Raw genomic sequence first — 50805 nt, forward strand, 5'->3', positions numbered from 1 at the left:
CGGTTGTAGCATAGCCAAGAGAACTGCTAGAAATAAAAATTGCAGCGACCGTTGTCAGTAAAGATAAACGTTTCATAGTCCACCCCCGTAATTACACGTCCACTATTTGATAGTGCATTTGTGTTCTCATATTGAGTGTAGTTCAAATTTTAATAATGCAAATTTAAATTTGAAGATAGACTTAATTATTATTCTTTTTCTTAATTAACCGATTGATAGATAACAATATATTTTTAATTGGAAAGTTATTCGAATGATTGAGAAATTAGAGGGGGAGGATTTAATGAATTGTTTTTTTTGTGTTTAATATTTAATTTTAGTTAATTATGACAAGTTAAATATATTTTAAAATTTAAATAAAGTTAAATTTAATTATGATTTATGTTGTTATATTACTTGTCAATTTCTAATAAACCCTGATGTTGGCATCGATTACTCGAATAAAATGCGATGACCATGTGTTCTCATGCATCGAGATAGTCATGAAAACACATGATCATTAATTAATTCAAAATTTTCAGTATCAGTTTATTTGAAAATTTTGAAGCGTACATCGTCATTCATGAAATCTTTATCGCCCGCAGGTTCATTAATTGAACCGAATACCATTTGAGCACGTAATACCCAGTTTGCAGGGATATTCCATTCTTTTTGAACTTGGTTATCAATGAGTGGATTATAATGTTGTAGTGATGCGCCTACATTTTCTTGTGCTAATGCTGTCCAAACGGCAAATTGTGCAATACCACTTGCTTGTTCAGACCAAACAGGGAAGTTATCCGCATATAAAGGGAATTGCTCCTGTAAGTTTGTGACAACATCAATGTCTTCAAAGAATAAAATTGAACCAGCACCAGCAGCAAAACTATCGATTTTTTGTGCTGTACCTTCAAAAGCTTGCTCAGGAACAATGGCACGTAGCGTTTCTTTTACCATATTCCACAGTTTTTTATGTTCTGCTCCGAAAAGCACGACAACACGAGAAGTCTGTGAGTTAAATGAAGATGGAGAATGCTTTACTGCTTCTTTAATTAATTTAGTCACGTGTTCTTCAGATACAGGTAATGCATCGCCGAGGTTATAAATTGTACGACGAGTTTTAATCATTTCGATAAATGCATTAGACATGTTTGTCTCCTAGCTTTTAGTTAGCGCACGGCATATTTTGGATAAATCTGAGAGGCCGCAGTTTTTTTGATATCTCTTACTATAGCGAGCTAGGCCAAAAATCATAGAAAAAAAATTTAACGATAAGATTCAAATTTTTTCGTGTAGATTTGATTTTTATTATTATGTTTTAAATCAAATGGATATGAGTAAATTTATGTTGAGGGTAAAACAATTTTTACTGAAAGGAATAAGAATGATAAAAAGAAGAATAAAAATATTGAGTGAAAATTGCGGGATATTTAAGTATTTCCCGCAAAAGTTCAGTTATTTTAATTTAATTCGCTAATGTTTTTTGTTATTTGAATCTTCGTACCACCAAAATTATCATCAATATATTTTTTGACTAATTCGCTATGATAGAGCTTCTCTAATTTGGCGAATTTAGGGTCATCTTTATTATCAGCTCTAACGACTAAAATATTGATATTATTTTTAATACTGTCATCATTTTGTTCTCTAAATAAAGCATCCTTTAAAACATTCAATCCACCTTCTTGTGCCGCTGTATTTCCAATTACGGCGATATCAACATCAGGTAATGCTCTAGGACCATGTGCATATTTAATTTGTCTAAAAACTAATTCTTTTGGGCTATTGGTAATATCATTAATTGAGCCTGTAGCTTGGTTAAAATCAGGCTTTAAGACAATTAATTTTGCATTCTCTAGGAGTTTAAGCGCTCGAATATGATTTGCGGCATCATTAGGGATAGCAACGATGGCTTTATTGGGTAAGTCTGCCAGATTTTTGTGCTTTACGGAGTAGACACCCATCGGTTCAAAATAGGTTGTTGTGATGGCGACTAATTGATTATCGTGGTTTTTATTGAAATCTTTTAAGAAGCCCCACGACTGGAACGCGTTTACATCAACGTCACCATCAATAGTTGCAACGTTAAGGGTGATACCATCATCAATGATTTTTACATCAATATCTAAATTGGCATCTTTAGCACTTTGTGATCCTGCAATAAATTTCCAGATATCGGCATCACTCCCATGACTACCTACAATGATTTTTTGTTTAGAGGATGTTTGATTAGCGGTTTTTTCAGTTGTATTTTCCTCTTGTGAACAGGCACTAAGAGTAGAAATAGACAAAGCTAATATTAATGCCGTTATTTTTTTCATTTTAAAATCTCATCTGTTATTTGTTTATCACATCTAATCAGATTGAAACTTATTTTTATAAATAATATTTAATTCGATTTTTGTTTTTTTTGTTATATGGATAAAATAAATTTCCATGTGAATATTAGTTATATCGATATAGTTTTAAATTATTTTTAGGAATATAGAATGTGGTATTTAATCGTGTGTTAGGTACGTGAATATTCATTCACTCATTTTATATGGTTAAAAGGATTAATTATGTCGGTAACGCAATTGCCTATTATTGATTTAAATGAGTTAGATAACCCAGAAACTCGAGCTGATTTTTATAAAAAATTGCGATTTATTGCACGAGAAATTGGTTTTTTTTATTTGGTTGGCCATAATATTACGCCAGAAACAAGAGCTCAATTATTGGCTATTACAAAGCAATTTTTTGCTTTACCTAAATCGGAAAAAGAGAAAATTTCGATGAGCCATTCAAAGCATTTTCGTGGGTATACCGCCTCTACACAGGAAAGTACCCGTAATCAGCCTGACTTTCGTGAGCAAATTGATATTGGCGAGGAATTACCTGCTTTACAACTCACAGAACAAGATCCCATTTGGTTTAATTTACAAGGGCCTAATCAGTGGCCTGAGGCACTTCCAGAACTTAAAACTCAAGCACTGGAATGGCAAAAAGAGATGAGAACAATTGCCGTTAAATTAATTAAAGCATTTCTTGTTGCATTAGAACTACCTGAAAATAGTTTTGAACAAGTTATCGCAGAACCGGCACAGCATTTATTAAAACTAATTCATTATCCAGCACGAGAAGATAATAATAGTGGAGAACAAGGAGTTGGTGCACATAAAGATGCGGGGATATTAACATTATTATGGCAAGATAATAGCGGTGGCTTGCAGGTAGAAACAGATAATGGTTGGATTGATGTTGAGCCATTAGAAAATGCATTTGTTGTTAATATTGGTGAAGTTTTCGAATTAGCGACGAATGGTTATTTACGGGCTAATATTCATCAAGTTGTGAGAAGTAAAAACAGTGATTCACGATATTCAATCGCTTATTTTATTACCCCAAGTGTATTTGCAAATGAAGTACCGTTATTGCCACTTCCTTCTTATTTAGCTCAACAAGCATTAGGGCCAGACAGTGATCCACTTAATCCAATGTTTACCAATCTCGGAAAAAATGTCATTAAAGGTCGCCTGCGTTCACATCTATCGGTCACACAGCAATTTTATCCAAAGGAATATGAGCAAATAATGAATAACAGTAATATTCTATAACCGAATAAATAATCTTGATAAAAAATAGTTGGAGCTCACGGATGTCAGATAAAAGTGATAAAAAAGATTTAAATGGAAGAGAATTATCCCCAGAAACATTAATGATGAGCTATGGATACGATCCACAGTTATCCGAGGGATCAATTAAACCACCTGTATTCCTGACCTCAACCTTTGTATTTAAGACGGCTCAAGAAGGGAAAGATTTTTTTAATTTAGTGAGTGGACGCACGCAAGCACCTAATAACCAAAAACAAGGTTTGGTTTACTCACGTTTTAATCATCCAAATAGCGAAATTGTTGAAGATAGGTTGGCATTGTACGAGGGCGCTCAAAGTGCCGCTATTTTTTCATCAGGGATGTCTGCGATTACGACAGCATTAATGGGGGTGTTAAAACCTGGAGATGTACTTCTGCATTCACAGCCTTTGTACGGTGGAACTGAAACACTATTTTTAAATACACTAACACGGTTTGGAATTACGTCGGTTCCATTCCAGAATGGGTGTGATTTAGAATCTATTATTGATATTGCTGATCGCATTGGCGATGAGCAAAAAATAGCGGCTATTTATATTGAAACACCATCTAATCCACTGAATACAATCGTGGATATCCAATTACTTAGCCAAGCTGCGAAGATAATCGGCAAAAAACAGGGAGGAGAAGCGCCGTTGTTAGTTTGTGATAACACGTTGTTAGGGCCTATCTTCCAAAAACCGATCTCACTCGGTGCGGACTTAAGTGTGTACTCACTGACTAAATATGTGGGTGGGCATTCTGATTTAGTTGCTGGAGCCGTCATCGGTAGCCAAGAACTGATTAAAAAAGTGAAGGCTCAGCGTAATGCAATCGGTACCCAGCTTGATCCTCATTCAAGTTGGATGCTGGGGCGTTCATTAGAGACACTGCAACTTCGTATGGAAAAAGCCAATGATAACGCCACAATATTAGCTAATTACCTCCACCAACACCCTAAAGTGAGCAAAGTGCATTTCCCTGAATTTTTACCGAAAGAGAGTGTGGAATTTCAGGTTTATCAAAAACAATGTTCAGGTGCCGGTTCAACATTTTCAATTAATGTCGGCGAAAGTGAGGCGGATGCATTTCGCTTTTTAGATAATTTAGCGTTGTTTAAATTAGCAGTCAGTTTGGGGGGAACGGAATCATTGGCGAGCCATCCTGCATCGACAACCCATTCGGGTGTTGCTCAACCGGTTCGCCAAAAAATAGGTATTGCCGATAATTTAGTGCGTTTATCTATCGGTATAGAAAATGTCGACGATCTTAAATATGCATTAGAATTGGCGTTAGATGCTGTTTAACCGATAACGGGCTGTGGCAGAGTGATGAAAGCCTCTGCCACTTATTGCGTTAATTAACGCGATACTGTGCAGGAAGTTCGCTGAAGCCAAGGCCATTGGCTTTTTTAACGGGAATTTGCACTGGGATACGCTCTTTCATTGCTTCCACATGGCTGATCACCCCGATCGTTTTGCCAGAAGCATTTAGACTTTCTAATGCATCGAGCGCGATATCTAACGTTTCTGCGTCTAATGTTCCAAAGCCTTCATCGAGGAAAAGTGATTCTAACTGCGTTCGGTTACTTACCATATCCGAAAGTGCCAGAGCTAACGCGAGACTCACTAAGAAGCTTTCACCGCCCGATAATGTCTTGATGTCGCGAATACTATCGGCTTGCCAACTATCAATCACTTGAAGCTCCAGATTAGCTTGATGGCTGCGTTGAAGTAGATAACGTCCATGCAGCTTATCGAGCTGTTGATTAGCTAAAGAAACCAGACAATCTAGTGTTAAACCTTGTGCATAGCGGCGGAATTTATCCCCTTCCGCTGAGCCAATCAATGTACTGAGATAACTCCAATCATCATAGTTGAGCTGGCCTTTTTCAATTTCTTGCAGTAAATCTCGTTGTTGATGGCGTTGTTGTTTGTCGGTTTCTAATTGGCTGATAATTCGACCTTGCTGTTGATTAAGCTCTTTTATTTCGTTATCAAATAGGGCGATAGAATGCTGAATTTGTTCTTCGGCGATATTCACAAAGTCATCAAGGCGATTTTGCTCATGGGAAGTGAGCGCAAGTAAACCTTCTTTATGGCGAGTTTTACTTTGTATTAGAATTTCACTTACCTTTTGTTTTAATTGCTCTAGTTGTGTTTTTTCTTCAGGATCGAGTAATGCATCAAGGAAGGCCTGCTGTGAATCGAATGGGCTAAGTTGTAATGCTTGATTAAATTGCGCTTGGGTATTTGCTAATAATTGGCTTGTTTTTTCTATTGATTCAACTAATTCTTGGTGGCTACCATTGAGCACAGCGATCGTTTTTTCAACATCATTTATTTGTTTTGTCGATAATTCGAGCGCTTGTGCAAGCTGGGTTTGTTGCACTTGCATGCGCTCAATAAATTGGCTTACCTGATGCCCTTCAAGCAACGTTTGACGATGGGTTTGTTTTTGCAGTAGTTCAGTATTTGTTTGCCGTTGCTGCTGTTTTATCGCAATAAGCTGTTGATCAAGCTGATTCTTTTGCACAATTTCCGCTTTCAATGTGGCATGATCCACTGCTATTTTTTGTGCTAAATTTTGAGCCGAAATTTTTTGCGTTTGATAAAGCTGGCTACGCTGCTCAATGCTATCGAACCAGACATCAAATAAGCCATTTTCAGGTAAGACTAAATTGAATTGTGCCAGTGAAGCCTGTAATTGTGCAGTTTGTTCATTTTTACGTTGCTGTTGTTGCGCTTTTACTTTCTCTATTTCATTGAGTTGCTGAACGTTATATTTAAGGCGTTCATTCAGTAGCTCTAAAGCGGATTGTTGCTGTTTACACTGTGTTTCTTTCTCTCGTAGCTTATCTTTAGTTTGTTGGTAATGTCGTTCTAATGTAATGAAATCATGAATGATCTTCTGCTGGGTAGCGAGTTGCGATTGCAAATCAGAAAGCAGTAAATCAACAGCTTGTTCATTTTTAGCAAGTTCAGGGGTAAGCGCTTGTTGGCAGGTATCATGCCATTTTTGATTCAGGTTGTTAGATTGCTCAGCGAGCTCGGACTTTAGCTGTAAATTTTCATCTAGGCGTAGCTGGTTATTTTGTAAAGCAGACTTCTGTTCGGATAGCTGTTGCTTATCCTTTTCTAGCTGTTCTGTTAATTCTTTCAGCTTTTGCTGGGTACTGGTTGGTTTTATGCCTTGATACGCTTCAACCGCAGGATGCTGATGAGAGCCGCATAATGGGCATGGTGAACCTTCAACTAACTGTTGGCGCTCCATTTCTAAGCTAACGATTTTTTGTTCTAGCTGGAGGCGCACGGTCACATCGTGAATATGGGGTTCTAATTTATCGATATTCGCTTGAATGATTGCCGTATCATTTTGGTTTTTTGCGATTGCATCCGCGAGCAATTGTTGCTGTTTTATTTGTTTTAGGGATTGTGTCTGCAGAGTTTCAAATTGTGACAAAATAAACGGCAGTAATTGTGCCGATTGTAGCCTTGTTTGAAGCGGTAAGATGGATTGATTGAGAATATCAATATTTTGTTTTTCTTGATTATTTTTATATTCAGCCTCTGTTTTAGCCAATGTAGCGGTGTCTTGGGCTAAAGCAGTTTGTAGCAGAGCTAATTGCGCCGATTTATCCTGCTGCTGCTGTTGTAATTGTGTTTGCTCATCAGTCAATTTTTGCTGCTTTTGATCCGTTTCCTCAAGCTGAATTGCTAACTCATTAAGGTAGTGACCTTGTTGCTTCCAACGTCCTAATAACGCATTGATTTCAGCATCTTTTTGATTTTTTTCTAAGAAAGTATTGAGCTGTTGTAATTGTGTATCAGATTGATGGATCTGATTTTCAATCTCACTGACGATCTGCTGCTTTTGGTCATATTCAGATTGCAAGCGTGTCACTTGTTTGGCAAGTTCGCTAGATTGCATTGTCAGGTTAGCGATTTGGTTGTCTAAAGGGCGAACTTCACTATCAATCAGTGCATGCTGCTGCTGCATATAAACTGAAAATTTTGTATTTTCGTTGTGCGTGTTCTGCTGCTGAATTTTAAGTGGCTCAAGTTTTTTTTGTGCCTCTTCCCGTGCTTGCTGAACGAATTTTTGTTTTTCAGTTTGTTCCGCAAAAGCTTGCTGCTGCCGTAAAACGTCTTGCCATAAAGGGCGTAAAGCCTCTGCGGGGGAACTGTCGGCTAATTTTTTTAAGCTTGGCTGAGCCGCTTGAAAGTCATGCTCCGATTTTTGTAATTCAAGGTGTAATTGTTGTAACCGCTCAGTGAGTTGATGGTGTTGTTGGTACCAATTCATCGCTTGCTGATAGGTGTTTTTTTTATGATCCGTCAGTGTTTCTTGTTGAGCTAATTCTGTTTGTTTTTCTAATAGCGCTTGATGCTCAGATTCAGTGAGTAAATTAATACTTTGCGCCCTAGCTTTGAGTAAATCGAGTTCGTTTTTAACTTGTTTGTGCTGGTTATAAATATAAATTGATATTTGGCTATAGATTTCGGTTCCGGTGATCTCTTCCAACAGGTCTGCGCGTTCTTTTTCTTTGGCATTTAAAAAGGCGTCAAACTCCCCCTGAGAAAGTAAAATAGATTTGGTAAAACGGCCAAAATCTAATCCGGTAATTTGGGCGATAAGATCGCGAATTTCGGTGACTTTAACCGCCAATATCTGCCCATCAGCCACATTAGCAAGTTCAGCCTTAGGTTGCTGCAGGTTCCCATCAGGTTTACCTCCGGCGCGGCGCTGGCTCCAAAATGCACGATACGCAATACCTTTCACTTCAAATTCAACTTCGGCCAAACATTCTCCCGTATGGCGAGTCATCAGTTCGTTTTGGCTAGCTGAAATGGGCCCTAAGCGCGGTGTTTGGTGGTATAGCGCAAGGCAAATCGCATCGAGTAAAGTGGTTTTACCCGCACCCGTCGCCCCAGTAATGGCAAATAACCCTTGGCTAGCAAAAGGTTCCTGCGTGAAATCAATCTTCCATTCGCCTTTGAGGGAGTTAATGTTTTTCAGGCGTAGACTTAGAATTTTCATGCTTGCCCCTCTTGCTCTGAACGTAATGCGTCAAAAGATTGCTTGAACAGCTGTTTCAAGCGCTGTTCTCGGTCAGTATCGTCAAGTGATTCTTCTGCGAGACGGCGTAGGAATACCTCCTCAGCGGTGAGTTCATTTAAGCTTTCATTCGGGAGTACATCGAGTTTCCCTTGTCTTTGTTTGCGTGCTCGGCGCAGTAAAACAACTTCAACGGGCAATGTTTCGGTCAAGGTTTCGATGCGTTGTTGAATATCTGCAAGGTAGTCTTGAGAGGCGACTTCGATATCCAGCCAAACCGGTTTTTCACCCTGATAATCACGGCAAACTTCCAACTGTTGTTGAATCTCTTGTAATGACCCTTTGATACTTTGTAATGGTTGGGAAATCGGGATTGTTAACGGCGTAACTTCCGTTAAGGCGCTGCCATTAAATTCAACTAAACAAACACTTTTGGGTTGTTGAGCCTCATCAAAGCTGAGGGCAATGGGTGAGCCACAGTAGCGAATATGGTGCTGCCCACCAATTATTTGTGGGCGATGAATATGGCCAAGCGCAATATAGTCAGCTGGGGGGAATGCACCGGATGGAAACGCATCGAGTGTACCAATATAGATATCACGCACAGAGTCAGTCAACGCGGCACCGATGACGGTTAAATGGCCGGTAGCAATGATGGGAATATCTAAACCAAGCGCATTTCTTTGCTCGACGGCAAGTTGGTAACTTGCTTGATAATAATTGTGGATGGCAGTTTGTAGCGATAGCTGTTTTTCTTCAATACTCTGACCTGCAACACTCAGTTGAATATCACGAGGGCGTAGAAATGGGATCGCGCAAACTAGGCCATTGGGCTGTTTTTGTTTGTCGGTTAGCGTAATGACGTTGGGTTCTACCCCAGAAGTGATCACGTTTGTATTGAGGTAAGTTAGTAGTGAACTGGATTCATTTAGGACAGAAACAGAATCATGATTGCCACTTAAAATGACTAATTGGCATCCGGTTTTTTGCAAATCAACAATAAATTTATTATATAGCTCACGTGCATAGCTCGGTGGTGAGCCGGTATCAAAAATATCGCCAGCGACAATCACGGCACTGACTTGGTGTAGAGTGACTTGCTCAATTAGCCAATTTAAAAAGTGTTGGTGCTCAGCTGCACGGCTTTTCGTAAAAAAATACTGGCCAAGATGCCAGTCGGAAGTATGAATAATACGCATGCGCTGTCATTTCCTGTGATTGTGCCACAATTAACGGTATGAATATTCTGAATATCAGTATACCTCATCATGCTGATGCAATGGATAATGCGCGCTAAATTGTTGCAGAATTAAGATGAAGAATGTTTTTATGACATAGCGAAAAGGTCGGTTTATATTTCACTTAGATGACAATTTATCGTTAATATAGAGAATAATCGCGATTATGACGATTGGTATTCATAATTCTGTCATAAAAGTGACGCATAATGCCTTCACATTAAATATATCCTCTTATTTACAGGAACAATCATGGCAAGACGCATTCTAGTTGTTGAAGATGAAGCGCCCATTCGCGAAATGGTTTGTTTTGTATTAGAACAGAATGGTTTTCAACCTATTGAAGCGGATGATTACGACTCTGCTATTGCACAGCTGGTTGACCCACTTCCTGATTTAGTCTTGTTAGATTGGATGATCCCCGGAGGATCTGGCATTCAAGTCATCAAACATATGAAGCGTGATAGTGCAACACGTGATGTGCCTGTGATGATGCTGACTGCTAGAGGCGAAGAAGAAGATCGCGTTAAAGGCCTAGAAGTAGGGGCGGACGATTATTTAACTAAACCTTTTTCCCCGAAAGAATTAATTGCCCGAGTAAAAGCCATTTTGCGCCGAATTTCGCCAATGGCAACGGAAGATATTATCGAGATGAATGGCTTGATGCTTGACCCCACTTCTCACCGAGTGACAAGCAATGAAATCCCGATTGATATGGGGCCTACAGAATATAAACTACTGCACTTCTTTATGACTCACCCTGAACGTGTTTATAGTCGTGAGCAGTTGCTTAACCATGTGTGGGGCGCGAATGTTTATGTTGAAGATAGAACGGTTGATGTGCATATTCGTCGTTTAAGAAAGGCGCTAGAGGCGGATGGACATGATAAAATGGTACAAACAGTACGTGGTACTGGTTACCGCTTCTCAGTTCGTTATTGAGAAAAACAGAGGGAGAGACATGCGTGCTTGAACGCTTATCATTTAAACAGCTGGTTTGGGGGCTGTTTTTATTTATCTTACCTGCGCTGATATTATCTCTATTTATTGGTCATCTTGCGTGGTTGCTCGTTATCTCATTATTGGCTGCGCTTATCTGGCATGGGTATAACCTGTTAAGGTTATCTTACTGGCTTTGGTTGGATAAAAGCATGTTACCCCCAGAAGGTAAAGGTGGCTGGGAGCCAATATTCTATGGCATTTATCAAATGCAACAACGGAATCGAAAGCGCCGCCGTGAGCTAGGGCAACTGATTAAGCGTTTTCGTAGTGGTGCGGAATCACTGCCTGATGCAGTTGTGATGATGACGACGGAAGGAACTATTTTTTGGTGCAATCGCCATGCACAACATTTATTAGGATTTCGTTGGCCTGAAGACAACGGTCAGCATATTTTTAATTTATTACGCTATCCTGATTTTAGCCGTTACTTCACGGTTAAAAGTTATGATCAAGCGCTGACGATTGAACTTAATAGTGGTGAAATCGTTGAGTTTCGTATTCTACCTTATACCGAAGGGCAGCTTTTGATGGTTGCGCGAGACGTCACCGAAAAGCGTCGTTTGGAAAAAGCCCGTAGAGATTTTTTTGCCAACGTTAGCCATGAATTACGCACCCCATTGACGGTAATTCAGGGCTATCTTGAGGTAATGGATGATCAAGAAGGGATACCACCGGTTAATAAAAAAGCGTTAAATGTGATGCAAGAGCAAGCGCATCGAATGGATAATCTGGTTAAGCAGTTACTGCAATTATCGCGAATTGAAATCGCCCCTCATATTAATCTTGATGAGCAAGTTAATATCCCGATGGTACTTAAAATGCTTGAACAAGAGGCGATTAGTTTGAGCCAAGGGCGCCATCAATTTGAATTCAATGTGGATGAAGCACTGCGTGTTCATGGTAATGAGGAGCAGTTGCGTAGTGCCGTTGCTAACTTGGTGTATAACGCTATTAATCACACACCAGAAGGCACTAAAATTCGGGTTAATTGGCAAAAAACTAATCAGGGTGCCCATTTTAGTGTGAGCGATAATGGCCCGGGTATACCCGCTGAGCACATTCCTCGTTTAACGGAGCGTTTTTATCGTGTTGATAAAGCACGCTCTCGATTAGGTGGAGGAGGCACTGGTCTTGGACTTGCTATTGTTAAACATGCAGTTCAACATCACAGTAGCCAACTCATGGTCACTAGTCAGCTAGGTAAAGGTAGCGAGTTCTCATTTACGCTGCCGCCTGTTTTGATCGTAACAGATAAAAAGCACTAAAAATTCACACCTTACTAATTAAAATCAAATGGTTAGTAAGGTGATTTTATCTATAGATATTTAATAATAGCCTCATCATGATGCCCCTTCGATATTTTCATCCTAATAGTTATCAAAAAAAATTATCTTATCCTGCATTTTTATTAAAATGACGAGTACTAAAATGACTGACTGTTGTTTTTTTGAACAAATCATATAATGGATATTGTAATTTTACTGACACTAATCACTGGTTCTGAAAATTAGTTTAGTGATTTATTCTTGTTTTCAGGTTTGCTATTGCCTTTTTACCCTATAAAAGTTCTACTTGTCGCCAGTTATTGGCGATTTTTCCTGTTTCTTGACGTTTAATTTCGTAAGATCTAAAGATACTTACATTTTATGTTGTTAATCATATGTTTTAACAGGATTCTATATTGCTATATATATTTCAAAGGGTTGCTAGTTAAATATCCTTATCTTTTTATTTTCGTAACTTAAAATTAACATAATATGGCTCATCGTTTATCATCAAGAGATATCATCGCATTAGGTTTTATGACCTTTGCGTTATTCGTTGGTGCAGGAAATATTATTTTCCCGCCAATGGTCGGTTTACAAGCCGGTGAACAAGTTTGGACTGCCGCGCTAGGGTTCCTTGTCACAGGGGTTGGCCTTCCAGTTCTCACCATTATTGCACTCGCTAAAGTGGGTGGGGGAATAGAAGCGCTAAGTACACCTATCGGTAAAACGGCTGGGTTATTATTAGCCGTGGTTGCCTATTTGTCAGTAGGCCCGTTATTTGCCACACCAAGAACCGCGACTGTTTCATACAAAGTTGGGATCGCGCCATTATTTGGCGGCGAAACTGATTTGCTATTACTGATCTACAGCGTAGTTTATTTTGTGTTGGTTATCGGTATTTCCCTTTATCCAGGAAAGTTATTGGATAGTGTTGGGCACATACTTGCACCGGTTAAAATGCTCGCGCTTGCTATTTTGGGTGTTGCTGCGGTGCTATGGCCAGCGGGCGATCCGATACCATCAACCATTGAATACCGCGATATGGCGTTTTCAAACGGCTTTATCAATGGCTATCTCACTATGGATACTCTTGGTGCTATGGTCTTTGGGATTGTGATCGTGAATGCCGCCCGCTCAAGGGGTATTGAGAATTCATCATTACTGACCCGCTATACCATGTGGGCTGGATTGATCGCAGGGATTCTATTAACACTGGTGTACCTTTCTTTATTTAAGCTGGGTGAAAATAGTGGTTCACTGATCCCTAATCCTGCGGATGGTGCGGATATCCTGCATACCTACGTTCAGTACACTTTTGGTAACTATGGTAGTTTCTTCCTTGCCGTGCTGATTTTTGTTGCCTGTATGGTGACCGCTGTCGGCTTGACCTGTGCTTGTGCAGAGTTTTTTAGCCGTTATGTACCGATTTCTTACCGTAGTCTTGTGTTGATACTGGGCGTGTTCTCCATGGTGGTATCTAACCTTGGGTTAAGTAAGTTGATCGCGTTCTCATTACCGGTACTTGTTTCCATCTATCCACCTTGTATTGTTCTGATTTTAATGAGTTTTACATTGAAGTGGTGGAGAAATCCAAGTATTGTGATTGCACCGACAATGTTAACGAGCTTTGTTGTTGGTTTAATTGGTGCGGTCAAAGCGTCAGATAATTTGAAAACTTATATTCCTGAGTGGATGACATCTATCCCATTATATAAGCAAGATTTAATGTGGTTGTTGCCCTCTATCATCGTGTTGGTCGTTGCCGCAATTTGCGATAGAGTAATTTCTACTTCGGTGCAACAGAAGCAAGCTTAATCTCAGTAATAACTAATTAAATTATAAAGGCCGCAACGTTAAATTGCGGCCTTTGTTTTTTTAATCAAATAACGCGTACAGTATTCTTAATTAACTCCAACAGCACTCCCCGCAGGCCGGCGAACATCGTTGGCGCCATACACAAAGCCTTCGCGAACTTTACCTGAAACCGCAGAGTCATTGCCTGATGATTTAGCACTAACACCTGCACCATCTGGAATACCGACCATAATTAGCTCAGCTGCGCCCCATGGCGTTTGCTCAACCATTTTGTAACCCATCTTATCTAATAACGCGAGGGTATCTTTTGATAATCCACGTTCTTCATAATAAACCTCGTCAGGAAGCCATTGATGATGAATTCGTGGTGCATTAACCGCTTCTTGTGGCGGCATACCATGATCAATAATATTAAGGGCAGTCTGTAAGGTGATGGAGATAATGCGAGATCCGCCCGGAGAGCCGAGGACTAAGAAAACTTTATCGTCTTTAGTGACAATTGTTGGGCTCATCGACGATAGTGGGCGCTTACCGGGGGCGATAGAGTTTCTTTCTCCTTGAACTAAACCATATAGATTTTTTTCACCGACTTTGGTAGTGAAATCATCCATTTCATCATTTAAGAAAAAGCCAGTTCCCGGTGGGATGACGACCGAACCAAAGCGTCCATTGATTGTATAAGTGGTTGAAACGGCATTGCCTTTTTCATCGACAACAGAATAGTGGGTCGTTTCTGGTTTTTCATGCGGCCCTATACCCGGCTGTACTTGTGTGGATGCAGTCGCTTGGTTTGGTTTAATTTCTTTACGCAGCTCTTCAGCGTATGCCTTGCTCAATAATTTTTCAGTTGGGTTATCGACAAATTCGGGGTCACCGAGGAACGTATTGCGATCCATATAAGCATGGCGCATTGCTTCGGTTACAGTGTGAACATAATCAGCGGAATTAAAGCCCATCTCTTTAAGATCGTAACCTTCGAGGACGTTGAGGGTCTGACAAATTGTCACTCCGCCGGAGCTCGGTGGTGGTGCGGAGATAAATTTATAGCCTCGGTAAGTACAGCTCACTGGAGTGGTATCGGTAATCGTATAATTAGCAAAATCTTTTGCGGTGAGAATCCCCCCATTCTTTTTAGAGGCTTCTTCAACGATTTTTGGAATTTCGCCTTCATAGAAAGCGGATGGACCATTTTTGGCGATTTTTTCAAGCGTGTTGGCTAAATCTGATTGTACTAGCATGTCCCCCGGTTGGTAAGCACTTCCATTTGGCTTCAAGAAAATACGGGCGACTTCAGGGTCTTGTTTGAATCGTTCGGTGGTTGTCTCGAGCACATCAGTATCAGCACGCGTTAAAATAAAACCTTCTCTAGCGAGCTTGATAGCAGGTTCCATCACTTGTTGGCGGCTCATTGTGCCGTATTTTTCTAGCGCATAATCTAAGCCTTTAACGGTTCCGGGTACGCCAGAAGCAAGGTAACCATATAAACTCGCATCTTTGATTAACTTACCGTCTTTATCCAAATACATATCAGCGTTAGAGGCGGCAGGAGCTGTCTCTCTAAAGTTGATAAATAGATCTTTGCCATCAGCAAGATGGATAGTCATGAAGCCGCCACCGCCAATATTACCGCAGCAAGGGTTAACAACAGCTTGTGCATAACCCACAGCAACGGCAGCATCGATAGCATTTCCGCCAGATTTGAGGATATCCGCACCAATTTGAGAGGCTAAATGCTGAGAAGAGACGACCATACCTTTGGTGGCTTCGACTGCGGGCTCAGAAGCGGCATATAATTGAGTGGAAACAAGAAAAGAGAGTAATAAAATCGAAGGATGCCATGATTTTTTTATCATTCGGATCTCCTGATGAAGGTGAATAGATATGGATTTGCGTGTTGTACAATATATTTGTGTAAATAATTGGTTAATTATTTGTACGTTTAATGTATAGCATAGAATGGTGATAAGCGTTGATTATTTGAGTTAAGAAATGTTAACTCGGTAGGGTATTAACAAAAAATTTTAAATATTGTTATCAGCAAAAGGGCTCAAATAGAGCCCTTTTAAGGCATTTATTTTTTATTAAATAAAGAAAGATGCACCCAACCATTATTGGTTAATATTAATGGACTTTGCTGTGCACGTTCAGCTTGTGTTTGTGCGGATTTGATTTGTGGAAAAGCGGCAATCACTTTCTCATTTTTTGCCCATGGTGCCACATCTTCAATTTTTTGTGTAAAATTGGCGATAGAAATTTTCTGGCCACCTCGTTCTGCGGGGTCAGTGAAATTGGTCACTTCGGTAACGATATACTTACCTGTACAGAAACTGCCTTTTCCTGAGAATTGAGACTGTTTTTCATCATAGAATTTTTGACCTTCACCGGTTAATGTGTATTCAACGCCATCACCAGTCTGTTCACCACTCCACATATCTTTTACGGTGACGGGCTTTTCCTCTTTGTTGAGTAATCCGGCATCGACTAAGGTATCGAGTTGCTCAATATTTCGTGCGCTAAATTTTGAGATAAAACCAGCAGGCATTTGACCTACCCCAATACAAATCGCTTTCTTAGTGTCGAGATAATCTTGAATGGATTTTTTGAAATTACTTTCTGATGCAGTTTGGTTGTTATCACATCCTGCCAGTAATGCGGTGATAATAGTCATTGATGCAACGAGTTTCAGTTTCATGTTCCTATACCTAATCTTATTTTTTTACTTAATGTTAAAGAATGGGGGGTTGAATTTAGTTATCAAAAAATGACTAAATTGTAACTAGATGTCGCTAAGTGTAACCATATTATAGATAAGGACTCGTTGATAGAGAGCGATCAAATTCGTGGTGCAATAGAAGACATTTTAAGGTTGATTTGGGAATTGTCTGACAGGGATTTGTCAGTAGCTAGAAATGAATAAAGAGAATGGATTGTAAAATGGGCGTGTTTATCGAAGAAAAAGCGGGTAAAAGTACCCGCTTTCAAAAAACATAATTAGTCTAAATTATAGACCAGTTGCATTTTTAGTCAGGTAATCTGCAACGCCTTTAGGTGATGCGCTCATACCTTCTTTACCTTTTTCCCACTGAGCAGGACAAACATCACCGTGCTCTTCGTGGAATTGCAGCGCATCAACCATACGCAGCATTTCATCAATGTTACGACCTAATGGCAGGTCGTTAACCACTTGGTGACGAACAACACCGTTTTTGTCAACGAGGAAAGAACCACGCAGAGCAACACCTGCTTCTGGGTGTTCGATGCCGTAAGCTTTCATGATTTCACGTTTGATATCAGCAACCATCGGGTATTTAACTTCACCGATACCACCGTTATCAACCGGAGTTTTACGCCATGCGTTATGCACAAATTCAGAGTCAAAAGAAACACCGACGATTTCTACGCCGCGTTTTTTGAACTCTTCATAACGGTGGTCAAAAGCGATCAATTCTGATGGGCACACAAAAGTGAAGTCCATTGGCCAGAAGAAGATCACAGCTGGACGGCCGTTCAGGTGGTTTTTCAGGTTGAAGTTGTCAACAATTTCACCATTACCAAGAACAGCAGCAGCAGTAAAGTCAGGGGCTTGACGAGTTACCAGAACCATAATTTACTCCTATGAGTTTAAATTATTTAGGATATTAACCATAAAAGAATAAGGGATTCTTTCTTGAGAATAAAGACATTAAAACCAATCATTGTGATAGGTTTTATCTATCAATTGTACTGATTTAATAAGTTAATATCAATAAAATAGTTTTATTCCACTAAAGTGCAAGCTTTAATTTATTCAGCTGCATGTATTGTGAAGTCTCGAACAAAAAATTGTTCCCGCGCTTTATCGACCATCAGAGGATAAAACTGAAAGAAAATTTTTTCAAGTTCAGTGTATTGCAGTAAAAAATCATCAAAAGAGCCGCTCAGGGCACTGAGTTTAGGGCGCCTTCGTGCCATGCCATTTAACGATTTCCCAATATAGGCTTTTTCGGCATAACGAGTTAGCCACTGTTGCGGCCAAAGATATTCATTTAATTCCTGAAATTTTTCAGGGGTATGGCTAAGATTGGGTTCAATAATATGGCGAGAAAAATGCACAAATTCAGGCAAAGAGTAGCTAGGTTCGATTTTTGACCAATGTAGAGATAAAAAATGATCCCAAATTAAGTCCAATGTAATGGGCGCAACTCGGCGGTAGTCAGGACGAAATAGGTAACGAGCTTGCTTGACGAGAGGATGTGAGTCAGTGGTTCTATCCACCGCGCGGTGCATAAAAATGCCTGCGACGATTTCAGGCGAATAGTGGCCTGTCGGGTTGCCGCGAACATAGTCGGCCATGATGTTGCCTAGTAGGGAACTGTTCGCGATATGAGCCAAATGGAGGTGAGCTAAGAAGTTCATCTCTTCATCATATACCCGATGTCTTTTAAATTATAGGGTGGGAAAAGGTGGGTTGTTTTAGTGTTATTGAAATATTTGTTAAATATTGATGGTTTTTTAGACGAAAATGCGCTTATTTCTTGCGCCGAAAGCGGTGCGGCACTAGACTAGTCGCCTGTTTTTTTAGATTGATGTGAAGACAATGCGTGTTTCTGATTTTACTTTTGAATTACCCGAAGAATTAATTGCCCACTATCCTCAAGCACAGCGCAGCTCGTGCAGGTTGTTGAGCCTTGATGGTGAGACAGGAAAACTCACGCATGGCATTTTTACGGATATTCTAGATAAATTAGAGGAAGGGGATTTGCTGGTGTTTAACAACACTCGCGTTATTCCTGCAAGACTCTTTGGCCGCAAAGTCAGTGGTGGCAAGATAGAAGTGTTGATTGAGCGTATGCTTGATGAACACCGAGTTCTTGCCCATGTAAGAGCATCCAAGTCACCAAAAGAAGGCGCTGAGTTGCTGTTAGGTGAAGATGAAAGCGTGAAGGCAACCATGATTGCACGTCATGGCGCATTATTCGAATTACGTTTTGATGACGAACGCGATGTGCTGAGCATTTTGAATCAAATTGGTCATATGCCACTCCCACCTTACATTGATAGACCCGATGAAGAATCTGATAAAGAACTGTATCAAACCGTGTATAGCCAGCGTCCGGGCGCAGTAGCTGCACCAACGGCAGGGCTACACTTTGATGAGCCTTTATTAGAAGCACTGCGCCAAAAAGGTGTGGAAATGGCTTTTGTCACCCTACATGTTGGAGCCGGTACTTTCCAACCCGTTCGTGTCGATACCATTGAAGACCACATCATGCACTCTGAATATGCCGAAGTGCCTCAAGATGTGGTTGATGCCGTTTTGGCTTGCAAAGCACGAGGAAATCGCGTGATAGCGGTAGGAACAACCTCGGTGCGTTCATTAGAAAGTGCGGCAAAAGCCTCAAGAAGTGCACTAATTGCGCCATTTTTTGATGATACCCAAATTTTTATTTATCCGGGATATGAATATCAAGTGGTTGATACGTTAATCACTAATTTTCACTTACCAGAATCGACATTGATTATGTTGGTTTCTGCATTTGCTGGATATCAAAATACCATGAATGCTTATAAAGAAGCGGTAGAACAACAATATCGTTTCTTTAGTTACGGTGATGCAATGTTCATCACACCAAACTCCAAGGCGCGTTTTGAGTCTATTGGGGAAAAAGCGTAAAGAGGTAATAAGCGGTGGCATCGCTGCTGGCTTGTTATCGAATCAATAATATAAATAGCACTAGACTGTTTTTCTGATGCTAGGAGAATAAACGTGAAATATGAATTACAGACTACCGATGGTAATGCTCGTCGTGGTCGTTTAGTTTTTGAGCGCGGTGTCGTGGAAACCCCTGCATTTATGCCAGTTGGAACTTATGGCACGGTAAAAGGAATGACGCCAGAAGAAGTGAAAGAAACCGGTGCTCAAATTCTATTAGGCAATACTTTCCACCTATGGCTACGCCCAGGACAAGATGTTATTAAGTTGCATGGGGATCTTCATGATTTTATGCAATGGCAAGGTCCAATTCTAACCGATTCAGGTGGGTTCCAAGTTTTTAGTCTTGGCGCAATGCGTAAAATTAAAGAAGAAGGCGTTCATTTTCGTAATCCAATTAACGGTGAAAAAGTTTTCTTAAGTCCTGAAAAATCGATGGAAATTCAGAACGATCTCGGTTCTGATATCGTGATGATTTTTGATGAATGTACGCCATACCCCGCTGACTGGGATTATGCCAAGACATCAATGGAAATGTCATTGCGTTGGGCGGTAAGAAGTCGCCAACGTTTTGATGAATTAAACAACAAAAATGCGTTGTTTGGCATCATTCAGGGCAGTGTTTACGAAGATTTACGTGATATTTCAGTTAAGGGGCTGGTGGAAATCGGCTTTGATGGGTACGCTGTAGGCGGCCTTGCCGTAGGCGAACCAAAAGAAGATATGCACCGTATTTTAGAGCATGTTTGTCCGCAAATTCCTGCGGACAAACCACGCTATTTAATGGGTGTTGGTAAGCCGGAAGATTTAGTTGAAGGCGTACGCCGTGGTATTGATATGTTTGACTGCGTCATGCCAACACGAAATGCACGTAATGGGCATTTATTTGTGACTAATGGCATAGTGAAAATTCGTAATGCCAAGTATAAATCGGATACATCAACCCTTGATGCCGATTGTGATTGTTATACTTGCCGTCATTATAGCCTCGCTTATTTACATCATTTAGATAAATGTAATGAAATTCTTGGTGCTAGGCTCAATACCATTCATAATTTACGCTATTATCAACGTTTAATGGCCGGTATCCGTCAAGCGATTGAAGATGGAAACTTTGAAGAGTTCGCAACAGATTTCTATCAGAAGATTGGGAAACCCCAGCCTTCGTTAAATAGGGAATGAATTTGAGTGCGAAGTGAGTCCGATATGTGTAGCATATCGGATCGGGTTGTACTTGATTATTTAAAATTGCTTTCAATAACAATGAGGGAAGTTGAATGAGTTTTTTTATTTCTGAAGCAGCGGCATCTGCAGGCGCACCAGCACAAGGTAGTCCATACACTATGGTTATCATGTTGGTCGTTTTCGCACTGATTTTTTACTTCATGATTTTACGTCCACAACAAAAACGTGCGAAAGAGCACCGTAATCTGATGTCATCAATCGCTAAAGGTGATGAAGTTTTGACGACTGGCGGTTTAATCGGACGTGTGACTAAAGTATCTGAGACAGGCTATGTTGTGCTTGAGCTGAGCGAAAATACTGAAGTAACTATCAAACGTGATTTCGTTGCTGCCGTTTTACCTAAAGGCACCATGAAAGCAATTTAATTCTGATTTTCCCGAAGGGAACTGCCGTGCTAAACCGTTATCCTTTGTGGAAGTATCTGATGTTGATCGTTGCGATCCTCATCGGTCTGCTTTACGCGCTTCCAAACCTATATGGTGAGGATCCGGCTGTTCAGATCACTGGCGTGCGGGGAACCGCCGCCAATGAACAAACGCTGATCCAAGTCCAAAAAACGTTAGAAACCGATAAAATTCAGAGCAAATCAATTTCTCTGGAAAATGGGGCTATATTAGCCCGATTCAACAACGCTGATACTCAGTTGCTTGCTCGCGAAGTTATTATGAACGCGCTGGGTGACCAGTATGTTGTTGCATTAAACCTTGCACCCGCTACACCTAAATGGTTAGAAGCTGTTGGCGGAGAGCCAATGAAGCTTGGTCTTGACCTTCGTGGTGGGGTTCACTTCCTGATGGAAGTGGATATGGACACTGCATTAGGTAAATTGCAGGAACAAAACATGGATGGTTTACGTAATGACTTGCGCCAAGCAGGGATTGCGTACTCTTCTATTCGTAAAAGCAGTGATTATAGCGTCGAAGTTCGCTTTCGTAACGCCGATGATCGCAGCTCCGCTGAGACAACACTAGCTCGTAAATATCCAGACTTAGTGTTTAGTAATGGCAGCAATAACACCATGATTGCTGTGATGACCGACGAGCGCTTACGTGAAGCTCGCAACTATGCGGTATCTCAGAATATTACTATTATTCGTAATCGTGTAAACCAATTAGGTGTTGCTGAACCTTTAGTTCAACGCCAAGGTGCAGACCGAATTGTGGTTGAATTACCGGGTATCCAAGATACTGCTCGTGCAAAAGAAATCTTAGGTGCGACGGCTACGTTGGAATTCCGTTTAGTGAATACCGGTGTAGACAGCTCTGCGGCAGAAAGTGGCCGTATTCCGGGAGATTCAGAGGTTAAATATGACCGTGAAGGGGCACCTTATGTCCTGTATAAACGCGTTATCTTAACTGGGGACCACATTACTGACTCCACGTCTGAAACAGATGAAAATGGTGCGCCACAGGTAAGTATTGGTCTTGATAGTGCGGGTGGTTCTATCATGTCTGACTTTACCCGTGATAACCAAGATAAGCTGATGGCAACGCTATTTGTCGAATATAAAGACAGTGGCAAAAAAGATGCAACAGGCCGCTCTATCTTGGTTAAAGATGAGAAAGTCATCAACGCAGCGCGTATTTCAGCGCGTTTTGGTAGCAAGTTCCGTATTACTGGCATCAATAATGGCAATGAAGCACGTCAGCTTTCATTACTATTACGTGCCGGTGCGTTGATTGCACCAATCCAAATTGTTGAAGAGCGTACAATCGGCCCAACACTCGGTATGCAAAATATCGAACAAGGTCTGAAAGCGTGTATTGCCGGTTTATTAGCCTCAATCTTATTTATGATTATTTACTATCGTAAATTTGGTCTGATTGCGAGTAGCGCCTTAATGGCAAACTTGGTGTTAATTGTGGGTGTAATGTCACTGTTACCTGGTGCAACTCTTACTATGCCTGGTATTGCAGGTATCGTTCTAACCCTTGCGGTTGCGGTCGATGCCAACGTTCTTATTAATGAACGTATTAAAGAGGAGCTGCGGAACGGGCGATCGGTTCAGCAAGCGATTAGTGAGGGTTATAAAGGCGCCTTCTCAAGTATTATTGATGCAAACTTAACGACACTGATAACTGCCATTATTCTTTATGCAGTGGGTACTGGGTCGATTAAAGGCTTTGCAATTACGACAGCTATAGGTGTCGCAACCTCTATGTTTACAGCTATTATAGGAACACGTGCAATTGTGAACCTGTTATACGGCGGTAAACGTATTAACAAGCTGTCAATTTAAGGAGCACCGTTGTGGCACAGGATTATACTGTTGAACAATTAAACTACGGCCGTAAAGTCTATGACTTTATGCGCTGGGACAACGTTGCTTTTGGTATTTCGATCATATTACTGATAGCGTCTATCGCCATTATTGGTGTTAAAGGCTTTAACTGGGGTCTCGATTTTACCGGTGGTACAGTAATTGAAATCAACTTAAGTCAGCCAGCTAATTTGGATAAAATTCGAGATAGCCTTTCGAATACGAATCATAAAGACCCGTTAATCCAAAACTTTGGTAGTAGCCGTGACATTATGATCCGTTTACCGCCAATTGAAGGCAGTGCGGGTCAAGAAGTTGGTAAAGAGATTATCACTATCATCAATACGGATGTTGATGATAAAGCAACGGTTAAGCGTATTGAATTTGTCGGGCCAAGTGTGGGTGCTGAATTGGCTCAAACAGGGGCATTGGCACTGTTAACTGCGCTTATCTGTATCTTGATTTACGTTGGGTTCCGCTTTGAGTGGCGTTTGGCGGCAGGTGCTGTATTAGCGCTTGCTCATGACGTTGTCATTACGTTGGGTATTTTGTCTCTATTCCATATAGAGATAGACATGACTATTGTGGCATCCCTGATGTCAGTTATTGGTTATTCACTTAATGACAGTATCGTCGTATCTGACCGTATTCGTGAAAACTTCCGCAAAATTCGTCGTGGTACACCATACGAAATTATGAACGTCTCTTTAACACAAACATTGAGTCGTACTATCATGACTTCGGCAACCACCTTATTGGTTGTTTTGATGCTGTATCTGTTCGGCGGCACCATGCTGGAAGGCTTCTCACTGGTTATGTTAATCGGTGTGACTATCGGTACTATCTCATCTATCTATGTTGCTTCGGCATTAGCATTGAAGATGGGCATGAAGCGTGAACACTTGATTCAAACGAAAGTCGAGAAAGAAGGTGCTGACCAAGAGTCATTACTGCCTTAGTTAAAATTTGTCTTAAATATTTGGTTGGTAGGGTAAGTAAGCCTTACCACTCGAAATATGACATACAAGCACCTTGTGAGCTCAACCTTGCAAGGTGTTTTTTGCATCATAGTAGGGTAAACTGTACCCCCGTAAATAGGATCAGGAAACGCCATGCATTGCCCATTTTGCTCAGCTGTAGATACGAAAGTGATTGACTCGCGTCTGGTTGGTGAAGGCTCTCAAGTGCGCAGACGCCGCCAGTGTCTACTTTGTCACGAACGTTTTACCACTTTTGAAGTGGCCGAACTTGTCATGCCTCGGGTAATAAAAAGCGATGAAATTCGCGAGCCTTTTGATGAAGAAAAACTCAATCGCGGCATGCAAAAAGCATTAGAAAAACGCCCCGTTAGCGCTGATGATATCGAACAGGCCATTATTTCCATCAAATCCCAGCTTCGAGCAACCGGAGAACGTGAAGTTCCTTCAAAATTAATTGGTAGCTTGGTGATGGATGAGCTCAAAAAATTAGACAAAGTTGCCTATATCCGTTTTGCCTCTGTTTATCGAAGTTTTGAAGATGTACGGGAATTTGGCGAAGAAATTGCCAAATTACAGGATTAAAACCAGATGATTGAACAAGACCGCATTTATATGGCTCGTGCATTTGAATTAGCACGAAAAGGCCGTTTTACAACCTCTCCAAACCCAAACGTTGGCTGTGTTATCGTTCTTGATGGTGTGATTGTCGGCGAAGGGTATCACCAAAAAGCAGGGGAACCCCATGCTGAGGTTCATGCTTTAAGAATGGCTGGCGATAAAGCGAAAGGGGCAACGGCCTATGTCACCCTTGAACCTTGTAGCCATCATGGTCGAACGCCACCTTGTGCTGAAGCGCTAATTAATGCAGGTGTTAGCCGAGTTGTTGCGTCGATGCAAGACCCCAATCCACAAGTTGCAGGCCGAGGCCTGTATATGCTTTCGAAAGCGGGTATCGAAACTGCAACCAATCTTTTATTAGAGGATGCCGAAGCCATTAATCGCGGTTTCTTAAAGCGTATGCGAACTGGGTTCCCTTATATTCAATTGAAGCTTGCTGCCTCGTTAGATGGCAAAACAGCCCTTGAATCGGGGGAAAGTAAGTGGATCACTAGTCCTGCGGCAAGACAAGATGTTCAAGCATTACGCGCTGAAGCCAGTGCTATCCTCAGTACCAGTAATACGGTTATTGCAGATGACCCATCATTAACAGTACGTTGGAATGAACTACCCAAAGATATACAGCAAGTTTATCCAGAAGAACAACTACGCCAGCCCATTCGAATTGTATTAGACAACCACAATCGTGTTACGCCAGAACATAAAGTCACTCAACTTGATGGTGAGTGTTGGCTTGTGCGTTCCAAGCTGGATGAAAATGCGGCTTGGCAAGGTCAGGTTGAGCAAATTGCTATTCTTGCTGATGACAAAGGGATAGATTTAGTTGTTCTAATGATGCAGCTTGCAAAGCGAAATGTGAATAGTATCTGGGTTGAAGCTGGTGCTAAGCTTGCGGGTTCATTATTAAAGCTGGGATTAGTCGATGAGTTGATCGTCTACATTGCCCCTAAGTTACTCGGTGATAATGCCCGTGGTTTAGTCGATTTTCCTGCGCTGAGTGCATTATCGGATGCGCCAAAATTTGAATTTACCGAAGTAATAAAAGTTGGTGATGACCTGCGAGTCAGACTTCGTCCTATAGGGTAAATGTGTTTTTTTGGCGGTTTGCCGAAAATCACTCATACAGTTGATGAAAGAATGTGATAAAATCCGCGCCCCGCGGGTTATAATTAATATTAAAGGAAGACTATGAACGTAATTAAAGGTGTTGTTGCTGCGCCAAAAGCGCGTGTTGCCATCGCTATCGCTCGTTTTAATAACTTTATTAATGATAGTCTGCTAGACGGTGCGATTGATGCGCTAGAGCGTATTGGCCAAGTCTCTCAAGACAATATCACCGTTGTATGGGTTCCAGGTGCCTATGAACTGCCATTAGCAGTGAAAGCGCTTGTTGAAACGAATAAATACGATGCTGTTATTGCATTAGGTACGGTTATTCGTGGTGGCACCGCTCACTTCGAATTTGTTGCTGGCGAATGTAGTTCTGGGCTTTCTAGTGTTGCACTGAACAGCAATGTACCCGTGACATTTGGCGTGTTAACCACTGAAAATATCGAGCAAGCTATTGAGCGTGCAGGTACTAAAGCGGGTAACAAAGGCGCTGAAGCTGCATTAACCGCATTAGAAATGATTAATGTTATTACGGCTATAAAAGGCTGATAGATACATTTCATACATTGCGTTGCCTATATAACGCTAACTAAGTATGCAGTGTATTGTTTTTTAATTTAAGGGGAATCTTGTGAAACCTGCTGCTCGTCGCCGCGCTCGTGAGTGTGCTGTACAGGCCATCTATTCTTGGCAATTATCCGGTAATCCAATTGCCGATGTGGAATATGAATTTATCGCCGAACAGGACATGTCAGACGTAGACGTGAAATATTTTCGTGAACTGATATCGGGTGTTGCGAATAATGCCATTAAACTTGATCAACTGATGAGCCCGTATCTGTCTCGCCAGCTTGAAGAGTTAGGTCAGGTAGAAAAAGCTATTTTACGCGTTTCTATGTATGAACTTAGCTATCGCCAAGATGTACCTTTTAAAGTCGCAATCAATGAAGGTATTGAGCTTGCGAAAGTATTTGGTGCGGAAGATAGCCATAAATTTGTTAATGGTGTGCTAGATAAAGCCGCGCCCGCAGTTCGTAGTAAAAAATAAAAAATTCAGGGTTCCCTCCTGTAATACGACAGTTGTAATTGGTAGGCTGGGTTCCAGTCTACCAATATACTCATCATGTTTTGGGTTATCGTTGTGTTGGCTATATCCTACAACCCGAATTATTTAGAGTATAATTTATTCGTTTCGTTTAAAACGAAAATAGTTATAGCGAAAATGGAAAATCTACCATGTCATATGGCGAATTTGACCTCATCGCGCGTTTTTTTAATCGTCAAACGACAAACCGACGTGATGTAAACATCGGTATTGGTGATGACTGTGCGTTGATGACTATCCCTGAAAAACAGCAGCTTGCTGTGAGTACCGATACTTTAGTTTCTGGTATTCATTTCCTACCTGATATATCCCCCGCAGACCTTGCCTATAAATCACTGGCATCAAATTTAAGCGATCTTGCTGCGATGGGCGCTGATCCTGCTTGGGTTTCTCTGGCGATCACCTTGCCAAGTATTGATTGTGAGTGGCTAGCCGCATTCAGTGATAGTTTATTTGAACAGCTTAATTATTATGGAATGCAACTGATTGGCGGTGACACAACACGTGGCCCGATGAGCCTGACTTATACGGTTCATGGCTTAGTGCCGACGGGGAAGGCATTATCCCGCGCTGGAGCGCGTAATGGCGACTGGATTTATGTTACTGGAACATTAGGTGATAGTGCCGCAGGACTTGCTATACTTCAGGATAGATTGTATCCAGCTAATGCGGAACATCAAGCGTGGTTAGTCGGTCGTCATTTACGCCCTCAAGCCCGTATTTTGCAAGGTCAAGCATTGAGAAACTTAGCCTCATCAGCTATCGATATTTCTGATGGTTTAGTATCGGATCTCAATCATATACTTAAAGCGAGTGGTTGTGGCGCACGTATTAATTTGGATGCATTACCTCAATCAGAGGCATTAAAGCAAAGTTGCTCGGTGGATCAAGCTCGTCTGTGGTCATTGAGTGGTGGTGAAGATTATGAACTTTGCTTTACTGTGCCTGAGATGAACCGAGGTGCGCTAGAAATGGCATTAGCACATACGGGCTCAGGCTTTACCTGCATAGGTCAGATAAAACCGCAGTCAGAAGGGATCAGTTACTTTTGCAATAACCAAGCAGTCGATGTCAATCTAAAAGGTTTTGATCATTTTGTTTTGGAAGGTGTCTAATGGCAAGTGCGCAAGAAAAAGCAGAAGCGAAGAAACGGTTAGACATGCGCAACCCGTGGCACATTCTGGCGACGGGTTTTGGTAGCGGCTTATCGCCTATAGTGCCTGGAACGATGGGGTCGCTCGCGGCGATCCCTTTTTGGTTATTGATGGCCAGAATGCCCATATGGAGTTGCTGGGTCATTATTATTGTTGGTTTTTGGATTGGCTGCCTAATTTGTCAACGAACTTCTGATGATATGAAAATTCATGACCATGGCAGTATTGTGTGGGATGAGTTTATTGGTATGTGGATAACCTTGATGGCTATCCCAGCCATCAGCATGGAATGGGTACTTACCGGCTTTTTTATTTTCCGCATCTACGATATGTGGAAGCCATGGCCAATCCGTATTTTTGATCGTAAAGTCGGCGGCGGATTTGGCATCATGATCGATGACATTATTGCGGCAATTTTTGCCTACGTCACCATTTGGCTGTTAGTGTGGTATGATTTGATGCCCTTTTCGGCAAACTAGCGATACTCGTCATACTTCACGCTGTGGCGGTGCGGCTGCACGGGTCACATACTGGTGTATGCTCCCCGAGACATCCTTATTTGCCGCCTTGCCACAACACGAATTATTTAGAGTTTCACGCTGTTATGCTATAACGCTATATTGCTTATTGCTTATTTCGGCTAATACTCATCACCGATGTTTGCGCTAGGGTTAACCCTTTGGTTTCTGGTGCAAATAATATCGAAACAACCAACCCAAGCAAAGAAACGCCTGCCCCCATTAACATCACACTATTGATACCATACTCGCTGATAAACATCGGTAAGGCACAGGTTGAAAAAATAGTTCCGATACGGCTGATAGACATAATAACGCCGACTGCGGATGCACGGATATCGGTTGGAAATAGCTCATTAGGGTAAAGCCATTGTAAAATGCCGGGGCCACCAGAGAAAAAAGCATAGATAGCAAACATGGTAATGACTAATAAAATGCCGAGGTTGGAAAATAGCCCAAGCGTGGCGAGTGCCATGGTCATGATGGCAAAACTACCAATCAATAGCGGACGCCGACCCATTTTATTTAGCCAATACATGGCAGGAACACAACCTAACATAAAGAATAAGCTGATGACTACATTACCGAGCGCGGCGCTTTTTCCTTGATCCCAACCGAGCAGCCCAACAATTTGGGGGCCAAAGGTATAGATGGCAAACATAGGAATAACTTGGCAAGTCCAAATAGTGGCGGTAAATAAAACAAAAGAAAAATGACGTTTATTAAACAGTTGGCGAAAATAGGTTTTCTGTTGTGCTTCCGCTTCGAATATCACCGGTTGACCGAATAATTTGGTCATCATGGCTTGGCACTCTTTAACTCGACCTTTGCGCATTAGCCACAACGGTGATTCAGGTAAGTCAAAGCGACCAATCAAAATCACAATACAAGGAATAACTGCACTACCTAGCATCCAGCGCCAGCCGTCTTCCACATCATACAATGCATAACCGACGAGGTTGGCACAAGTCGCCCCAACATACCACATAGCCGCAATAAACCCGACGGCAAATGCCCGTTGTTTAGTATTGGAAAATTCGGTGATCATTGAGGTGGCGATAGGGTAGTCTGCACCAATCACGATACCGATTAAAAAGCGCATAATAAGTAGCTGAAATGGCGTCGAGACAAACATGGTTGCAACGGAAATGATACCGATAGCCAAGATATCGATTAAGAACATTTTTCGGCGACCAACTTGGTCACAAATATAACCGAATAACGATGTACCAATAAATAAACCGGCGAGTGTCGCTGCGCCCAATAGACCGATCCACTCACTGTCTAAACTGAGTAGTGGGGTTAATTGCTCTAAGGCGACACCAATCAGGACCAGTACGTAGCCATCAAGAAAGGGCCCACCACTGCCCCACAACATAATTCGGCGATGTACGGATGAGAACTGAATATCATCAAAATTTTTCGCTTGCATGCTATATCCCTGAATTAGCCTAGACGAATCAATATGCCCCCCGAAGCGGTTAAGCTCCGAGAGTGAATGTCTAGTCAATCAGCCGTAACGAAATTCAATACCGAAGGTGCCCCGTGGGTATTCCCATTTTTCTAAAGCACTGTCTAGCCCAAGAATGCGGCATGTTCCACATTCAAGGCAGCCGGCATAATCGAACCGAACGGTACCGTCATCTTGTTTTTTATATAAACCCGCAGGGCAAGCTTTGGTTAATATTTCCAGAACTTGCATATCAGGATGTTGTTTTATAACAATATGTGGATTTTCTTCGTCAACATTGAATTTATTAATACCTAGTTTGACGTCCACGTTAACTGGCGTACTCATATCGCTCTCACTCCCTTTATGCCATCTTTAAGTAGGTTCATGAAACCAACACGTTTTGCATGCATCATCATCGTTTTACGCAGAGGTATTGGGGCAGCGTCTGAAATAGTGAACAGTTTTTTCGCAATTCCTACCGCCATTTGTGGGTAGTCAGAAAACATCCGCGGATTATCCAAGAAGTCCGGCATTCTTTGGTAGGCTTTCATGTCTCGCAGAGGGCCTTCATTGAGGCGTGTCAGGTATTCACTCAAACCTTGTTTTGAAAAATCCTCTTTCTTCATCGCGTTAAGTACTGTATTGGCAGCCGCTTCACCTGATGCAACAGCTAAATCCATCCCTCGGATGGTAAAGCCTAAATTCATGCACATTCCGGCTGCATCACCAGCGATTAATACCCCATCACGTACCAGCTCCGATTGCATTTTTAATCCGGCTTCAGGAACAACGTGTGCGGCATATTCAATCATTTTTCCGCCCTCAATAAGCGGGGCGACAACAGGGTGTTGTTTGAAGTCTTCTAACATTTGAGGCACCGATTTTTTTGCCTCTTTGATATGATGTAGACCGCAAACTAATCCTAGAGAAATGGTGGAGTCGTTGGTGTATAAAAAGCCTCCCCCCATTAATCCATCGGTTGGCGAACCGGCAAATAGCCATGCTACACCTTCGTTACCTTGTAGGTTAAAGCGGTTCTGTAGAACATCTTTTGGCAGTTCTATCAGCTCTTTAACACCGACGGCGACATGTTCTGGATTAACGGGTTTGGTCATGCCCAACTGCTCTGCTAATAAAGAATTCACACCATCAGCCAGAATGACTACTTTGGCCTCTAGGATGTCACCATCTGCCTCAACACCAACAACTTTACCTTCACGTTCGACGAGTTTGTCTACGCGGATCCCTGTGATGCATTGCGCCCCTGCATTTTCAGCTTGTTCGACTAACCATGGGTCAAGCTTTCCTCTTAATACTGACCAAGAGGTCTCATCTGGGTTTTGCTCCATTCCATTTTGGTAATCGACTGTAACCGCGCCCGTTTCTGTCATAAATGACAGTTTTTCACGGGTGATCATGCGCTCTATTGGGGCTTGTTGTGTAAAGCCGGGAATGATCCGTTCAAGGCTGTGAGCATACATTCGTCCACCAGAGACGTTTTTTCCACCCGCACAGTTTCCTCTTTCAATTAGGAGAACTTGGGCACCTTCACGGGCAAGAACAAGTGCAGCAACCGAGCCAGCAAGACCAGCGCCTACAATGATTGCATCAAAAATATCATCGGACATAGTTTCTCCAAAGCTTAACGAAACAGTGGGGAGTCATCGTGGATAATTCCCGACTGCTTTATGTTTACTTAGCTAATTGACGGGTTAATTCAGGGAGAATTTTGAATAAATCCCCGACGATCCCATAATCTGCAAATTGAAAAATAGGCGCATTTTTGTCTTTGTTAATTGCAACAATGTACTGTGCGCCATTTGCACCGACCATATGTTGAATTTGACCTGAAATACCAACAGCAAGATATAATTCAGGTTTTAACATTAGGTTGGAAATTCCAACATAACGCTCGTGCTCCATCCATTTTTCATTTTCGGCAACAGGACGAGAACAGGCGATTTCAGCACCAATAGCGTTTGCCAATTCTTTCGCGACAGCAATATTTTCTTGGCTGCCGATACCTCGACCAACACTGACAACAAGACGCGCTTTATCTAATTCAACGGAGTTACCTGCTTTTTTCTGAATCGAGGTACGTATGACAGATTGTTTTGGTTCCAGCCATTTCGCAGTTTGAGCTGCTTCATTACGTGATGTATCACTTGGTGCGGCATCGAATGTACCGGTTGTGGCAGTAACAATGGAAAAGGTTGTGTTTAATGTTTCATCACCGAATGCGAGACCACCATAAACCATATGCTTAACAACGACAGAACCTGATTCAATAACAAGGCTTGCCGCATCATTAGAAACGGCAGATTGCAGCCTTGCACCTAATCGTGCAGCAAGTAGTTTGCCTCGGCGTGTGTTAGGTAATAACAATAAACCCACATCACCATGCTGTTTGATCGTCGCGACAATGGTATCTGCATAGTCTTCAATAATGCGGTTGTCAGGTTTACCTGTTAACTGAAAAACCTGTGTTGCACCAAGTTGAAATGCTTGTGTGGATTGTGCTTCATCCAGTGCGAGAACATTAACTTGCTCACCTAAAGTCAGTGCACCACCTACGAGTTCTGCTAAGCGAGAAGTTGCATCACTGAATACCCAAACTGTTGATAATTTGCTCATAACGCCCCCGATTAATTAATGATTTTTCTAAGATGTTCAGCGAATTGCGCAACTTGCTCGTCCCCATCACCTTCAATGATGATGCGCTGACGCACTTTTTGTTTTGGTGCAGCAATAGATTGTGTAGACAAGGCGGTGATATCACTTAGGTTGATATCGGCGAGTGTCCAAGCCTGAACGGGTTTCTTCGCTGCACCGAGAATGGCTTTCATTGATGGGATAACTGGCACATTAATATCGGAAGTCACTGCAATAATCGCAGGTAACGTAATGGATAAAGTTTCAATTTCATTTTCAAGTTCACGCTCGACAACGATTGTATCGGGTGTGATGGAGACAATTTTCTTAATGCCATTAATGGCTGGAATTTGAAGCTCTTCACCGACTAAGATACTGACTTGCTGAGCATTTAAATCGGCAGAACCATCGCCACAAATAATCAGGTCAAAACCCACTTTTTTGGCTGCTGCGCTAATGGCTACGGCACTTTGGTGAGGAAGGGCGTGTTCGAGTTGGTCATCAATGACAACGATTAATTCATCGGGGCCACGAGATAATACATCTTTGCGGCCTTTCATATTGGTGAGTGCTTTTCCACCAACGCTTAATGCAATAACTTGACTATCAGACTGCTGCGCTTTTAATTGATTCGCAGTTTCAATGGCATTTAAATCATATTGGCTAATTTTAGTGTCTGCACGTGAAAAATCTAAACAGCCATCTGTAGCATTGACAATAATATCCTGTTCATCTGGAACCGATTTGTAGCATGTAATTATCTTCATTACATCTCCTGAAATATATTTAATAGATATGACTGCTAAAATTTAAAATACTTGTGGTATGGATTGATTAGGGTTTCGGAATATATAAGTACCATAACTTAGACATTTAAAAATAAAACCTAAGTCACCAATATTGAAAACCTTAAATTAAAACCTGTTTAAGTTTGCATGTTGATAGACTACTCACCAATATTGTAAAAATCATTAACTTAGCGCTTAAATGTCCAATAATGCTACCGCAATCACCAATACTGAAGTCTATTATTAACACAACCGTTACAATAATTATTATCTAACTGTATTTAAAGGTAATTGTTGTTTTTTAAAATAAAGAAATAGTAACAATTGTTTATCACGAATAATATTGTGACCTTAATAACAGAATTGTTTATGGCTAGCCGACATTATTTTAATAGTTATTGAATTATTAATTAATTAAATTGATTTAAATATAATAGTAAATAAGTGGTGGGGTGTTGAGAATAATATCTATTTAAACGCTATTACACGAATGTTAAATATTTATTATTTTAAAGCTTATATATTAAAGATAATAAATTGGAATCGACCTATGAGCAAAGAAAATAAAAAGGTAGGAATAGAACCCAAGGTTTTTTTTCCGCCATTGATTATTGTCGGACTATTGTGTTGGCTAACGGTACGTGACTTAGATGCCTCGAATGCCGTTATCAACGATGTTTTTAGTTATGTCACCAATGTCTGGGGATGGGCTTTTGAATGGTATATGGTCATCATGTTTGGTGGCTGGTTTTGGTTAATATTAGGCCCTTACGCTAAAAAACGCCTGGGTGAAGAAAAACCTGAGTTTAGCCGAGCAAGTTGGATTTTCATGATGTTCGCATCTTGTACTTCCGCTGCGGTGCTTTTTTGGGGCTCAATTGAAATTTATTACTATGTTTCAGCGCCGCCCTTTGATTTTGAACCCTACTCGAATCAAGCCAAAGGTATTGGTCTAGCCTATAGCTTATTCCATTGGGGACCATTGCCTTGGGCAACTTATAGCTTCTTAACCGTTGCATTTGGCTACTTCTTCTTTGTACGTAAAATGGATGTTATTCGACCAAGTAGTACATTGGTTCCGCTGGTGGGTGAAAAACACGTTAACGGCTGGTTCGGCACGATTGTTGATAACTTTTATCTGGTTGCATTGATATTAGCAATGGGAACCAGCTTGGGGCTTGCCACACCGTTAGTTACTGAATGTATTCAATATTTATTTGGTATTCCCCATACCCTAGCACTGGATGCGATCATTATTTTCTGTTGGATAATATTGAATGCGATTTGCGTTGCCTTTGGACTGCAAAAAGGGGTGAAAATTGCCAGTGATGTGCGTAGTTATCTCAGTTTCTTAATGCTTGGATGGGTGGTAATCGTGGGTGGCGCAAGTTTTATGGTCAACTACTTTACGGACTCTATCGGAACATTAATGATGTATATGCCGCGTATGCTGTTCTATACAGACCCTATCGGCAAAGGCGGATTCCCACAAGGTTGGACGGTATTTTACTGGGCTTGGTGGGTTATCTATGCCATTCAAATGTGTATTTTCCTCGCCCGTATTTCCAAAGGCCGTACTGTTCGTGAATTGTGTATCGGTATGGTGGCAGGACTCACTGCCGGAACAACATTGATTTGGACAATCTTAGGCAGTAACACGCTGCAATTAATTGATAAAGATTTAATTAACATTCCTAAACTGATTGATGAGTTCGGCGTTCCCCGCGCCATCATTGAAACATGGGCCGCTTTACCTTTGAGCACTGTCACAATTTGGGGCTTCTTCATCCTCTGCTTTATTGCCACCGTCACACTGATTAACGCTTGTTCATACACTCTTGCTATGTCGACTTGTCGCGCAGTGAAAGACGGTGAAGAACCGCCGTTGTTAGTGCGTATTGGTTGGTCTGTCTTAGTCGGTGTTATCGGTATTGTGTTACTGGCTTTAGGTGGATTGAAACCGATTCAAACCGCAATCATTGCCGGAGGATGCCCACTTTTTTTCGTCAACATCATGGTCACGCTCTCCTTCATTAAAGATGCAAAAGTGCATTGGAAGGATGACTAACTAATTTATTTAGAAACAACATTTAAGAGGTTATTGATATGGATTTTAGATTGAATGATGAGCAGGAGCTATTTGTCGCAGGGGTTGGCGAATTAATGGCCAGTGAAAACTGGGAAAGCTACTTTGCTGAATGTGACCGTGACAGTAAGTATCCTGAACGCTTTGTGAAAGCGTTGGCGGATATGGAAATCGATAACCTGCTGATCCCAGAAGAGCACGGCGGTTTAGAGGCAGGGTTCATTACCGTTGCGGCTATCTGGATGGAGCTTGGTCGTCTTGGTGCGCCGACCTATGTGCTTTATCAATTACCGGGCGGTTTTAATACTGTGCTTAGAGAAGGGACGCAAGAGCAAATTGATAAAATTATGGCATTCCGTGGTACGGGTAAACAGATGTGGAACTCGGCAATTACTGAGCCGGGTGCTGGTTCTGACGTGGGTAGCTTACAAACTAACTACACGCGTCGTGATGGCAAAGTGTACCTAAACGGTAGCAAATGTTTTATCACCAGTAGTGCTTACACCCCTTATGTGGTGGTGATGAGCCGTGATGCAAGCTCGCCGGATAAACCGATTTTCACTGAATGGTTTGTGGATATGAGCAAACCGGGCATCAAAGTGAATAAGCTTGAAAAACTGGGTCTGCGTATGGATAGCTGCTGCGAAATCACGTTTGATAACGTAGAGCTTGATGAAAAAGACATGTTTGGTCGCGAAGGTAACGGGTTTAATCGTGTGAAAGAAGAGTTTGACCACGAACGCTTCCTTGTTGCCCTTACTAACTATGGGACGGCGATGTGTGCATTTGAAGATGCGGCGCGTTATGCAAACCAACGTGTCCAATTTGGTGAAGCCATCGGTCGTTATCAATTAATCCAAGAAAAATTTGCCCATATGGCGATCAAGCTCAATTCAATGCGCAACATGTTATACGAAACTGCATGGAAGAGTGACAACGGTTTGATCACTTCGGGTGATGCGGCTATGTGTAAATACTTCTGTGCTAATGCAGCATTTGAAGTTGTGGACTCTGCGATGCAGGTACTTGGTGGCGTAGGGATTGCGGGGGAACACCGGATTTCACGCTTCTGGCGTGACTTGCGTGTGGATCGTGTATCTGGCGGTTCTGACGAAATGCAAATACTGACCTTAGGTCGAAGTGTTCTTAAACAGTATCGTTAGAAACGGGATTGTCGTTGATTGATCCTCTGAAAATTTCAGGGGATCAACAGAGACACTAAATAGTTCAAGCAACAAGCTATTTGAATTATTTAGCGTCGAGTTTCACAGGAGATTTTTCATGGCTGACCATTTACCAATGCCCCAGTTTGGACCGTTGTCAGGGGTAAAAGTTGTTTTTTCAGGAATTGAAATTGCAGGCCCTTTTGCCGGACAAATGTTTGCTGAATGGGGTGCAGAAGTTATCTGGATAGAGAATGTCGCATGGGCGGATACTATCCGAGTGCAACCGAACTACCCACAACTATCACGCCGTAATTTACGCGCACTTTCCCTCAATATCTTCAAAGATGAAGGGCGCGAAGCGTTTCTTAAATTAATGGAAACCACAGATATCTTTATCGAAGCGAGTAAAGGCCCAGCCTTTGCACGTCGAGGTATCACCGATGAAGTGCTTTGGCAGCATAACCCAAAACTGGTCATTGCTCACTTATCCGGTTTTGGCCAGTATGGCGACCCGCAATACACCAATCTTGCCGCTTACAACACCATTGCGCAGGCTTTCAGTGGCTATCTTATCCAAAATGGCGATAAAGACCAGCCAATGCCGGCTTTCCCTTATACCGCTGATTACTTCTCAGGGATGACGGCTACTACGGCAGCATTAGCTGCACTGTATAAGGTACGAGAAACCGGGAAAGGCGAAAGTATTGATATTGCCATGTACGAAGTGATGCTACGCATGGGGCAATATTTCATGATGGACTATTTCAATGGCGGCGAAGTATGCCCGCGGATGACCAAAGGGAAAGACCCTTATTACGCAGGATGCGGTTTATATCGCTGTAATGATGGTTATATCGTGATGGAAATTGTCGGTATCACACAGGTTCAAGAAATTTTTAAAGATATCGGTCTTGCCCACTTACTTGGAACCCCTGAAATCCCAGAAGGAACGCAGTTAATTCACCGTGTTGAGTGCCCATATGGCCCATTGGTTGAAGAAAAACTCGATGAATGGTTAGGGGCTCGTTCAATGGAAGATGTGCTGGCAAGGCTCACTGAGCTGAATATCGCCAGCGCCAAAGTCTTGACCATTCCTGAACTTGAAAGTAATCCACAATACATTGTACGTGAATCGATTACCGAGTGGCAGACCATGGATGGGCGTAGCTGTAAAGGGCCTAACGTAATGCCAAAATTCAAAAATAATCCAGGAAAAATTTGGCGCGGTATGCCATCACACGGTATGGATACCACAGAGATTCTAAAAAATATTGGCTATAACGAAGACGAAATTAAGGGGTTAGTCGACAAAGGGCTAGCCAAAATTGTTGAGTAATTGAATGGATAGTCAAGCCAATGTGCTATTGGTCTGTTTATCCATCAGGGAAATGATGGGATAACAATTAATGGATGTAATCGGTAAGCAAAATTTGCGTCAGATGTGGGATGATCTTGCTCAAACCTATCAAACTAAAAAGGCGCTTATATTTGAATCCTGCGAAGGACATGTGCGTGAATTTAGCTATTTAGAGATGAATGAGCAAATTAATCGCACCGCAAATCTCTTTTTGGCCTATGGCATAAAAAAAGGCGATAAGGTTGCATTACATCTCGATAATTGCCCTGAATTTTTCTTTTGCTGGTTTGGATTGGCAAAAATAGGGGCGATCATGGTGCCTGTCAATGCGCGGTTTAGGTACGAAGAAAGTGCTTGGATCATGCAAAATTGTCAGGCGCGAATGGTTGTCACTCGACCGCATTTTGCCGACATTTATCAACGTATTTTAGATGATAATGACACGATACTTGAGCATATCTTTCTGATTTCTAATACCCCGGTTGCATGTAATCAGCAGGTATCAGACTTTGTTCGCCAACAAGCCGAACATGAGGCTGATTTATTGCACAAAGTCGAATTACATGTTGAAGATACAGCGGAAATCTTGTTTACCTCAGGCACAACCTCAAAACCTAAAGGGGTGATCATCACCCACTATAACCTGCGATTTGCAGGGTATTACTCCTCTTGGCAATGTGCACTGCGTTCAGATGATATCTATCTCACTGTCATGCCTGCATTCCACATTGATTGCCAATGCACCGCATCCTTGGCGGCATTTTCGGTCGGTGCCACATTTGTCATGCTAGAAAAATACAGCGCTCGGCGTTTCTGGCAACAAATTGTGAAATATCAAGCCACGGTAACTGAATGCATTCCCATGATGATCCGCACCTTACTCAGTCAGCCAATTGCAGATAATGAAAAAGCCCATCGTTTACGGGAAGTGTTGTTTTATCTCAATTTGAGTGATGAAGAGAAAGATCAGTTTATGGAACGCTTCGGTGTGGAACGGCTACTGACTTCGTATGGCATGACGGAAACGATTGTCGGTTTAATTGGTGATAGACCTGGTGATAAACGGCGCTGGCCTTCCATTGGTCGCCCCGGTTTTTGCTATCAAGCACAAATTAGAGATAGAAAAAACCAGCGCGTAGAGACTGGCGTGATTGGCGAACTTTGCGTAAAAGGTGAGCGCGGTAAAACCTTATTCAAAGAATATTTCAATAATCCTGAAGCGACGGAAAAAGCCTTTGATAGTGAGGGGTGGATGCACACTGGGGATTTTGCTTATCAGGATGATGACGGTTTTTTCTATTTTGTGGATAGAAGCAGCAATATGATCAAGCGCTGCGGGGAAAATGTTTCGTGCAGTGAAATTGAAAATATCATTGCGTCGCACCCTGCAATTATTGATGTTGCGGTAATTGGTGTTGCTGATGAAATCCGCGATGAAGCGATTAAGGCATTTATTGTGTTGGAAGAGGGGGAAACGCTAACTCAGGAAGAATTTTTTGCATTTTGTGAAAAACAGATGGCGAAATTCAAAGTGCCATCATGGGTTGAAGTTCGTCAGGATTTACCCCGCAACTGCTCTGGGAAAGTGCTCAAAAAACATCTGAAATAATCACATTAACTTATTTTAGTTATGGAAGGGTTAAATTATGAGTGGATCTTTAAAAATTACACGTAATGGTGCAATACTGGAAATTGTCCTCGATAGACCCAAAGCCAATGCGATTGATGCAAAAACAAGCTTTGAAATGGGTGAGGTCTTTTTGAATTTTAGGGATGATCCAACACTGAGGGTTGCTATTATTACTGGCGCCGGAGAACGTTTCTTTTCCGCCGGTTGGGATCTAAAATCCGCCGCTGAAGGTGAAGCCCCTGATGCAGATTTTGGCCCAGGTGGCTTTGCAGGATTAACCGAAATTTTTAATCTTAACAAGCCGGTTATTGCCGCAGTCAATGGTTATGCTTTTGGTGGTGGCTTTGAACTTGCGCTGGCTGCCGATATGATTATCTGCTCTGAAAATGCCAGCTTTGCCCTACCAGAAGCGCAATTAGGTATTGTACCTGATAGCGGCGGTGTATTGCGTTTACCTAAAATTGTGCCTGCGCCAATCGTCAATGAAATGGTGATGACAGGAAGACGCATGGATGCACAGGAAGCATTACGTTGGGGGGTTGCTAATGCCGTTGTTCCTGCCGAACAATTGATGGAAAAAGCACGAGAACTCGCCGAAAAAATTACGCAAAGTGCTCCTCTCGCCGTTGCTGCACTAAAAGAAATTTTCCGTGCAACGGCAGAGTTATCTGTTGAAGAGGGATATAACCTAATGCGTAGTGGTATTTTGACAAACTATCCTGCTGTCCTACACTCTGATGATGCAACGGAAGGACCTCTCGCATTTTCTGAAAAAAGAGAGCCAAACTGGAAAGGACGTTAATGTTGGCTAAAAGTAGGAGGGGTTGTGAGCTTTTATGCATTTGAAGGTGTTATTCCGGTTGTACATCCAACGGCTTATGTTCATCCGTCAGCGATTATCATTGGTGATGTCATCATCGGAGAAGGCGTATTTATTGGGCCAAATGCCTCGCTACGCGGTGATTATGGGCGCTTAATTATTGAAAAAGGTGCCAATGTGCAAGATGGCTGCATCATGCATGGGTACAGTGGTGTCGAAACTATTATCCGTGAATGTGGCCATATCGGGCACGGTGCCATACTTCATGGCTGTATTATTGGGCGCGATACATTAATTGGTATGCACAGTGTAATTATGGATGGTGCTGTAATTGGTGATGAATGCATTGTTGCGGCTATGAGCTTTGTTAAAGCGGGCTTTAAAGGGGAGACAAGGCAGCTTCTGGTGGGAAGTCCTGCACGATATTTGCGTAATGTGACGGATGAAGAGCTACATTGGAAACAATTAAATACCAAGGAATACCAAGATTTAGCCGGACGATACCATCAAGGTTTAGCGGAAACGGTACCATTAACTGAGATTGAACCGAATCGCCCACAACTTACCGGAACGACAGACGTTAAACCGAAAGGGCAGTGAATATCGAGCTCGTATTTAGCGAATAATAAACGCAGGTTAATCCCCTGCGTTTATTTATAATGTTAATAATTAACGTCGCTGCGCTTTTGATAGCATCCATTGCCATTTCTGTGCTTGATTAAATTCACTCGGGGGCACTGCCGCCATTTTAGCTGGGGAACTCAATGTGACTTTTTCAGCTTGATAGCCTCTGAGCCTAGAATAGAGCTGATTATCAATCCGTGTGACTTTGATTAATCTTTGGCACTGACATCCTCTACCGGATAATTTATTTGGGATCATTTTAACTTCGCATTGGATTTCAGCAACATCCGATAGAATATAAGAAACAATATTAACTGCATTCGGATGCGGAATATCAAAGTTATTAGATATTTCTCTTGCGGTTGTCCAGCGGTCTTGTTTCAAGACCCAATTTGCAATAGTTAAGTACAAGGGTTCGTTAATATATTGTCCACACATAAGCACTCCCAAATCTAATAATTAATTTCTTTTAAATAAAGAGTAAAGATATGCTAATTGTAATTTTAATAGAGACTGATTGTTCTTTATTTATTAAACAAGAAAATAAATATATAGATTAATTAAGACCTGGTTAAAATTGTTAAATTAATATCATAGTTATTTATGGATAGTCATTGTTTAGTAAAAATACTAATTAAATTAATATCGTGCCTAGTCATCTTGTCGATTTCGTCAGCGTGAGCCATGACCAAATTTAGATAAAAGACAGTGATACAGTTCATACTAATAGATTTAAAAATAATTTGCATGTGTTTATTTGAATTATTTACAATAGAGCTATTTACGTATTTTGAATCCATAGTAAGGGTAATTGAAGGATAATATAATAAAAATAGGCTGATGTGAGGTTTTATAATTAAATGATATTGAGATACATTTATAATGTAAATTAAATAGCTTCAAAGTTATATCTGTTAAATATAAAAAAGGTTAAAAATAAGAAATGACATTAATGATAGGATGGGTAGGCATTACGGTAAGTAATGCCTAGTTAAAAAATTTATTTCGCTAGATAAGTATTTATCGATTTGATAATACCCACGGTGTCTAGCCCAAGCTCGGCAATTAACTCTTCTTGACTACCTTGTGAAATAAAGAAGTCAGGTAAACCGAGGTTTAGTACAGGCAGGATCTTTTTCTGGTGCATTAAAAACTCGTTAACACCACTACCCGCACCACCCATGATGGCGTTCTCTTCTAATGTCACAATCAATTCGTGACTATTAGCCATTTGAAGAATTAATTCTTCATCAAGTGGTTTAACAAATCGCATATCGACGACCGTTGCATTTAATTGCTCGGCAGCTTCTAAAGCATGGCTGAGCAATGTGCCAAAGCATAAGATAGCGATTTTCTCACCTTGGCGACGAATAACCCCTTTACCGATTGGAAGTGGTGATAATGGTTGCAGCTCAGCGCCTGTACCTGTACCGCGAGGGTAACGAACTGCGGTTGGCCCTTCTTGGTAATGATATCCGGTATGAAGCATTTGGCGGCACTCATTCTCATCACTCGGAGCCATGATTACCATGGTTGGAATACAGCGTAAGAATGAAATATCAAATGAGCCTTGGTGAGTTTGACCATCAGCACCGACAATTCCCGCACGGTCGATAGCAAACATCACCGGCACTTTTTGAATAGCCACATCGTGGATCAGTTGGTCATAACCACGCTGTAAAAATGTTGAATAAATGGCGACAATAGGCTTATAACCCCCAATCGCTAAGCCTGCAGCAAAAGTGACTGCATGCTGCTCAGCAATGGCCACATCAAAGTATTGGTCTGGATACTCTTTTGAAAAGCGTACCATTCCTGAACCTTCACGCATTGCTGGCGTAATCGCCATCAGTTTGTCGTCATCTTTCGCTTCTTCACACAACCAATCACCAAAAATTTTTGAGAATGTTGGGCCTGTTTCTTTACTCTTTGGCAGGGCAAAAGTACTGGGATCAAATTTAGGTACTGCGTGCCAACTAATCGGGTCTTTTTCTGCTGGCTCATAGCCTCGACCTTTTTTGGTCATAATATGCAGAAATTGAGGACCTTTTAAGTCACGCATATTTTTCAGTGTTTGAGTCAATGCAATAACATCATGACCATCCACAGGGCCTATATAATTAAAGCCTAGCTCTTCAAACATGGTTCCCGGAACAACCATGCCTTTAATATGTTCTTCTGTTTTTTTCAGCAGCTCTTTAATCGGCGGGAGATTTGAAAAGACTTTTTTCCCCCCCTCACGTAACGTGGTATATAGCTTGCCTGAAAGTAAATGGGCTAAATGATTATTGAGCGCACCTACGTTTTCAGAGATAGACATTTCGTTATCATTAAGGATAACTAACATGTCTGGTGCGGCATCACCGGCGTGATTCATCGCTTCAAAAGCCATACCCGCCGTAATTGCGCCATCACCAATCACACAAACCGTTTTTCGGCTTTTGCGCTCTTTCTCCGCCGCAATTGCCATTCCTAATCCTGCACTAATGGATGTTGATGAATGGCCCACACTTAAGATGTCATATTCACTTTCATCGCGCCATGGAAAGGGATGTAACCCATTTTTTTGGCGAATAGTATCAATACGGTCGCGACGGCCGGTCAAAATTTTATGTGGGTAAGCTTGATGGCCTACATCCCATACTAGATTGTCAAACGGCGTTTTATAGACATAGTGTAATGCAACGGTGAGTTCAACGGCACCAAGGCCGGAAGCAAAGTGGCCACTAGAACGACCAACGCTACTCAGCAAAAATTGTCTGAGTTCATCACAAAGCTTAGGTAAGCTTTCTTTCGGCAACAGGCGCAATTCGTCTGGTGTTTCTGCCAGTGACAGCGTTGGATATTTAGCGGTGTCGATACTCATTAGGTGCTCACTTTTAAATAGATAAACCCGTCATTCTTTAAATTGTAGGGTATAGCGTGCCATACAATTTAAATTACGCCGGGTAATAAATGTGGTAATTATCGATCTTATCGGTGCTAAAAGGCAAAGCATATTGTCAGCTTTTACGCTCGATTATAAAATTAGCTAACGCTTTTAGCATCTCTATATTATAGCCTTGTGACTGAATCGTCTCTAAGGCAGCGATCGCATTATGATAGAGCTCACGTGCTTTTTTCTGTGCAGATTCAAGGCCCAATAGAGAAGGATAGGTGCTTTTTTCGTGTTCGGCATCTGCGCCTTGGCGTTTGCCTGTTTCGGAGCAGTCGCCAATGACGTCTAGGATATCGTCTTGAACCTGAAAGGCAAGCCCGATTGATTCAGCGTATTTATCTAAAGCGGGTAGTAATTGGCGGCCTTTTTCACCCGCAGAAAATGCGCCTAGGCGTATAGCTGCGCGGATTAACGCCCCTGTCTTATGTTGATGAATACGCTCTAGAGCAGTGATGTCGACACGTTTACCTTCCGCATCAAGATCGAGGGCTTGTCCGCCACACATACCGGCTAATCCACTTGCATAAGCCAGTTCTGCAATCATTGCGATTCTATCTTTATCAGAAACATCTGGCATCTTCGCGGAAGAAAGTAATTGAAATGCAAATGTTTGCAGTGCATCGCCAGCTAAAACCGCATTACCTTCACCAAATTTAATGTGACAAGTTGGCTGGCCTCTACGTAGATCATCATCATCCATGGCGGGTAAATCATCATGGATCAGTGAATAAGCGTGAATACATTCAACAGCAGCAGCGGGAACATCTAAATTTTCTTGGTTGACACCAAGCATTGACCCAACAGCATAAGTTAAGAAGGGGCGTAAACGCTTACCCCCTAATAAAGTGCCATATTTCATCGCTTCCGCTAACGGTAAGTCAGCAAAGGGTAATGAATTCAAGGCATCTAGTAGGTATTGATTAACTCTATCGTGGGCTTGTTGTTGCTGTAATGTAAAACGATCAGGGTGTTGTTCAGACATAGTTTATTCTGTATCAGGTGAAAAATTGTCTAGGGGTTTATTTTCATCGTCACTTAGCAGGATTTGTACGCGTTGTTCTGCTTGTTGTAAGACTTTTTGACCCTGCTTCGCAATTTGAACACCACGTTCAAACTCATTTAAAGCATCTTCTAAAGGAAGATCGCCTGATTCAAGGCGCGCAACAATTTGCTCGAGTTCTTTAAGCGAGTTTTCAAAACTGACAGGTGGAACTTGTTGGGATTTTTCTTTAGCCATAATTCTTTAGCCACTCATGCGTCACTAATGTTAAGTCATTTTGTCGAGGATATTTTAATTATTTAGCAGACTAGCGTAGTCTCGCCGTGGATACAATTTATTATTGGTGTTTTTAGATTCAGTACGCAAGATAGTGCTATAATGCTTTCCTATATTGACAATTGGTAGAGTGTAAGTATATCACTTTTAAGATGCGTCTGTTTTCCCCTCTAACGTTGAACATACAGCTATTATGAAGTTTATCATTAAGTTATTCCCAGAAATTACGATTAAAAGCCAGACTGTAAGAATTCGTTTTATCAAGATCCTTACCAGTAATATCCGTAATGTCCTCAAGCCGCTTGGCGAAGAAATCGCCGTTGTCCGTCATTGGGATAACATTGAAGTGCGTGTAAAAGGGGAAACAAAACACGACGAAATTTGCGATATGCTCAGTCGTATCCCAGGGATCCACCATATCCTTGAAGTCGAAGAAAAACCTTTCACAAGCCTACATCATATTTATGAGATGACGCATGAATACTATGGCGCCTCTCTTGAAAATAAAACCTTTTGTGTCCGTGTAAAGCGTAGAGGTAAACACGAATTTACCTCAATAGAAGCTGAGCGCTACATCGGTGGTGGGCTTAATCAACACATCGCCTCCGCAAAAGTAAAATTAACGCACCCAGATACAACCGTCCATTTAGAAATTGAAGATGAAAACCTTATCTTAGTTAAAGCGCGCATCGAAGGTATTGGTGGCTTCCCTATTGGGACTCAAGAAGATGTTTTATCCTTAATTTCGGGTGGTTTCGATTCAGGTGTTTCTAGCTATATGCTGATGCGTCGTGGTTGCCGTGTTCATTACTGCTTCTTTAATTTAGGTGGCGCGGCTCATGAGATTGGTGTAAAGCAAATTGCACACTACTTATGGAACCGTTTTGGGAGTTCACATAAAGTTCGTTTTATTGCCGTGAACTTTGAACCCGTTGTCGCTGAAATCTTAGAGAAAGTGGATGATGGCCAAATGGGTGTGGTATTAAAACGCATGATGGTTCGAGCCGCTTCTAAAGTCGCAGAGCGCTATGGCGTACAAGCGATTGTTACCGGTGAAGCTTTAGGCCAAGTTTCTAGCCAAACGCTGACCAATCTACGTCTAATTGATAACGCATCGGATACCTTGATTTTAAGACCGCTTATTTCCCATGACAAAGAGCACATTATTAAAGTTGCCCGTCATATTGGAACAGAAGATTTTTCGAAAACCATGCCAGAGTATTGTGGTGTTATTTCGAAAAGCCCAACGGTTAAGGCTATTAAAGCGCGCATTGAAGCGGAAGAAGCAAACTTTGATTTCAGTATTCTTGATGCAGTGGTTCAAGAGTCAAAAAACATTGATATCCGCCAAATTGCCCAAGAAAGCCTTGAAAAAGTACCTGAAGTGGAAATGGTTAATGAGCTATCTGCTGATAATGAAGTTATCTTAGATATTCGTTCGCCAGATGAGCATGATGTTAAACCGCTGATAATCGAAGGAATGGAAATTAAACATATTCCATTTTATCGACTGGGAACGCAATTTGGTGATTTACCAAAAGAGAAAACCTATTTGCTGTACTGTGAGCGAGGCGTTATGAGTCGTTTACAAGCGCTATATTTGAAAGAGCAAGGTTTTGATAATATCAAAGTGTATCGCCCATAATTGTTAATCGAAAAAACGCGTAATCATTGTATTACGCGTTTTTTATTAGTCTTCAAGATAATCATTAATCCCATTAGGTAACACCAGCTGACCAGCAACTTCCCCTGCAATTTTTCGACCAACTAATAATTCAATCAGTTTTAAACCAAAATCAAAAGCAGTCGCAGGGCCTTGGCTAGTCAGTAAATTGACGCGCTCATCAAAGTAAACACGTCGGTCAACCCATCTATTTGCGGCAATTTTATCTTGTGTTGAAGGGTATCCCGTCATATTGCCAAAAGGGAATAGCTGATGGTATTCAAGGACTAATGCAGGTGCAGCGCAGATAGCCGCAACAATTTTCCCATCAAGATGCATACGGCGAACTTTTTCAACCACTAAAGGGCTGTCACGGAAGGTTTCGGCGCCTTCTATTCCGCCGGGTAAAACGATAGCGTCAAAAGGTTCATCTGCCACCTTAATTAACGGGATATCTGCAATAATTTTAATGCCTCTTGAGGCGGTAATTTGAAGGCTTCCATCTTCATTTACACTGGCTAAAGTGACCTGGATTCCCGCTCTGACGAGTAAATCAGCGGTAGTCACTGTTTCAATTTCTTCGCTACCATTTGCTATGCATATTAGAACTGAAGCCGTCATATTGTTGTTCTCGATTTTTAACTAAGTGGTATAAACGATCATTTTCATGAGTATGAAGACCGTGTGCTCTGGCTTGTTTAATTAAATAGCCTGTAATGTAATCAATTTCTGTACGTCGGTTCTTGCGAATATCTTGCAGCATTGACGAGTAGTTATCTGCAGTATTATAAATAATGCCATAAATATATTCGGTGAGCTCAATGATATCGGTATGTAACCCTTCTGCGGTCATCACTTGGCAAATTTCATCAATAATACGTTTGATTTTTTCAGGGTGATTGAGCAGTTCACCATTTTTACAATCATATTCAACCGTGAGCGGGTTAATCACACAGTTAGCAATTAGCTTTCGCCAACACGTTGCTTCAATATGATTGTGCCAAGCTACATCCGGTAAAGCTTCATGTAAAATATCAGCAATAGGATAATAGGATTCAGCTTGGGAATTTACCGCGCCAATATGGGTTACCCCTTGGGCGACATGAAATACTTGATTATTATCTTGCCAAGCAGCATGTGTCGTGACGCCACTGAGAAATGGATGGCGTAAATGGCCTAACTCCTCAAGCGTTCCCATGCCGTTATGCAGCAGCAATATTGGACTAGTTTCAGGAATGCTACCAAGTAAGGGTAAAAGCGCATCAGAAACTTGCCATGCTTTTAAGCAAACAATAATAAGCTCACTACTATTGAGGTGGTTAATATTATTACAAGGGATTAATTCACGAAAGGTATGACCATCAGGTTGATTAACATCGACAAATAAATCAGGCTGAGCAACACGTAACCAGCCTTGAATGTCATGTCCTTGAGTCGCAAGCGTGGCAAGCCAAAGCTTACCAATTGCGCCACAGCCAATAAGGGTTATTTTCATCGCTTCCCTCTGAAATGGGATCTCTATACCCAAATAATACGAATTGCAGGTCTACGATAACGCTACAACGTGGATAATGACGGGTATAACACCTTGTATCACGAGGTTTGTCAGATACCCTTCCAGTATATACTCTAAGTCATCAGAGTTGTAGCGAGAGGCTACCGCTAAGTGTCTATAACTTGAAGTATAACGGGTAAAGACGTTATCATGCGCTTAACGATTTTATTAGGAGAGGCCTTAATCATGCCATCATTTGACATTGTATCCGAAGTTGATATGAGTGAAGTACGTAATGCGGTAGAAAATGCTCAACGTGAGTTGACTAGCCGTTGGGATTTTAAAAATGTTGAAGCAAGCTTTGAACTGAATGAGAAGAATGAATCAATCAAAGTGACTAGCGTATCCGATTTTCAGGTTCTTCAGCTTATTGATATTTTAAGAGAAAAAATGGCTAAGCGCGGAATTGATGGCGCAGTGCTTAATGTCCCAGAAGATATCGTTCATAGTGGAAAAATGTACAGCGTTGAAGTGACGCTAAAAGAAGGGATTGATGCCGCTATTGCGAAGAAAATCATTAAATTGATCAAAGATAGTAAGCTGAAAGTTCAAGCTCAGATCCAAGGTGAACAGGTTCGTGTGACCGGGAAAGCCCGTGATGACTTGCAAGGTGTTATGGCATTAGTACGTGGTGGTGATTTGGGGCAGCCGTTCCAATTTAATAATTTCCGCGATTAATAATTTGCTATATTACCGGGTAGCCCGCCAGATGCGGGCTTATTGCCGTTATTTAAAGTGTTTTTATCATCGTTTCTAGCTGTTCCCGTGTAATTATTTTCCTATCGACCTTAACGTAAACACTCATTTCTTCATCAATAATCACCACTTCCATCACACCGGCTTGAGTTTCAAGGCAGTGTTGAAGTTGGGCCTTATTTTTAAATTGATGAGGTAATTCGATACGAATACTACTGACATAAGGCGGTTGGTTCATCGTCAAGCTGACCATAAACCATATTATAGTGAGCACTAACCCACTGATAAACACGGTACTCGCACCTTCGAAATCGTATAACCAACCTCCAAGTATTCCCCCAATAGCAACACCGATAAACTGGCTGGTGGAATAGACGCCCATCGCTGTCCCTTTGTATCCTGCGGGTGCTTCTTTGCTGATAAGTGAGGGTAAAATGGCTTCCATTATGTTAAATGCAATAAAAAAAAGCTGAAGGCCGAGGAAGATAACCCAAAGTTGGCTACCTGATAACCATAATGTGATTTCGGCTAACGCAAGAACCACAATACAAAACAGAAAAACTTGCTTCATTTTACGGTATTTTTCTGCGTAAATAATAAAAGGTAGCACCGTGACAAAGGCAATCAGCATCGTCACTAAATAGGCTTTCCAGTGATCTTTAGCCAGATATCCTGCATCCGTCATAATCAAAGGGAGGGCTACGAAGCTCGACATTAATAAGGAGTGTAAACACAAAATCCCAATATTAAGTTTGAGAAGTTGTGGGTGCATCAAGACCGCTTTTAAATTGGCTTTAACAAAGGCAGATTCTCGATTCATCACGTGGTTATTGCTGTTTGGCACCACAAATAGCGTTACAATAATCGCTCCAACGGCGAGCAGCGTAATTCCCCAAAACAGCCCACTTAGACCAACAAAATGCGTAACAATAGGGCCCAAGACTAAGGCGATAGCGAAGGTTAACCCAAAGCTAATTCCTAAAAAGGCCATTGCCTTAGTGCGATTTTGTTCTCGGGTTAGATCGGAAAGTAATGCCATCACGGCAGCCGAAATGGCGCCAGCACCTTGCAACGCACGGCCAATAATAATTCCCCAAATAGAATCACTCAGTGCGGCGACAATGCTACCAATAATAAAAATAATTAAACCAAAAACAATTAATGGCTTACGGCCAATTTTATCCGACATCAAGCCGAATGGAACTTGGAATACCGCTTGGCTAAGCCCATAAATGCCAATGGCAACACCCACTAAAAATTCACTTGCACCCTGCAAATGCATTCCATAGCTGGTCAAAATAGGTAAGACCATAAACATTCCCAGCATTCGCAGGGAGAAAACAGACCCTAGTCCCCAAGTGGCTTTAAGCTCAAGTAGGGTCATTTTATTATCATTCATAAAAATACTCGTCATATTTCGAGCCGTAGCGGTGTTGGCTACGCTC

General features: G+C 41.6%; 44 protein-coding genes. 24 read left to right on the forward strand and 20 right to left on the reverse strand.

Going from position 1 to position 50805, the window contains the following annotated elements:
- Positions 1–528: 528 nt before the first annotated feature.
- Together M998_RS13945 and M998_RS13950 are read right to left on the reverse strand one after the other, a co-directional pair.
- Positions 529–1128: a nitroreductase family protein gene (locus M998_RS13945; protein ID WP_068909410.1), complete on the reverse strand. Its 600-nt coding sequence runs from the start codon at positions 1126–1128 to the stop codon at positions 529–531.
- Between the two features lie 311 nt (positions 1129–1439).
- Positions 1440–2300, reverse strand: coding sequence for a MetQ/NlpA family ABC transporter substrate-binding protein (locus tag M998_RS13950; RefSeq protein WP_068909412.1), 861 nt, complete (start codon positions 2298–2300; stop codon positions 1440–1442).
- A 240-nt stretch (positions 2301–2540) separates the two neighbouring features.
- Between M998_RS13950 and M998_RS13955 the strand changes: the two genes are divergently transcribed.
- A complete protein-coding gene (locus tag M998_RS13955) occupies positions 2541–3575 on the forward strand; it encodes an isopenicillin N synthase family dioxygenase (protein WP_068909414.1) in 1035 nt (344 codons plus the stop codon).
- A 41-nt stretch (positions 3576–3616) separates the two neighbouring features.
- Positions 3617–4900, forward strand: a complete 1284-nt coding sequence (locus M998_RS13960; RefSeq protein ID WP_068909415.1) for a cystathionine gamma-synthase family protein — start codon at positions 3617–3619, stop codon at positions 4898–4900.
- 49 nt (positions 4901–4949) lie between these two features.
- Here the strand turns inward: M998_RS13960 and M998_RS13965 are convergent, their stop codons facing one another.
- Complete coding sequence (locus M998_RS13965) at positions 4950–8633, reverse strand: AAA family ATPase (RefSeq protein WP_068909417.1); 3684 nt, start codon at positions 8631–8633, stop codon at positions 4950–4952.
- Complete coding sequence (sbcD, locus tag M998_RS13970; RefSeq protein WP_068909418.1) at positions 8630–9850, reverse strand: exonuclease subunit SbcD; 1221 nt, start codon at positions 9848–9850, stop codon at positions 8630–8632. The genes M998_RS13965 and sbcD overlap by 4 nt, the downstream gene beginning before the upstream one ends.
- Before the next feature lie 291 nt (positions 9851–10141).
- Between sbcD and phoB the strand changes: the two genes are divergently transcribed.
- The 3 genes from phoB (at position 10142) to brnQ (ending at position 13974) form a co-directional block, all read left to right on the forward strand.
- Positions 10142–10831 carry a phosphate regulon transcriptional regulator PhoB gene (gene phoB / locus M998_RS13975; protein WP_068439252.1) on the forward strand — a complete coding sequence of 230 codons (690 nt, stop codon included), beginning with the start codon at positions 10142–10144 and terminating at the stop codon, positions 10829–10831.
- A 23-nt stretch (positions 10832–10854) separates the two neighbouring features.
- Positions 10855–12156 carry a phosphate regulon sensor histidine kinase PhoR gene (gene phoR / locus M998_RS13980; protein WP_068909420.1) on the forward strand — a complete coding sequence of 434 codons (1302 nt, stop codon included), beginning with the start codon at positions 10855–10857 and terminating at the stop codon, positions 12154–12156.
- A 492-nt stretch (positions 12157–12648) separates the two neighbouring features.
- Entirely contained in the window at positions 12649–13974 is a 1326-nt protein-coding gene (gene brnQ, locus M998_RS13985; protein ID WP_068909422.1) for a branched-chain amino acid transport system II carrier protein, read from the forward strand.
- Positions 13975–14060: 86 nt separating this feature from the next.
- Here brnQ and ggt read toward each other — a convergent pair whose 3' ends face one another.
- The 4 genes from ggt to M998_RS14005 form a co-directional block, all read right to left on the reverse strand.
- Positions 14061–15827 (reverse strand): gamma-glutamyltransferase, encoded by a 1767-nt coding sequence (gene ggt / locus M998_RS13990; RefSeq protein ID WP_068909424.1) that lies wholly within the window; start codon positions 15825–15827, stop codon positions 14061–14063.
- A gap of 218 nt (positions 15828–16045) precedes the next feature.
- Positions 16046–16666 (reverse strand): SEN1982 family lipoprotein, encoded by a 621-nt coding sequence (locus M998_RS13995; RefSeq protein WP_068439259.1) that lies wholly within the window; start codon positions 16664–16666, stop codon positions 16046–16048.
- A 309-nt stretch (positions 16667–16975) separates the two neighbouring features.
- Positions 16976–17578, reverse strand: a complete 603-nt coding sequence (locus M998_RS14000) for a peroxiredoxin C (protein WP_068439261.1) — start codon at positions 17576–17578, stop codon at positions 16976–16978.
- A 179-nt stretch (positions 17579–17757) separates the two neighbouring features.
- Complete coding sequence (locus M998_RS14005) at positions 17758–18369, reverse strand: acyl carrier protein phosphodiesterase (RefSeq protein ID WP_068909425.1); 612 nt, start codon at positions 18367–18369, stop codon at positions 17758–17760.
- A 181-nt stretch (positions 18370–18550) separates the two neighbouring features.
- Between M998_RS14005 and queA the strand changes: the two genes are divergently transcribed.
- The 11 genes from queA (at position 18551) to pgpA (ending at position 28617) form a co-directional block, all read left to right on the forward strand.
- Entirely contained in the window at positions 18551–19627 is a 1077-nt protein-coding gene (gene queA / locus M998_RS14010) for a tRNA preQ1(34) S-adenosylmethionine ribosyltransferase-isomerase QueA (RefSeq protein ID WP_068439267.1), read from the forward strand.
- A gap of 93 nt (positions 19628–19720) precedes the next feature.
- Positions 19721–20848 (forward strand): tRNA guanosine(34) transglycosylase Tgt, encoded by a 1128-nt coding sequence (gene tgt / locus M998_RS14015; RefSeq protein WP_068439269.1) that lies wholly within the window; start codon positions 19721–19723, stop codon positions 20846–20848.
- Between the two features lie 95 nt (positions 20849–20943).
- Entirely contained in the window at positions 20944–21276 is a 333-nt protein-coding gene (gene yajC, locus M998_RS14020) for a preprotein translocase subunit YajC (protein ID WP_068439270.1), read from the forward strand.
- A gap of 26 nt (positions 21277–21302) precedes the next feature.
- Positions 21303–23150: a protein translocase subunit SecD gene (secD, locus tag M998_RS14025; protein ID WP_074379441.1), complete on the forward strand. Its 1848-nt coding sequence runs from the start codon at positions 21303–21305 to the stop codon at positions 23148–23150.
- An 11-nt stretch (positions 23151–23161) separates the two neighbouring features.
- Positions 23162–24130, forward strand: a complete 969-nt coding sequence (gene secF / locus M998_RS14030) for a protein translocase subunit SecF (RefSeq protein WP_068439274.1) — start codon at positions 23162–23164, stop codon at positions 24128–24130.
- 153 nt (positions 24131–24283) lie between these two features.
- Complete coding sequence (nrdR, locus tag M998_RS14035; protein ID WP_068439276.1) at positions 24284–24733, forward strand: transcriptional regulator NrdR; 450 nt, start codon at positions 24284–24286, stop codon at positions 24731–24733.
- A 6-nt stretch (positions 24734–24739) separates the two neighbouring features.
- Positions 24740–25855, forward strand: a complete 1116-nt coding sequence (gene ribD, locus M998_RS14040; protein WP_068909429.1) for a bifunctional diaminohydroxyphosphoribosylaminopyrimidine deaminase/5-amino-6-(5-phosphoribosylamino)uracil reductase RibD — start codon at positions 24740–24742, stop codon at positions 25853–25855.
- 102 nt (positions 25856–25957) lie between these two features.
- Entirely contained in the window at positions 25958–26428 is a 471-nt protein-coding gene (gene ribH / locus M998_RS14045; RefSeq protein WP_068439281.1) for a 6,7-dimethyl-8-ribityllumazine synthase, read from the forward strand.
- A gap of 82 nt (positions 26429–26510) precedes the next feature.
- Entirely contained in the window at positions 26511–26927 is a 417-nt protein-coding gene (nusB, locus tag M998_RS14050) for a transcription antitermination factor NusB (protein WP_068439283.1), read from the forward strand.
- 188 nt (positions 26928–27115) lie between these two features.
- The gene (gene thiL / locus M998_RS14055) at positions 27116–28099 is read left to right on the forward strand and encodes a thiamine-phosphate kinase (protein WP_068909430.1); all 984 of its coding nucleotides are present in this window, start codon (positions 27116–27118) and stop codon (positions 28097–28099) included.
- A complete protein-coding gene (pgpA, locus tag M998_RS14060) occupies positions 28099–28617 on the forward strand; it encodes a phosphatidylglycerophosphatase A (protein WP_068909432.1) in 519 nt (172 codons plus the stop codon). The genes thiL and pgpA overlap by 1 nt, the downstream gene beginning before the upstream one ends.
- Positions 28618–28762: 145 nt before the next feature.
- Here the strand turns inward: pgpA and M998_RS14065 are convergent, their stop codons facing one another.
- The 5 genes from M998_RS14065 to fixA form a co-directional block, all read right to left on the reverse strand.
- Positions 28763–30088 (reverse strand): MFS transporter, encoded by a 1326-nt coding sequence (locus tag M998_RS14065; protein WP_068909434.1) that lies wholly within the window; start codon positions 30086–30088, stop codon positions 28763–28765.
- Positions 30089–30166: 78 nt separating this feature from the next.
- On the reverse strand, positions 30167–30454 hold the full coding sequence (fixX, locus tag M998_RS14070) for a ferredoxin-like protein FixX (RefSeq protein ID WP_068439291.1): 288 nt from the start codon (positions 30452–30454) through the stop codon (positions 30167–30169).
- Positions 30451–31737, reverse strand: a complete 1287-nt coding sequence (fixC, locus tag M998_RS14075; RefSeq protein ID WP_068439293.1) for an FAD-dependent oxidoreductase FixC — start codon at positions 31735–31737, stop codon at positions 30451–30453. Before fixC ends, fixX begins: the two co-directional genes overlap by 4 nt.
- A 64-nt stretch (positions 31738–31801) precedes the next feature.
- Positions 31802–32743, reverse strand: coding sequence for an FAD-binding protein (locus M998_RS14080; RefSeq protein WP_068909436.1), 942 nt, complete (start codon positions 32741–32743; stop codon positions 31802–31804).
- Positions 32744–32754: 11 nt separating this feature from the next.
- Positions 32755–33528: a putative electron transfer flavoprotein FixA gene (gene fixA, locus M998_RS14085; RefSeq protein ID WP_068909438.1), complete on the reverse strand. Its 774-nt coding sequence runs from the start codon at positions 33526–33528 to the stop codon at positions 32755–32757.
- A gap of 571 nt (positions 33529–34099) precedes the next feature.
- Here fixA and caiT point away from each other — a divergent pair.
- The 6 genes from caiT to caiE all read left to right on the forward strand — a co-directional run bounded on the left by caiT (position 34100) and on the right by caiE (position 41208).
- Entirely contained in the window at positions 34100–35617 is a 1518-nt protein-coding gene (gene caiT, locus M998_RS14090; RefSeq protein WP_068439298.1) for an L-carnitine/gamma-butyrobetaine antiporter, read from the forward strand.
- 38 nt (positions 35618–35655) lie between these two features.
- Positions 35656–36798, forward strand: coding sequence for a crotonobetainyl-CoA dehydrogenase (gene caiA / locus M998_RS14095; protein WP_068439299.1), 1143 nt, complete (start codon positions 35656–35658; stop codon positions 36796–36798).
- A gap of 118 nt (positions 36799–36916) precedes the next feature.
- Positions 36917–38137 carry an L-carnitine CoA-transferase gene (gene caiB, locus M998_RS14100; RefSeq protein ID WP_068909439.1) on the forward strand — a complete coding sequence of 407 codons (1221 nt, stop codon included), beginning with the start codon at positions 36917–36919 and terminating at the stop codon, positions 38135–38137.
- A gap of 70 nt (positions 38138–38207) precedes the next feature.
- Positions 38208–39767, forward strand: a complete 1560-nt coding sequence (caiC, locus tag M998_RS14105; protein ID WP_068909441.1) for a crotonobetaine/carnitine-CoA ligase — start codon at positions 38208–38210, stop codon at positions 39765–39767.
- Positions 39768–39804: 37 nt separating this feature from the next.
- On the forward strand, positions 39805–40590 hold the full coding sequence (gene caiD, locus M998_RS14110) for a crotonobetainyl-CoA hydratase (RefSeq protein WP_068439305.1): 786 nt from the start codon (positions 39805–39807) through the stop codon (positions 40588–40590).
- 24 nt (positions 40591–40614) lie between these two features.
- Positions 40615–41208, forward strand: a complete 594-nt coding sequence (caiE, locus tag M998_RS14115) for a carnitine operon protein CaiE (protein WP_068909443.1) — start codon at positions 40615–40617, stop codon at positions 41206–41208.
- Positions 41209–41277: 69 nt separating this feature from the next.
- Here the strand turns inward: caiE and caiF are convergent, their stop codons facing one another.
- The 4 genes from caiF to xseB all read right to left on the reverse strand — a co-directional run bounded on the left by caiF (position 41278) and on the right by xseB (position 45407).
- Positions 41278–41670, reverse strand: a complete 393-nt coding sequence (gene caiF / locus M998_RS14120) for a carnitine metabolism transcriptional regulator CaiF (protein WP_068439309.1) — start codon at positions 41668–41670, stop codon at positions 41278–41280.
- 562 nt (positions 41671–42232) lie between these two features.
- Positions 42233–44098: a 1-deoxy-D-xylulose-5-phosphate synthase gene (gene dxs, locus M998_RS14125; protein ID WP_068909445.1), complete on the reverse strand. Its 1866-nt coding sequence runs from the start codon at positions 44096–44098 to the stop codon at positions 42233–42235.
- Between the two features lie 136 nt (positions 44099–44234).
- Positions 44235–45152 carry a (2E,6E)-farnesyl diphosphate synthase gene (gene ispA / locus M998_RS14130; RefSeq protein ID WP_068909446.1) on the reverse strand — a complete coding sequence of 306 codons (918 nt, stop codon included), beginning with the start codon at positions 45150–45152 and terminating at the stop codon, positions 44235–44237.
- Between the two features lie 3 nt (positions 45153–45155).
- Complete coding sequence (xseB, locus tag M998_RS14135; RefSeq protein ID WP_068439314.1) at positions 45156–45407, reverse strand: exodeoxyribonuclease VII small subunit; 252 nt, start codon at positions 45405–45407, stop codon at positions 45156–45158.
- Positions 45408–45639: 232 nt separating this feature from the next.
- Between xseB and thiI the strand changes: the two genes are divergently transcribed.
- Positions 45640–47091 carry a tRNA uracil 4-sulfurtransferase ThiI gene (thiI, locus tag M998_RS14140; protein ID WP_068909448.1) on the forward strand — a complete coding sequence of 484 codons (1452 nt, stop codon included), beginning with the start codon at positions 45640–45642 and terminating at the stop codon, positions 47089–47091.
- A 45-nt stretch (positions 47092–47136) separates the two neighbouring features.
- Here thiI and yajL read toward each other — a convergent pair whose 3' ends face one another.
- Both yajL and panE read right to left on the reverse strand, forming a co-directional pair.
- Positions 47137–47730 (reverse strand): protein deglycase YajL, encoded by a 594-nt coding sequence (yajL, locus tag M998_RS14145; protein ID WP_068909450.1) that lies wholly within the window; start codon positions 47728–47730, stop codon positions 47137–47139.
- Positions 47693–48604, reverse strand: coding sequence for a 2-dehydropantoate 2-reductase (gene panE / locus M998_RS14150; RefSeq protein WP_068439319.1), 912 nt, complete (start codon positions 48602–48604; stop codon positions 47693–47695). Before panE ends, yajL begins: the two co-directional genes overlap by 38 nt.
- 246 nt (positions 48605–48850) lie before the next feature.
- Between panE and M998_RS14155 the strand changes: the two genes are divergently transcribed.
- Entirely contained in the window at positions 48851–49342 is a 492-nt protein-coding gene (locus M998_RS14155) for a YajQ family cyclic di-GMP-binding protein (protein WP_068439672.1), read from the forward strand.
- A 52-nt stretch (positions 49343–49394) separates the two neighbouring features.
- On the opposite strand, the gene M998_RS14160 is transcribed toward M998_RS14155, so the two are convergent.
- Positions 49395–50759: an MFS transporter gene (locus M998_RS14160; RefSeq protein WP_068439674.1), complete on the reverse strand. Its 1365-nt coding sequence runs from the start codon at positions 50757–50759 to the stop codon at positions 49395–49397.
- Positions 50760–50805: the final 46 nt, after the last annotated feature.

Origin of the sequence: Providencia heimbachae ATCC 35613 (assembly GCF_001655055.1) — a bacterium.
Taxonomy (GTDB): Bacteria; Pseudomonadota; Gammaproteobacteria; order Enterobacterales; family Enterobacteriaceae; genus Providencia; species Providencia heimbachae.

Excerpts from the sequence above, each read along its gene's own strand:
- M998_RS13945 (WP_068909410.1), bottom strand. The coding sequence starts at position 1,128 with ATGTCTAATGCATTTATCGAAATGATTAAAACTCGTCGTACAATTTAT.
- M998_RS13950 (WP_068909412.1), bottom strand. The coding sequence starts at position 2,300 with ATGAAAAAAATAACGGCATTAATATTAGCTTTGTCTATTTCTACTCTT.
- M998_RS13955 (WP_068909414.1), top strand. The coding sequence starts at position 2,541 with ATGTCGGTAACGCAATTGCCTATTATTGATTTAAATGAGTTAGATAAC.
- M998_RS13960 (WP_068909415.1), top strand. The coding sequence starts at position 3,617 with ATGTCAGATAAAAGTGATAAAAAAGATTTAAATGGAAGAGAATTATCC.
- M998_RS13965 (WP_068909417.1), bottom strand. The coding sequence starts at position 8,633 with ATGAAAATTCTAAGTCTACGCCTGAAAAACATTAACTCCCTCAAAGGC.
- sbcD (WP_068909418.1), bottom strand. The coding sequence starts at position 9,850 with ATGCGTATTATTCATACTTCCGACTGGCATCTTGGCCAGTATTTTTTT.
- phoB (WP_068439252.1), top strand. The coding sequence starts at position 10,142 with ATGGCAAGACGCATTCTAGTTGTTGAAGATGAAGCGCCCATTCGCGAA.
- brnQ (WP_068909422.1), top strand. The coding sequence starts at position 12,649 with ATGGCTCATCGTTTATCATCAAGAGATATCATCGCATTAGGTTTTATG.
- ggt (WP_068909424.1), bottom strand. The coding sequence starts at position 15,827 with ATGATAAAAAAATCATGGCATCCTTCGATTTTATTACTCTCTTTTCTT.
- M998_RS13995 (WP_068439259.1), bottom strand. The coding sequence starts at position 16,666 with ATGAAACTGAAACTCGTTGCATCAATGACTATTATCACCGCATTACTG.
- M998_RS14000 (WP_068439261.1), bottom strand. The coding sequence starts at position 17,578 with ATGGTTCTGGTAACTCGTCAAGCCCCTGACTTTACTGCTGCTGCTGTT.
- M998_RS14005 (WP_068909425.1), bottom strand. The coding sequence starts at position 18,369 with ATGAACTTCTTAGCTCACCTCCATTTGGCTCATATCGCGAACAGTTCC.
- queA (WP_068439267.1), top strand. The coding sequence starts at position 18,551 with ATGCGTGTTTCTGATTTTACTTTTGAATTACCCGAAGAATTAATTGCC.
- yajC (WP_068439270.1), top strand. The coding sequence starts at position 20,944 with ATGAGTTTTTTTATTTCTGAAGCAGCGGCATCTGCAGGCGCACCAGCA.
- nrdR (WP_068439276.1), top strand. The coding sequence starts at position 24,284 with ATGCATTGCCCATTTTGCTCAGCTGTAGATACGAAAGTGATTGACTCG.
- ribD (WP_068909429.1), top strand. The coding sequence starts at position 24,740 with ATGATTGAACAAGACCGCATTTATATGGCTCGTGCATTTGAATTAGCA.
- ribH (WP_068439281.1), top strand. The coding sequence starts at position 25,958 with ATGAACGTAATTAAAGGTGTTGTTGCTGCGCCAAAAGCGCGTGTTGCC.
- thiL (WP_068909430.1), top strand. The coding sequence starts at position 27,116 with ATGTCATATGGCGAATTTGACCTCATCGCGCGTTTTTTTAATCGTCAA.
- pgpA (WP_068909432.1), top strand. The coding sequence starts at position 28,099 with ATGGCAAGTGCGCAAGAAAAAGCAGAAGCGAAGAAACGGTTAGACATG.
- M998_RS14065 (WP_068909434.1), bottom strand. The coding sequence starts at position 30,088 with ATGCAAGCGAAAAATTTTGATGATATTCAGTTCTCATCCGTACATCGC.
- fixX (WP_068439291.1), bottom strand. The coding sequence starts at position 30,454 with ATGAGTACGCCAGTTAACGTGGACGTCAAACTAGGTATTAATAAATTC.
- fixC (WP_068439293.1), bottom strand. The coding sequence starts at position 31,737 with ATGTCCGATGATATTTTTGATGCAATCATTGTAGGCGCTGGTCTTGCT.
- M998_RS14080 (WP_068909436.1), bottom strand. The coding sequence starts at position 32,743 with ATGAGCAAATTATCAACAGTTTGGGTATTCAGTGATGCAACTTCTCGC.
- fixA (WP_068909438.1), bottom strand. The coding sequence starts at position 33,528 with ATGAAGATAATTACATGCTACAAATCGGTTCCAGATGAACAGGATATT.
- caiT (WP_068439298.1), top strand. The coding sequence starts at position 34,100 with ATGAGCAAAGAAAATAAAAAGGTAGGAATAGAACCCAAGGTTTTTTTT.
- caiA (WP_068439299.1), top strand. The coding sequence starts at position 35,656 with ATGGATTTTAGATTGAATGATGAGCAGGAGCTATTTGTCGCAGGGGTT.
- caiB (WP_068909439.1), top strand. The coding sequence starts at position 36,917 with ATGGCTGACCATTTACCAATGCCCCAGTTTGGACCGTTGTCAGGGGTA.
- caiC (WP_068909441.1), top strand. The coding sequence starts at position 38,208 with ATGGATGTAATCGGTAAGCAAAATTTGCGTCAGATGTGGGATGATCTT.
- caiD (WP_068439305.1), top strand. The coding sequence starts at position 39,805 with ATGAGTGGATCTTTAAAAATTACACGTAATGGTGCAATACTGGAAATT.
- caiF (WP_068439309.1), bottom strand. The coding sequence starts at position 41,670 with ATGTGTGGACAATATATTAACGAACCCTTGTACTTAACTATTGCAAAT.
- dxs (WP_068909445.1), bottom strand. The coding sequence starts at position 44,098 with ATGAGTATCGACACCGCTAAATATCCAACGCTGTCACTGGCAGAAACA.
- ispA (WP_068909446.1), bottom strand. The coding sequence starts at position 45,152 with ATGTCTGAACAACACCCTGATCGTTTTACATTACAGCAACAACAAGCC.
- xseB (WP_068439314.1), bottom strand. The coding sequence starts at position 45,407 with ATGGCTAAAGAAAAATCCCAACAAGTTCCACCTGTCAGTTTTGAAAAC.
- thiI (WP_068909448.1), top strand. The coding sequence starts at position 45,640 with ATGAAGTTTATCATTAAGTTATTCCCAGAAATTACGATTAAAAGCCAG.
- yajL (WP_068909450.1), bottom strand. The coding sequence starts at position 47,730 with ATGACGGCTTCAGTTCTAATATGCATAGCAAATGGTAGCGAAGAAATT.
- panE (WP_068439319.1), bottom strand. The coding sequence starts at position 48,604 with ATGAAAATAACCCTTATTGGCTGTGGCGCAATTGGTAAGCTTTGGCTT.
- M998_RS14155 (WP_068439672.1), top strand. The coding sequence starts at position 48,851 with ATGCCATCATTTGACATTGTATCCGAAGTTGATATGAGTGAAGTACGT.
- M998_RS14160 (WP_068439674.1), bottom strand. The coding sequence starts at position 50,759 with ATGAATGATAATAAAATGACCCTACTTGAGCTTAAAGCCACTTGGGGA.